Below are 41,619 nucleotides of genomic sequence, written 5' to 3'. Positions count from 1 at the left end.
TGGGGCGGCGGCCGTGCTGCCGATCGCGGCACGCGCGGCGTCGGCCGGGTGCTGGGACAGCAGGCGCAGCAGGTACAGCGGCCCGCCGGCCTTGGGACCCGTGCCCGACAGCCCCTCGCCACCGAAAGGCTGTACGCCCACGACGGCGCCCACCATGTTGCGGTTCACATAGACATTGCCCGCGTGCGCGCGGCGCACCACGCGCTCCACCGTCTCGTCGATGCGCGTGTGCAGTCCCTGCGTGAGGCCGTAGCCCGTCGCGTTGATCTGGTCGAGCAGGGTGTCCAGCCCATCGCTGGCGTAGCGCACCACGTGCAGCACGGGGCCGAACACTTCGCGCTTGAGCTCGCCGATGCTGGACAGCTCGATCAGCGTCGGGACGACGAAGGTGCCGCGCGCCAGCACTTCGGCATCCACCGTTGGGCGGAATACGGCGCGCCCCTGGGCGCGCAGCGTGGCCACATGCTGCTCGATGACGGCGCGGGCCTCTTCGTCGATCACCGGGCCCACGTCCACCGCCAGCAGGCCGGGATCGCCCACGGTCAACTCGGCCATGGCGCCCTTGAGCATGGTGATCACGCGGTCGGCTGCATCGGTCTGCACGCACAGCACGCGCAGGGCGGAGCAGCGCTGGCCGGCGCTGTCAAAGGCCGAGGCCACCACGTCGCCCACCACCTGCTCCACCAGCGCGGAGGAGTCCACGATCATCGCGTTCTGCCCGCCGGTTTCGGCAATCAGCGGAATCGGGCGGCCCTGCGCGTCGAGCCGTCCGGCCACGCTGCGCTGCAGGATGCGCGCGACTTCGGTGGAACCGGTGAACATCACGCCCATCACACGGGCATCGCCCACCAGCCGGGCGCCCACCGTCTCGCCACGCCCTGGCAGCAGTTGCACCGCACCCTTCGGCACACCTGCTTCATGCAGCAGGCGCACGGCTTCGGCTGCGATCAGCGGGGTTTGCTCCGCCGGTTTGGCCAGCACGGTGTTGCCGGCGGCCAGGGCGGCGGCCACCTGTCCCATGAAGATGGCGAGCGGAAAATTCCATGGGCTGATGCAGACCACGGGGCCGAGCGGGCGGTGGGTTTCGTTGTCGAAATGGCCCTCGGTCTGCACGGCGTAGTAGCGCAGGAAGTCCACCGCCTCGCGCACTTCGGCCACCGCGTTGGCGCAGGTCTTGCCGGCCTCGCGCATCAGCAGGCTCATCAGCTGGGGCAGGCCCGCCTCCAGCAGTCCGGCGGTGCGCCGCAGCGCAGCGGCCCGTGCGCCGGGCGCCATGGCGGCCCAGGCGGGGCCGGCATCGCAGGCAGCCTGCAGCGCGCAGTCCACATCGGCCTCGGTCGCCTCCTGCACGTGGCCCACGACATCGGTGGGGTCTGCAGGGTTGCGCACCGCCAGCGTCGTGCCTGCATCGGCCACCGGCCCGTCGATGAGGGGCTCGGCCTGCCAGAACTGCTGCCTTTCAGCGGCCAGCGCATTCGACAGCCGGGCCAGCACGGATTCGTTGGACAGGTCCACCCCCGCCGAATTGGCGCGGCGGGCTCCGTACAGGTCCTTGGGCAGCGGAATGCGGGGATGGGGCAGGGCGGTGGTGCCTTCCGCCGCCGCGGCGGCATCCACCGTGGCGACGGGATCGCTCACGAGCGATTCCAGCGCCAGCGTGGTGTCGGCCACGCGGTTCACGAACGAGGTGTTGGCACCGTTTTCCAGCAATCGGCGCACGAGGTAGGCGAGCAAGGTTTCGTGCGTGCCCACCGGCGCGTAGATGCGGCAGGGGCGGCCCAGCTTGCCGTCCGATGGCGCGCCCACCACCTGCTCGTACAGCGGCTCGCCCATGCCGTGCAGGCACTGGAACTCGTACTGTCCAGGCTGGTAGCTGGGGCCCGCGAGCTGGTAAATGGTGGCCAACGTCTGCGCGTTGTGCGTGGCGAACTGGGGGTACACCATGTCGGTGGCGGCGAGCAGCTTGCGCGCGCAGGCGATGTAGGAGACGTCGGTGTGGGCCTTGCGGGTGTACACCGGGTAGTCGGACAGGCCGTCCAGTTGAGCGCGCTTGATCTCGCTGTCCCAGTAGGCGCCCTTGACCAGGCGGATCATCAGGCGGTGCCCGGTGTTGCGGGCCAGGTCGATCACCCAGTCGATCACGTGCGGACAGCGCTTCTGGTAGGCCTGGATGACGAAGCCGATGCCGTTCCAGCCCGCCAGCGACGGGGCGCGGCACAGCCGCTCCAGCAGGTCGAGCGACAGCTCCAGCCGGTCGGCCTCTTCGGCGTCGATGTTCAGTCCGATGTCGTACTGGCGGGCCAGCTCGACCAGTTGCAGTACCTTGGGGTACAGCTCGTCCATCACGCGGGCATATTGCGCCCGGCTGTATCGCGGGTGCAGCGCCGACAGCTTGATCGAGATGCCGGGACCCTCGTACACCCCGCGGCCGGCGGATGCCTTGCCGATGGCATGGATCGCCTCCACGTAGGAACGCAGGTAGCGCGCCGCATCGTCAGCGGTCAGCGCGGCCTCGCCCAGCATGTCGTAGGAGTAGCGAAAGCCCTGTGCCTCCATCGCGCGGGCGTTGGACAGCGCCTGTTCGATCGTTTCGCCCGTGACGAACTGCTCGCCCATCATGCGCATCGCCATGTCCACGCCCTTGCGGATGAGGGGCTCGCCGCCCTTGGCGGTCAGGCGACGCAGCGCGGAGGTCAGGCCGCGCTCGCTGTGCGTGGCCACGAGCTTGCCGGTGAGCAGCAGCCCCCAGGTGGCGGCATTCACGAACAGCGAGGGGCTTTTGCCCAGGTGGGGTTCCCAGTCGCCCGAGCGGATCTTGTCGCGGATCAACGCGTCGCGCGTTGCACTGTCGGGAATGCGCAGCAGGGCCTCGGCCAGGCACATGAGCGCAACCCCTTCTTGTGAAGACAGGGCGAACTCCTGCAGCAAGCCCTGCACGATGCCCGCGCGTCCGCCAGCGCTCTTGCGATGGCGCAACGTGTCGGCCAGGCGCAGGGCCAGCGCCTGGATGTCTCCGGACACGCTGCCCGGCAGGCGCGCCAGATCCAGCAAGGGAGCCAGTGCGTGCGGCTCGGGCCGCCGGTATGCGGCGGTGATGGCGTGGCGCAACGGATGGCTGTCCGGTGGGCGGGGCGCAAAGGCGAAATCGTTGGTTTCGGGTGCGGCAGAGTCGGCGGAGAGGGACATGGCGGCGTAGGAGACCCAGTGAGCTGGAGGTCTGTGCATCATGCAAGCGATTAATTTGAATTACTTTCCAAAAAAACCCGATAGAACAGAATAAAAATCCAAAGATGCAAGACTCCGAACCTTCCCTGGATCGCATCGATCGCCGCATCCTCAAAACGCTGCAGGAAGACGGACGCATCGCGAACCTCAAACTGGCCGAGCGCGTGGCCCTGTCGCCCACGGCCGTGCTGTCCCGCGTGCAGCGTCTCACCCGCGACGGATACATCTTGGGTTACGAGGCGCGGCTCAATCCGCTCAAGCTCGGGGCGGGGCTGCTGGTGTTCGTGGAGGTGTTGCTGGATCGCACGACCCCCAATGTGTTCGACCAGTTCAAGGCGGCGGTGCAGGTGCACCCTGAGATCCTGGAGTGCCACATGGTGGCGGGCGGGTTCGACTACCTGCTCAAAACCCGCTCTGCCGACATGACGGCCTACCGCGAATTTGCCGGCCATGTGCTCTGGCAACTGCCCGGCGTGCGCGAGACGCGAACCTACGCCGTCATGGAGGAGGTCAAGCACTCCACCCACCTGAATCTGGGCTGAACGGGGCGCCGTCTGTCGCACCAGGGCTCCCATCGCTGATCCGCCGTGGCATGAAGTCCGCAATAATCGGCGCCATTCATCTGCGATAACGCACCGAGGAAGGGATCCACCCATGCCAGTCATCCGCTATGCCGCCGCCGCGCTCCTGGCCGGCTTTTTCTCCCAGGGCGCGTCTGCCGCCTGCTACCTCGTCTATGGCGCGACCAGCAGGTGATTTACCGCTCGCAACGGCCTCCGGTGGACCTGGCCCGCCAAGTGCACGAAACGCTTCCCCGCGTGGTTCCCGGCGGCACGCTGGTGTTCACGCTGGACAACTACGGCTGCGAATTGGAGATCAACCGGCTTCCCGTGTCTGCATCCATGGGCGGCGCTTCGGTGCAAGCGCTGCCCGTCACGCCGCGCCGCGCACGCGCCGACCGCAGCTGACGCCTCGCGCCGGGAAGGGCGGCCCGGCCTGAGACAATCGGGGGATGAGCGACCCCACAGAAACACCGATCCCCACGAACGAATGGCCGCAAGGCTGGCTGGAAGTCACGTCCATGGACATGGACGCCCAGGGCGTGGCCCGCAAGCCCGATGGCAAGGTCGTCTTCATCGACGGCGCCTTGCCCCTGGAACTCGTCACGGCCAATACCCACCGCAAGAAGAACAACTGGGAGCAGGCCAGCCTCACGGCAATCCACCGCGAATCGTCGCAACGCGTGCGCCCGGGCTGCCCGCATTTCGGCCTGCATGCCGGGGCCTGCGGCGGCTGCAAGATGCAGCACCTGCACGTGGCCGCCCAGGTGGCCGTGAAGCAGCGGGTGCTGGAGGACAACCTCTGGCACCTGGGCAAGGTCAAGGCCGAGACCATCATGCGGCCCATCGAAGGCCCGGCCTGGGGATACCGCTACCGTGCGCGTCTCTCGGTCCGTTACGTGATCAAGAAAGGCCAGGTGCTCGTCGGCTTCCACGAGCGCAAGAGCCGCTACGTCGCCGACATGGAGGTCTGCCCCGTGCTGCCGCCCCATGTGAGCGCCATGCTGGTGCCATTGCGCGCCCTGATTGCCTCCATGGAGGCCCGCGACACCTGCCCCCAGATCGAGCTGGCCTGCGGCGACCACGTCACCGCCCTCGTCCTGCGGCACCTGGAACCCCTGAGCGAGGACGACCTGGCCAAGCTGCGTGCCTTTGCGGCCGAGCAGGGCGTGCAGTGGTGGCTGCAGCCCAAGGGGCCCGATACCGTGAAGCTGCTGGATGCCGAGGGCGAGCAGCTGTCCTATGCACTGCCTGACTTCGGCATCACCATGCCGTTCAAGCCCACGGATTTCACCCAGGTGAACCCGCACATCAACCGCGTCCTGGTGTCGCGTGCCTTGCGCCTGCTGGACGCGCGCAAGGAGGAGCGGGTGATCGACTGGTTCTGCGGCTTGGGCAACTTCACGCTGCCCATCGCCACCCAGGCGCGCGAAGTGCTGGGCATCGAAGGCAGCGAGGCCCTCGTGGCCCGTTCGCGCGAGAACTACCGTTACAACCAGGCCCAGGCCGCCGAAGGACAGCCCCTGGCCCCGACGGACTTCGTCGCGAGGAATCTGTTCGAAATGACCCCGGAGATGTTGGTGGCCGATGGCGTGGCGGACAAGTGGCTGGTCGACCCACCCCGCGAAGGGGCCTTCGCCCTCGCCAAAGCCCTGGCGGACATCCACCAGGCACGCCTGGGTGCCGAAGAGGCGCCTGCGCTGCCGCCAGGGGCCGAAGGGTGGGTTCCACCCCAACGCATCGTGTACGTGAGCTGCAATCCGGCCACGCTGGCACGCGATGCGGGGTTGCTGGTGCACCAGGCGGGATATCGGTGCGTGGCCGCGGGCGTGGTCAACATGTTTCCCCACACGGCACACGTGGAGAGCATGGCGGTGTTCGAGCGCGCCTGACGGTGCAGTCGATGTGGGCTGACCAGTGTGGCGGTCAGCTGCGGTTGCGGGAGGCGGCGCCGGACTCGCCAGACTCCCCGGCTTCACCGCCGCGGCTGGCGCGATCGGGCTTGGCCTCCAGCTTGCCCAGCACCGAGGGCGAGCCCTCGAGCTTGTTGTCACGCATGTATTGATCCATGTCTTTCCAGCCGGCAAAGACCGAGGCCTTGGCGGCCTTGGGGTTCAGCGTGAAGCAATCCTCCAGGCCGCGCAGCGCATGCCGGCAGGCGCCGCCGATCGCCTTGGCTTCGGCCTCCTTCTGAACCACTCGGGGATCGGGTCCCAGGCCCGGAATCTCGCAGCCGGACAAAAGCACCAATGCCAGGGATGCCGCGGCGTAGCGCGGACGGAGGAGGGGGGCTGGAAAATGAGCCATGTGGTTTGATTATCGGCACGGCGCCTGGAGGATTGAGGGCGAGGCCCTGCTTTTCCGTGGAATATTCCCGAACGCATTGATGCAACACCCCCCGCACCATGAAAAAAGGCCTCTTGCGAGGCCTTTTTTACGTCAACGTTCAATCAGAGCAGCGCATCAATCGCGCTCGCCACCCGCGATGCCCAGCAGGGCCAGCAGGCTTTGGAACACGTTGAAGATGTCCAGGTACAGGGCCAGCGTGGCACTGATGTAGTTGGTCTCGCCACCGTCCAGGATCTGCTTGAGGTCATACAGCATGTAGGCGCTGAAGATGCCGATGGCGGCGACCGAGATTGCCATCATGCCGGCCGAAGAGCCGACGAACACGTTGATGATGGCGCCGACCATGAGCACCATCGCACCCACGAACAGCCATTTGCCCATGCCTGACAGATCGCGCTTGATCACGCTGGCCAGGGTGGCCATCACGAAGAACACGCCTGCCGTGCCGGCAAAGGCGGTCATGATCAGATCGGTACCGTTCTTGAAGCCCAGCACCATCCCGATCAGGCGAGACAGCATCAGCCCCATGAAGAACGTGAAGGCCAGCAGCACGGGAACGCCCGCAGCAGAGTGCTTGGTCTTCTCGATCGCATACATGAAGGCGAAAAGCGCCACCCAGGAACACGATCAGCCCGACGCCGCCACGCAGCGACTGGGTGATGCCGGTGGCGACGCCGACCCACGCGCCCAGCACCGTCGGCAGCATGCTCAGCGCAAGCAGCCAATAGGTATTGCGCAGCACTTTCTGCCGCTGCTCCTGCGAGACCCCATATCCCGCTGAGCCCAGGGTGGTGACTTGGTCGTTCATCTTCTATCTCTCCTTTGAGGCCTGCACAGCGCAGACGTACAAATTCTAGGTGGTGCCGATCTCGGCGCTTTCAAATACCCTCTCTCGATCCCGTACTTTAAGGATGCAGTCTTTTGCCTTGGGCCCGCAGAGCGCCGCCATGGGGAGCCGGTATGCTCGTGGACTTCGTTGGGCCATCGGCCCTGCCTTCCCTGATTTGAACTGGACTGGACTGCTACCGCCATGAAAAACAAACCCGAACTCGAAGCCGCCGATGTCAAGAAGATCGCTGCGGCGGCCGAGGCCGAAGCCCTCAAGAACCAATGGGCGGTCACGATTGCCATCGTGGACGATGGTGGGCATCTGCTGTCCCTTCAGCGCCTGGATGGGGCCGCTCCGGTGTCGTCCCACATCGCTCCCGGGAAGGCCCGCACGGCCGCGCTGGGACGCCGTGAAAGCAAGGTCTACGAAGACATCGTCAACGGTGGCCGTACCGCGTTCCTGAGTGCTCCATTCATCGACGGCCTGCTGGAAGGCGGCGTGCCCATCATGAAGGACGGCCAGTGCCTGGGCGCAGTGGGGGTGAGTGGCGTGAAATCGACGGAAGACGCGCAAATCGCCAAGGCAGGCATCGCCGCATTGGGCCTTTGAATCGGCGGTGGTCGGGATGCCCAGCCAATGCCGTAGTGGACATGACGCGTGGCAGACACCGGATCCGCATGGCATATAAAAAAACCGGCCTCTAGGGCCGGTTTTGTTTTTGGGGTGGTGAGAAAAAAAGCCTGGCTACGCGGGCAACCCGTTGGCTGGCAAATACGACCCTTCAGGCACTGAGGTGCCCTGGAGTCGCCCCACGATGAAACCTATTTGGTCAGAATCAGTTTGCCCAGCTTGGTGGCCTGCAGGCGGTAGACCGAACCGTTATGGCAGATGGCCACGGTCTTCTGGCCTTTGAGCAGCTCCCGGCTATCGACAGCCGGTGCGGAGCTTGCCAGATGCGCGGCGCCGGACGGCTCGCGCTCCTGAAAGACGGCGGAGCCGAAAAAAGACGAAGAAGGCAGGGCGTTGAGACTGGCGTGCATGAGAAATCCTCTGTGCTTTGCGATTGAGTTAATGATAACCATTCTCAATTGTTAGTCAAGTGACGCGCTCGCCTATCTTGTAAATATTTATCACTGGGGCTCGGTCACGAACCCGATCTTGCGCACGCCCGCCCGCTGGGCGGCAGACATGGCCTGTGCCACGCGCTCATAGCGCACCTCCTTGTCGCCACGGATGTGCAGATCGGGTTGCGGATCCTTGACCGCTTCGGCCTTGAGGCGGGGTTCGAGCTCGTCGTCGCTGATCGTCAGTTCGTTCCAGTGGTATTTGCCATCGGCGGTGACACTGAGGCGGATGGTCTCGGGCTTGACGTCTTCGCGCTGATTGGAGGCACGTGGCAAGTCCACCGGCACGGCGTGCTTCATCACTGGCACCGTGATGATGAAGATGATGAGCAGCACCAGCATGACGTCCACCAGCGGCGTCATGTTGATTTCGTTCATCACCTCGTCGGAGTCGTCCTGGGTTCCGAAAGACATGGTTTTCAGCCCTTCTTGATCGGCAGCACCTTGGCTTGTTCGCCAGGGGCGCTGACGCGTGCGCCCGTCACGAAGTAGGCGTGCAGGTCATGCGCGAAGCTGTTCAGGTTGTTCAGGATGGACTTGTTTCCCCGCACCAGCGCGTTGTAGCCCAGCACGGCAGGAATCGCCACGGCCAAGCCGAGGGCCGTCATGATCAGTGCCTCGCCGATCGGGCCGGCCACCTTGTCGATGGTCGATTGGCCCGAAGTGCCGATCGCCACCAGCGCGTGGTAGATGCCCCAGACGGTGCCGAACAGGCCGATGAACGGAGCGGTCGAGCCGACCGAGGCCAGCACGGCCAGGCCCGATTGCACGCGGGCCGTGAACTCGTCGATGCAGTTGCGCAGGCTGCGCGTGACCCAGTCGCTTACATCCAGGCTGTCATGCAGATGCGCCTTGGTATTGCGGTGGTGCGCCGTGGCTTCGCGTCCTTCCAGGGCCAGATGGCGGAAGGGGTTGGCAGGGTCGTCGCCGAGCTTGCTCAGGCCGGCGGCGAAGTCTTCGCTATGCCAGAAATCACGTGCACCACGCGCATGTTTCTTGAAGCGGAAGATGTCCATCGCCTTGATCAGGATGACGATCCAGGAGGCCAGAGACATGCCGAGCAACAGCACGGCAACAGCGCGGGTGACAAAGTCACCCTGGATCCAAACGTTGGCAATGCCGAAATGCGATTCCATGAAAACTCCTGAAAATTATTCGAGAACAAAATTGACGGGGACCAGGTTCCACATGGTCTCGGGCTCGCCGTTGCGTTTGCCCGGCACGAAGCGCCAGCGCATCACGGCGTCCTGCGCCTGGCGGTCCAGCCGGTCGAAGCCGCTGGACTTGTTGATTTCCACCTTCTGCGGAAGCCCGTCCGTGCCGATGAGCACACGCAACACGACCTTGCCTTGTTCACCCAGCCGCTTGCTGATGGCGGGGTAGGTCGGCCTGGGATTGTTCAGGTAGGCCGCATCGCTGGAAGGCAACTCGATCTTGGGAGGGGCTGGCGGCGCGGGAGGAGCGGGCGGCGGTGCAGGGGGGCGCCATGGGTGCCGCGATGGGGGGCGCAGGCGGCTGGGGTTCGGTAATCCCGGTGGGCGCATTGGGCGCAGGCGTGGGGTCGGGAATGGCCACCGGCATGGGCGCCGGACGCGGGGCAGGCGCTTTGGGGGCTGGTTTTGGCGGAGGCGGCGGCGCCGGCTTGGGTGGCGGTGGAACGGGTGGAGCAGGGGGCGCTGGCGGCGTGATGAATTCGCTCAGTACCTCGGCAGGCACGATGACCTCTGCGGCTTTGCGCAGCAGCCCCGACTGCAGTGCCCACAACCCGGCCACGTGCAGCAGCACGACGGAGCCTGCGATCACGGCGTTGCGGCTCACACCCCGTGAGGAGCCATATCGATCAAATTGGGACATAAAAATGATAGCTGCCAACGCCCACAGGACAAGCGCCAGATGCCTAGAAGGCCAAGTTACTTACGGAAGATCCACCACACGGAGCCGATGACGAGAATCAGGCTGCCTGCGAGGGTTGAGAGCAGTTCCATGCTTTGCTTTCCAGGATGGAGTTGGCAAGCTGGATCGTCTGCGAGGCGATCTCTTTGTGCAGCGCGGCGACCGGATGCGAAACGCTGCATTGGGCCACGACATCCCGTGCGCAGCTTTCGCAACGGCCGCATTGGGTGGCCACGCCCAGCTCGAACTGGATCTCGTCGAAACTCATGCCAGCATGTGCATGGCGTGCAATTTCGCGGTCAGAAACCCGGTGGCAGACACAAACGATCATGGTGCAGGCAGTGTTGGCTGGCTGTTGACAATGGGGTATTATAAATGCGAATTCATCGCATTTGCAATCCTTTGGTTTCTTGCTTGTTGAAAAGCAGTGGATTGACACACCGGCAGCACATGGGTTCCCGGTGGCCCAGGCGAAAAAAAGCCGGCAGTGGTGCCGGCTTCGTTTTTCATTCGCCGCCTGCTGAACGTGCAGACGATGGAATGCTTACTTCACGTGTTTACCGATCAGGCCAGCCATTTCGAACATGGAAACCTGGGGCTTGCCGAACACTTCCTTGAGCTTGGCGTCGGCATTGATCATGCGCTTGTTGCTGGCGTCTTGCAGGTCGTTGGCCTTGATGTAGACCCACAGCTTGCTGATGATCTCGGTGCGGGGCAAGGGCGTGGAGCCCACGACGGCAGCCAGGGCAGGGCTGGGCGTAAGGGCTTTCATGAAAGCGGCGTTCGGGGTGCGCTTCTTCGCGGGAGCTGCGGCCTTGGCTTCGGAGGCCGGCGCTTTCTTTGCAGTTGCCATGTTGGGTTTTCCTTGTTGGAAGTGAAATATCGTCACCAGCGAAAACCTGCTTCTCCACTGGCCCGCAGATGCTACTGGGAAAAAAACGCGTTTCCAAGCGAGGCAGGGCTTTTTTTTGCCTCCATTTGTTGCTTGGCTACCGCGCAAGCGCCACGGTGCTGGCGCCCGTCACCGCCATTGCAATGGGATGCGCACGATCTTCGGTGGCGCATCGGCTGCGATCTCAGCGCGATCGCCGCGAGACGAAAATGGCCGCGACCGCGGACAGGATCAACGCGCAGGCGCCCCATTCGCCGGCGGTCAGATGCTCGCCAGCGATGGCGCTGCCGAGCAGCAAGGCAATGAGCGGGTTGACGAAGGCGTAACTCGATGCCAGTGCCGGCGTCGCATGGCGCAGCAGATAAAGGTAGGCGCTGAATCCCACCAGCGAGCCCAGCGTCACCAGGTAGAGCCATGCCAGCAAGGCTTCGGGTCGCGGCGGCCACGCGGGCTTCTCGCCCAGCGCCAGGGAGACGGCCATCAGCACAGCGCCTCCGCACAGCATTTCGCTGGCGAAACCACTGGCTCCGTCGGCCAGCGGAAAGCGCGTGGTGGACAGCACAGACCCCAAAGACCAGCACAAGGTCGCCGCGAGGATGCAGACCATGCTGAGAGGGGATGCGGAAAAGCTGGCACCTTGCACCAGTACCAACACACCCAGGGCCCCCAGCAGCATGCCCACCGTCTCGCCACGGGTCGGACGCCTTCCCCACAAGAGTCCCCATGCGGCGATCATCATCGGCACCACGGCCACGCAGGCTGCGATGAGGCCGGAGCCGACGTGCACGCTGGCGGTGGCCGTTAGCCCCATCCCGCCGCCCAGCATCAGAGCGCCGACGATGAGGGCATGCATCCATTGCCGCTTCGTCGGCAGCTTCGGTGCGCTGCCGCTTTGGGGCTTGCGCCACGCCACCCATGCCATCAGCAGTGTGCCTGCAGCGAGAAAGCGGGTGCCCATCTGGAAAAACGGTGGAAAGCTTTTGAGGGCCAGCTGGATGGCCAGATAGGTCGAGCCCCAGATGAGATAGCAGGCCAAAAGGGCCAGGAGCAGCACCGTGGGGAGGCTGCGTGCAGCAGGGCTGGCGGGGGAGGTGGAAAGTGAAGTCATGCCGCAAATGCTATGCAGGCTGAGCGTGCTTTTCCATGGCATTTGAAAGGCTGGAAATATAGATTGCCTTTGTTTCAATGGTTAAATACCACCATGACCGACGTTTCTCAATTGGATGCGCACGACAGCAGAATCCTTGCTGAATTGCAGCAGGATGCCCGCATTTCGATGGCCGAACTGGGCCGCCGGGTGCACCTCAGCCAGCCTGCAGTGACCGAGAGGGTTCGCAAACTGGAAGCTTCGGGGGTGATCCGGGGCTACGGCGTTCGTCTGGATTACGCCCGTTTGGGCTATGGCATTCGCGCCATCATCCGCGTGGGCCGGGCGGAATATGCCCGGGTGGTTCGACTGATCGAAGAGACGCCCGAGGTCTTGAATGCCTACAACGTCACGGGGGAAGACAGCTGGGTTCTGGAAATCGCAGTGATCGATGTCAGCCATCTGGATGCTGTAGTGACGGGGTTCTGCCTGCTGGCGGAAACCTCCACGTGCATCGTGCTCAACGCCCCTCGCGAGCACGCGCAGGTGTTGCCGGCGCGGCGCGAAAGCATCAAGCCCCCCATCCGCAAAGTGACAGGGCGTTAGCCCCTGGAGCAGAAGGCGGAATCAATGCCGAGGTGATTGCGAGTCCATCGCTTTGGCATTGGCTTCGGATGAACGCTGGCGCACTGAAGATTTTTCAGGAAGCGTGGCCAGGACGACGCTGGCGATCGCAATACCGAAAGCGATCAGTTGAACCGGGGCAAGGCGCTCTCCGAGCACCAGTACCCCCACCAACGCCGCGCTGATGGGCAACATCACGGTAAAGACGCCGCCTTGTGCAGCAGGCACCGCCTTGAGCCCCGTCATCCACAGCCACACGGTCCACATGCTCGCGGCCAGTGCGTAGAAGACGAGCAACGTCCAAAGACCGGGTGTGAGGCTGGCAAAGTCAAAATGCCATGCTGCGTACAGTCCCATGGGGGTTGCCAGCGCGAATCCCCAAAGGTTGATCAACGAAGTGATTCGGCGCGGCCCCAGCGTGCCCGTCAGTTTCTTGCCGATGACCGAATAGGCTGCCTCGCACAGAACGGCGCCCAGCAAGAGCAATTGCCCAAGCCAAACCAGATTGGGAGCGTTTTCGCCCTCATGCCGGGAATTTAATTGGGTGTGATGCTCTGAATTTGATAGCGAAAAGAGCGCGATGCCGACGACGGCGCACCCGACCGCGATCCAGGTCCGCGCAGAGACCTTTTCCTTCAGGAAGAACCAGCTCATGACTGCCACTGCGGCAGGTATTCCGGCCATCGTCACCCCTGCCGATACGGCGCTGGTGAGACTCACGCCCGAGATCATGCAAAGGGTGAAGAGGAAGTTACCCAGAAAAGACTCGAGAAACAGCAGGCGCCGCACCTGCGGTGTCATCGGGCCCTCATCCGCCGGTTTCTTGAGCCAGTGGATCATTCCCAATCCCCCAATGCCGAACCGCATCCAGGCCAGCAGGAAGACCGGTAGCGCGGCCGCCAGTGGCTTGGACAAGGCGACATAGCTGCCCACGAGCGACATGCTCAATGCAAGGCAGAGATAGGCGATGGGGCGGCTTGGCATGTTCGCGTGTTGGCTAGACTTTGCGGGTAGTACCCTGGAGCGCGCCATCATGCCCGACGAAACCCTTCATCCTTTTTCACGCTACGTTTTTGTCTATGGCACCTTGCGCCGTGGTGGCAGCAATGACATCACCCGTTTGACGCCCCGCGCGACCTTCCTGGGGGAGGCCACCGTCTGCGGAACGCTGTACGACCTCGGTGCCTATCCCGGCATTGCGCTGCATTTGGCGGACGTGCGGGAGCCGGGCGATTTTTCGGTGCACGGGGAGGTCTATGCGATTTCGCCCGAACTGGAGATCCAGTTGGACGAAATCGAGGGGCTGCTGCCCAAACCCAATGGCGAGTACGAAAAACGGGAGATCTCGGTCTCTGTCGGAGGGCAGGAACTGGAATGCCTGGTGTATGAAATCAATTCCGAATACTTGAAGAACGCCACCCGGATCGTGCATGGCGACTGGATGACCGATCGCCAAACCTGATTTTTGTATCGCAAAATTTGATTTTCACATTACAAAAATACATGATGCTGCGCTGCGGAAAAATTTCTTGATATGAGAAATTAAATTTCGCAATAAGAGATGGTGTGAATAAGTTGTTGATTTAAAACAATAAATTTTATCTCTTATATAAGACATAAGAGCTTGATCAAGTCTTGTACAAGACTTAAAGTGATCTCCAAGGGCGGCCTCTTGCAGCCCGGCTTATCAACCAACCCACGGAGTGACTTATGCCGCAATCCTTCAATGAACAGCTCAGCCGCGAACAGCAAATTGCCGCCCTTGAAAAAGACTGGGCACAGAACCCGCGTTGGAAGGGCATCAAGCGCGGCTACAGCGCTGCGGATGTTGTTCGTCTTCGGGGCTCCTTCCAGGTGGAATACACGCTGGCACGGCGTGGTGCCGAAAAACTGTGGGGTTTGGTCAACAACGAACCTTATGTGAACTGCCTGGGCGCGCTCACGGGAGGCCAGGCCATGCAGCAAGTCAAGGCCGGCATCAAGGCGATCTACCTGTCGGGCTGGCAGGTCGCGGCAGACAACAATGAATACGCGGCGATGTACCCCGACCAGTCGCTGTATCCCGTCGATTCGGTGCCGAAGGTGGTGGAGCGCATCAACAACGCTTTCACCCGCGCCGATGAAATTCAGTGGTCCAAAGGGGCCAATCCTGGCGACGCAGGCTTTGTCGACTACTACGCGCCCATCGTGGCCGACGCGGAGGCAGGCTTCGGTGGCGTGTTGAACGCTTACGAGTTGATGAAGGCCATGATCCGCGCGGGGGCCGGCGGTGTGCATTTCGAAGATCAGTTGGCGTCTGTGAAGAAGTGTGGCCACATGGGCGGCAAGGTGCTGGTTCCCACCCAGGAGGCAGTGCAGAAGTTGATTGCTGCACGCATGGCTGCAGACGTCTACGGCGTGCCGACCCTGGTGATCGCGCGGACCGATGCGGAGGCCGCCGACCTGATCACGAGCGATTACGACGCCAATGACAAGCCGTTCCTGACGGGTGAGCGCACGGCCGAAGGTTTCTACAAGACCAAGAAGGGCTTGGATCAGGCCATCAGCCGCGCCGTTGCGTATGCGGATTACGCGGATCTGGTGTGGTGCGAGACGGGCACGCCGGACTTGGAGTTCGCGAAGAAGTTTGCGGATGCCGTGCATGCCAAGCATCCCGGCAAACTGTTGGCGTACAACTGTTCGCCATCATTCAACTGGAAGAAGAACCTCGACGATGCCACCATCGCCAAGTTCCAGCGCGAATTGGGCGCCATGGGCTACAAGTACCAGTTCATCACGCTGGCCGGCATACACAGCATGTGGTTCAACATGTTCGATCTGGCGCAGGATTATGTGAAGCGCGGCATGTCGGCCTATGTCGAGAAGGTGCAGGAGCCTGAATTCGCGGCACGCGAGCGTGGCTACACCTTCGTGTCGCACCAGCAAGAAGTGGGCACCGGTTATTTCGACGACGTGACCACGGTGATCCAGAGTGGCAAATCCAGCGTGACGGCACTCACGGGTTCGACCGAAGAAGAGCAGTTCCACTGACCTGGCGCTGTCGATGGGCCTGGGGCGTCAAGGCCCCAGGCTTTTTCCATTGGGGGCAGGTTAGAATCCCGCGACCACCCATCAGCACAAGAGCGAGAAAGGCACATCTGGTTATGACACCGCGAACTACAACGGAGATGTTGACCGGCCTTTAAGGCTGCCTGTTCGCGCCTGCACAGATTTGCACTCTTCTTCCAAAAGCGCGGACTTCGTTCCGCGCTTTTTGCTTTGTGGCACCGCGCGCCACCCCCTCGACAAGGATTCTTCAATGATTCAGATCACGCTCCCCGACAATTCTCAACGCGAATATCCTGGCCCGGTGACGGTGGCAGAGGTGGCCCAGTCCATCGGTCCAGGACTGGCCAAGATGACGGTGGCAGGCAAAGTGGATGGGCGCTTGGTGGATGCCAGCGATGTGATCGACCACGATGCCCGCCTGCAAATCATCACGCCGCGCGATGAGGAAGGCGTGGAGATCATCCGCCACTCCTGCGCTCACTTGGTCGGCCACGCCGTAAAGCAACTCTATCCGACGGCCCGGATGGTCATTGGCCCCGTCATCGACGAAGGCTTTTACTACGACATCGCCTATGAGCGCCCCTTCACGCCCGACGACATCGCTGCCATCGAGCAGCGCATGAAGGAGCTGATTGCGCAGGACTACGACGTGATCAAGAAGATGACCCCGCGGGACGAGGTGATCGAGGTGTTCAAGGCGCGTGGGGAAGACTACAAGCTGCGCCTTGTGGAGGACATGCCCGAAGAGAAGGCCATGGGTCTGTACTACCACCAGGAGTACGTGGACATGTGCCGTGGCCCCCACGTGCCCAACACGCGATTCCTGAAAGTCTTCAAGCTGACCCGGGTGTCCGGTGCGTACTGGCGTGGCGATGCCAAGAACGAGCAATTGCAGCGCGTCTACGGTACTGCGTGGGCCGACAAGAAAGACTTGGATGCATACGTCAAACGCATCGAGGAGGCCGAAAAAACGCGATCACCGCCGCCTCGGCAGAGAGCTGGACCTGTTCCACATCGACGAGCACTCGCCCGGTACCGTTTTCTGGCACCCCAAAGGTTGGACGATCTGGCAGGGCGTCGAACAGTACATGCGTCAGGTGTATCGCGACAACGGCTATCAGGAGGTGAAAGGCCCGCAAATCCTGGACAAGCACCTGTGGGAAAAAACGGGGCACTGGGACAAGTACCGCGAGAACATGTTCACGACGGAGAGCGAAAAGCACGACTACGCGCTCAAACCGATGAACTGCCCTGGGCACATCCTGATCTTCAACCAAGGCGTTAAGAGCTATCGCGATCTGCCTTTGCGCTTCGGCGAGTTCGGTCAGTGCCATCGCAATGAGCCGACGGGCGGCCTGCATGGAATCATGCGCGTGCGTGCGTTCACCCAGGATGATGGACACATCTTCTGCACCGAAGAGCAGATCCAGCAGGAGTGCATCAACTTCACGACGCTGCTGCAAAAGGTCTATAAAGACTTTGGCTTCACCGACATCATCTACAAAGTCGCCACGCGTCCCGAAAAGCGCATCGGCTCCGAAGAAAGCTGGGACAAGGCAGAGAATGCACTGATTGAAAGCCTGAAAGCCTCTGGCTGCGACTATCAAATCGCCGTTGGTGACGGCGCTTTCTACGGCCCCAAGCTGGAGTACACCTTGCGCGATGCCATTGGCCGTCACTGGCAATGCGGCACCATTCAGGTCGATCCTTCCATGCCTGAGCGGCTGGGTGCCGAATACGTGGGAGAAGATGGTGCCCGGCATCGCCCCATCGTTTTGCACCGTGCCATCGTTGGCAGCCTGGAACGCTTCATCGGAATTCTGATCGAACAGCACGCAGGCGCATTGCCAGTCTGGTTGGCTCCAGTGCAGGTGGCCGTGCTGAACATCACGGGTGCACAGGACGATTACTGTCGTGAAATCGCCGCAAAGCTTCAAAAAGCACTGCCGAATCAAGACCTTAGGGTGGCGCTTGACCTGCGTAACGAAAAGATTACGTATAAAATACGAGAGCATTCGTTGCAAAAGCTGCCTTACATCATCGTCGCCGGTGAGAAAGAAAAGGCAGCAGGAGCTGTCGCAGTGCGCGCCCGGGGCAATCGAGACCTCGGTGTGATGTCCCTCGAAGCGTTCGTAGCGCTCATCGCCCAGGACATCGCTTCTAAAGCTTGATTTGGTGTCAAACTTGGCTTTAGCCCGCGTGAGCTGTGCGGTACTCGCTACGTTATCCGTAGCATTTTGATTGAAGGAAAATAGCCATCGCTACTGAATTTCGTGATCGTCGCCAGCGCGAAGAGCGCAAGCACCGCCTGAACCGTGAAATCATGGCCGCTGAGGTTCGCCTCTCCGGTCCTGAGAACGAGCCGCTCGGGGTCGTGAGCCTCATGGAAGCCCTCCGCATGGCGGGCGAGCTGGATGTGGACTTGGTGGAGATTGCCGCCACGGCCAACCCTCCCGTGTGTCGCCTGATGGACTATGGCAAGTTCAAGTATCAGGAGCAAAAAACGCGCGGCAGAGGCCAAGGCCAAGCAGACGGTCATCGAGATCAAGGAAATCAAATTCCGTCCCGGTACGGATGATGGTGACTACAACATCAAAATGCGCAACATTCGCCGCTTCCTGGCGGAGGGTGACAAATGCAAGATCACCCTGCGCTTTCGCGGCCGGGAGATCACCCATCAGGAATTGGGCTTGGCCTTGCTCAATCGCATTCGCGATGATTTGGGTGACACCATCCTGATCGAGCAGTTTCCCAAGCTCGAAGGCCGGCAAATGATCATGATGATCGCGCCGGGCAAGAAAAAGCCCGCTGGCAAACCTGCAGCGGAAGGCGCTACCACCACTGCTTGAGGTGGCTGGTGGGCCAAGTGGTTAAGTGAATTGACCGGGCCAGCCTCAAGGCTGGCTCGGGCATAGGGGCCGCGCAAGCGGCACCGAACGGCAGGCCAAGGCTTGCCGTCAAAAAGTGACTCGGGGCCAACAAGGTTGCGGATCGGTTCGCAAACGCCTCGCGAGCACAAACAAAAGGAGCATTCACATGCCCAAAATGAAGACCAAGAGCAGCGCGAAAAAGCGTTTCCGCGTTCGTCCCGGTGGCACCGTCAAGCGCGGTCAAGCCTTCAAGCGTCACATCTTGACGAAGAAGACCACCAAGAATAAGCGCCATCTGCGTGGTGCAGTTTCTGTGCATGAGACCAATATGGGCTCCATTGCACAAATGCTGCCTGGTGCTGGCCTTTAACAACGACGAACAAGGAGTACTCACATGCCTCGCGTCAAACGTGGTGTAACGGCCCGTGCCCGTCACAAGAAAGTTCTGGCCCTTGCAAAGGGTTTCCGTGGTCGCCGCGGTAATGTTTTCCGTATCGCCAAACAGGCGGTAATGAAGGCTGGGCAGTATGCCTACCGTGACCGCCGCACCAAGAAGCGCGTGTTCCGCCAACTGTGGATCGCCCGTATCAACGCCGCTTCGCGCGAATTGGGTCTGACCTACAGCCAATTCACGAACGGCCTGAAGAAGGCTGCCATTGAGATCGACCGCAAGATGCTGGCCGACCTCGCGGTGCACGACAAGGCTGCCTTCGGCAGCATCGTGGAGCAAGTCAAGGCCAAGCTGGCTGCTGCTTGAGTTCACGACTGGTAGCTATCTTATTGATAGCTGCTTGCGCAATAAACGCAAGGGCTAGGGCTTGAAAAGGCACTAGCCCTTGTTCATTTCCAAGAGACGATGAGAGCTGGTATGAACGAGTTGGACTCCCTGGTCGAAAGCGCGCGGAACCTGTTCGCGCAAGCCGTCACCCCTGCCGATCTGGAAAATGCCAAGGCGCAGTTTCTGGGCAAGTCGGGGCGAGTGACAGAGCTCATGAAAGGCATGGCCCAGCTGTCTGTTGAGGAAAAGAAATCTCGCGGTGCCGCCATCAATGTTGCCAAGCAGGCCATTGAAGCGTCCCTGAACGCAAGCCGAAAAGCGTTGGCAGATGCCGAGCTGGAAGCACAATTGCAGGCGGAATCGTTGGATGTCACCTTGCCCGGTCGTCAACGGGGGCAAGGTGGGTTGCATCCCGTGTCCTTGACCCTGGGGCGCATCGAGGGCATTTTCGGCTCGATGGGTTTTGACGTGGCCGAGGGGCCCGAGATTGAGTCCGACTGGTTCAATTTCACGGCGTTGAATACGCCTGAAGACCATCCGGCGCGCTCCATGCACGACACGTTCTATGTCGAGGGCGGCACAGCCACCGCTCCGAACCTGTTGCGCACCCATACCAGCCCCATGCAGATCCGCCATGCCGTTCAGCATGTCAAAAAACACCGCGCCTTGATCGACTCGGGCCAGGCCATGCCGGAGATCCGCGTCATTGCCCCGGGCCGTACATACCGGGTGGACAGCGATGCCACGCACTCACCCATGTTCCACCAATGCGAAGGCCTGTGGATCGGCGAGAACGTGAGCTTCAAGGATCTGAAGGTCGTCTTCACCGACTTCTGCCGTACTTTCTTTGAAAGCGATGATTTGGTCTTGCGCTTTCGGCCCAGCTTTTTCCCTTTCACCGAGCCCAGTGCCGAAATAGACATCCAGTTCCAGACGGGCCCTTTGGCCGGGCGTTGGCTTGAAGTGGCGGGCTCCGGACAAGTGCATCCGAACGTGGTCCGGAACATGGGCCTCGATCCAGAAAAATACATCGGCTTTGCGTTCGGCATGGGGCCTGACCGGCTGACGATGCTGCGCTATGGGGTCAATGATTTGCGCCTCTTCTTTGATGGCGACATTCGTTTTCTTTCGCAGTTCCAGTAAACCGCACGCCGCGTTCCACACAGGCGGCCCACCTAACGAGGGCTGCTGCGCTCAAGAATCACCGAAGACTGAATATGCAATTTCCAGAATCCTGGCTGCGCGAGTTCTGCAATCCTCCACTTTCGACCAAAGAATTGGCCGAGACACTGACCATGGCAGGGCTCGAAGTGGAAGAGCTGCAGCCTGTGGCGCCTCCTTTCACGAAGATCGTGGTGGGAGAAATCAAGGAGGCGGTGCAGCATCCAAATGCTGATCGCCTGCGCGTTTGCCAGGTCGATACGGGGCAGGGTGCTTTGCTCAACATCGTGTGTGGTGCGCCCAATGCACGCGTCGGTATCAAAGTGCCTTGCGCGCTTGTCGGTGCGGAGTTGCCTCCCGGGGAGGATGGCAAACCGTTCTTGATCAAGGTGGGCAAGCTTCGCGGTGTGGAAAGCCAGGGCATGCTGTGCTCCGCCAGGGAGTTGAAGCTCTCGGAAGACCATGGAGGCCTTTTGGAACTGGCGGCCGATGCTCCGCTCGGGCAGGACATTCGGACTCATCTGAACCTGGACGACACCCTGTTCACCCTCAAGCTCACGCCCAATCTGGCACATGCCTTGAGCGTTTACGGCATCGCGCGTGAAGTCTCTGCCCTGACTGGAGCGCCGCTGAAGCCGCTGCAGTTTCCGGCGGTACCGGTGGGTCATGGCGACGTTTTGCCAGTCAAGATCAGCGCCTCGGATCTGTGTGGGCGATTCTCGGGACGTATCGTTCGCAACATCAACACGCAGGCTGCGACTCCGCAGTGGATGCTGGACCGGCTCGCACGTTGCGGGCAGCGAAGCGTCTCCCCGTTGGTCGATATTTCCAACTATGTGATGTTCGAGCTGGGCCGCCCCTCTCACATTTTCGATCTGGACAAAATTCACGGCCCCCTGGATGTGCGTTGGGCGCGTGCGGGCGAAGAGCTCAAATTGCTGAATGGCAACACCGTCGCCCTCGATGAAAAGGTGGGCGTCATTGCGGATGCAAGCCAGGTCGAATCGTTGGCGGGCATCATGGGGGGCGATGCGACGGCCGTGTCGAACGACACTCGCCATATCTACATCGAAGCGGCTTTCTGGTGGCCCAAGGCCGTGGCTGGCCGCTCGCGCCGCTATAACTTCTCGACCGATGCCGGACATCGTTTCGAACGTGGCGTGGATCCGAGCCAGACCGTGGAACACATTGAGCGCATCACCCAGTTGGTGATTGACATCTGCGGCACACCTGAGACCGTTTGCGGTCCGATGGACGACCAGTGTCCGAACGTGCCTGAAGCCAAGCCCGTCACGCTCCGCGTTGCCAGGGCCGTCAAGGTGATCGGCATGCCATTGACGCAAGAGCAGTGTGCCGATGCGCTTAAGCGCCTGGGACTGCCGGTGACTTCCGGCGAGGGCACATTGACGGTGCTGCCGCCGCCCTATCGATTCGATCTCGCGATCGAGGAAGATCTCATCGAGGAAGTGGCTCGCATGGTGGGCTACCAGCAATTGCCTACCACGCCGCCGCTGGCGCCCATCACGCCCAAGCTGCGTGCCGAAGAACGTCGGGGGCCTTTTGCCGTGCGTCGTGCACTGGCGGGACTTGGATACCAGGAAACCATCAATTTCAGCTTTGTGGAAGAGCATTGGGAGCACGAACTGGCGGGCAATCCACAGCCCATCCGGTTGTTGAATCCCATTGCCAGCCAGATGAGCGTGATGCGCTCTTCGCTGTTGGGCTCCTTGCTGCAGGTCTTGAAGTTCAACCTGGATCGCAAGGCGTCGCGCGTGCGGGTTTTCGAGTTGGGCCGGGTCTTTCTGCGCGATGCGTCCGTTGCGGAGTCTGATACCACGGTAGAGGGTTTCCATCAGCCCATGCGCGTGGCTGGACTTGCATATGGCGCATCCGACGTCCTCCAATGGGGACGCAAAGAGCAAGGGGTGGATTTCTTCGATGCCAAAGGCGATGTCGAGGCGCTGCTTGCTCCCCTGAAGCCCGTTTTTGAGCCTGCAACGCACACTGCCATGCACCCTGGCCGCTGTGCCCGCGTGCTGCTGAATGGCCAAGCCATTGGGTTCATTGGAGAGCTGCATCCTCGGTGGCGCCAGTCCTGGGAGCTTCCCCAGGCCCCAGTCATGTTTGAGCTGGAACTCGATGCGGTCATGCAGCGGCAGGTCCCTCATTTTCATGCAGTGGCCAAGCATCAAGCGGTAGAGCGGGATCTGGCCGTGGTGGTTGCCGAGCGGATCACGCACGCTGATGTGATGGCAGCCATTCAGGCTGCCGTGCCTCCCACACGGCTTCGCGCGGCGGTGCTGTTTGATGTGTTCCGGCCCAAGCCTTTGCGTGATGGCGAAGCCTCTGTTGGTGGTCTCGCCAGCGGTGAAAAGAGCTTGGCCGTGCGCCTGACGCTGGGGGCTGATGGCGCCACGCTGACGGATGCTGAAATCGAAGCGACGATTCAGTCGGTGGTCGAACAACTGTCGAGCCGTACCGGTGCGAGGTTGCGGTGATGACGATGCTGAACGGGAGCGCTGACGTGATGGAATTTGCGGTAGAAAGCCTGGAAACCCCTGCGTTGACGAAGGCGCAGCTGGCGGACCTTCTGTTCGACCACATTGGTCTGAATAAACGCGAATCGAAAGACATGATCGATGCTTTTTTCGATCTGATTGCGCAGCGCCTGGTGGATGGTCAAGACGTGAAGCTGTCGGGCTTCGGTAACTTTCAGATCCGTACCAAAGCCCCGAGACCGGGGCGAAATCCCCGCACGGGCGAGGCGATTCCGATTCAGGCCCGCCGTGTCGTGACTTTCCATGCCAGCAGCAAGCTCAAGGAGCAGATCCAGAACGCGGGCGCTGCTGGCTGAAGCACTGTCTCTTTCCCGCCTGCCACTGAACGGAAGTGGCTGGCGCCTTTGTTCCGGCTGCAGTACGCTGCTTGTTTATTCGCTAGAAACCGCGTCCCATGGGCACACCGCTTCCCCCCATCCCGGCCAAACGGTATTTCACCATTGGAGAGGTGGCCGCGCTCTGTGGCGTCAAACCGCACGTACTGCGCTATTGGGAGCAGGAGTTCACGCAGCTTCGGCCCATGAAGCGCAGGGGAAACCGCCGCTACTACCAGCACCACGAGGTGCTCATGATCCGTCGTATCCGGGACCTTCTGTACGAGCAAGGCTTCACGATCAGCGGAGCGCGCAATCGCCTGCAAGAGGGCGATTCGTTGTCGCCGGAGTTGGATGGCAGCTCCTCTTTTGCTCTGCAAACGGCACATGGGGCCGACTTGTCGAGCCCATCGGCGACTTTGTCCTCGATTGCGCTTTTGGATACACAGATCCTGCGGCGGGAATTATTTGAAATTCGTGCGCTGCTTTCCTTGAACTGAGTTTTTTTTGTGCATATAATCTAAGTCTTGTCGGCGTGTAGCGCAGCCTGGTAGCGCACTTGCATGGGGTGCAAGGGGTCGCGAGTTCGAATCCCGCCACGCCGACCATTTATAAAAAAAATCAACGGGCTATCGCCAAAAGCGGTAGCCCGTTTTTTCTTTGTCTTGCAGCATGCACTGGCTGCATGGGCTTTGCGGGATCTCACAGCCCCAAAGCCCACCTCCCCATTTTTCCTTTGCACCTGCGTTCACCGTTTCTGATTCAGTAGCCGCTGGGGCGCTCTGTGGCCTCATGCTGGTAAAGGGCACGCCAGGAAGTCTGGCTGGGCTTTGAGCCGCTCCCATACCTTTGCGAAGGATTCATCAACCAAGCCGTAGAAAGCTCGCGAAACGTTCAGCAATGCCGGCGTCGCTTCGCACTACGCTTGGCCCCCTACAAAAAAAGGGAGGGCATGGATGAACGATCGGGTGATATGGCCGGCGAGCATGGGCGCGCTGAACCGTTTCGAGGCGCATGGCTGGAGAGTGCACGCGACACAGGAGGTTTCATACGAAGTGCGACAGATCGACGGCATCTTCAGGCTCGATGCCCTCGAATTGATCACCTGCGGCAGGGCACAGCCTGGTTTGCGCCAAGCCCTCGTGATCGATGCGCACGTGGACCAACTTTATGGCGAAGAGATGCGCGCCTACTATGCTCACCATGGAGTAGACGTTTCCATCCTGAGCCTTTCCGTTTCGGAAGAAACGAAAGACTTGGAGACGGCCATGACAATCGCTCGCCACCTCGAATCGGCAGGGGTGCTGCGCCGTTCTGAGCCCGTGGTTGCCATTGGCGGTGGTGTGTTGCTGGACCTCGTCGGTTTTGCGGCGGGGCTGTATCGGCGAGGAATTCCCTACGTCAAGGTTCCTACCAACGCGATGGCGCTGTGGGATGCCGCGGTCGGTATCAAGACCGCCGTGAATGCAATGGATCGTCGCAACCGCCTGGGTTCATACCATGCGCCTACCGTTGCCTTGCTGGATCGCAGCTTTTTGTCGACGGTGGAGTCCCGCGAGCTCTCCAATGGGATGGGAGAGTTGCTCAAGCTCGCGGTGATCAAGAGCCCTCGGTTGTTCGACCTGCTGGAGCGGCACTCCGAGATGCTGCTGCTGACCCGCTTTCAGGATGCGATCGTCGCTCCAGAGGTCATCGGTCTGGCGGTGGAGGGCATGCTGGAAGAGTTGGCTCCCAACCTGTGGGAGCTCACGCTGGACCGATGCGTCGATTTCGGACACTCGTTTGCTCCGCTGATCGAGATGAAGGCGCTGCCAGAATTGCTGCATGGCGAGGCGGTCGCTTTGGATGTGCTGTTTTCTTGCCGCCTGGCACGGGCGAGAGGGCTCCTTGCAGACCAGGATGTACGTCGGGTCGTGCGTGTCATGAAGTCCATGCAATTGCCTTTGCGGCATCGCTTTTTCGAGCAGCCCGGCCTGCTGCAGGAGGCGCTGGCCGACACGATGCGTCATCGCGATGGCCGGCAGCGACTGCCACTGCCCGACGGGATCGGCGCATGCCGCTTTGTGAATGATGTGGACGCCGATGCCATCCGCATTGCTGCCGAGGAGATGGCGCATGCAGATGCCTGAAACCGGTCTTTCGCGGCTGAGCGCCAGTCAGGCGCAGCAATTGGTGCAGAGCGCGCTGATCACAGGCCTGGACGAAGGCCTGGCCGTTTCGGCGGCGGCAGTGGACAGCTCGGGACACCTTCTGGCGTTTGCCCGTGCGGACGATGCCTTTCTGGGATCGATCGACGCGTCGATTGCGAAGGCGCGGACAGCGGTTTATTTCCGCAGGGACACCGCCGCGATGCAGCAGGCGCTGGAACAGGGCAAGACGGCCTATCTCGCCCTGGCCGACGTCCTGCCCCTGGAAGGCGGTGTTCCGCTGCTGGTGGGAGGAACCTTGGTGGGCGGACTCGGAATCAGCGGTGCCGCGTCTGCCCAGGATGGCGTGCTGGCCAGGGCCATCGCATCGTTGCTGAACTCGTTGTCAGGTTGGACCCCATGAACGCTTTCAAGGACAGGGTGGTGCTGGTGACTGGCGCAGGCACGGGCATCGGGAGGGCGACGGCGCTTGCTTTCGCCAAGCAGGGCGCCCAGGTGGCCATCGCGGGCCGCACGGTGTCTTCTTGCGGTGAGACCGCCAAGATGATTCTGGACGCCGGCGGCATCGGCTTCGCGGTGGCCTGCGATGTCGGCAGCGAGAACGACGTGATGAACCTGATGGACGAAGTCGAGCGCCGTCTTGGCGTGGTGGATATCGCCTTCCTCAATGCGGGCGTTGGAACGGCGTCGGCCATCGTGGACCAAGACATCGATGCGTTTGAAGCAGTGATGCGCGCTAATTGCACCGGACTCATGCTGTGCATGAAGCATTTGCTCAGACCGATGTACGAGCGGCGCTCGGGCTGCATCGTCAACAACCTTTCCGTGCATGCCCATCGCACGATTCTGGAAGGCACGGGTGCGTACACCGCTTCCAAACATGCAGCGCTTGCGCTGACGAAGGCGGCCGCAGTCGAGGCGGCGCCTTATGGCGTGCGCGTGAATGCCGTGTCCCCCGGGCCGATCTCCACGGAGATGCTGGCCCGCTCCAGTGCTGTCTCCGGCGGGCTGGAGGGATGGGCCGAGCGCCTGCCCATGAAGCGCGTCGGCGAGTCGCATGAGGTCGCACAAGCCGTGCTTTGGCTCAGCAGTCCCCAGGCATCATTTTTGACGGGCGCAGTGGTTCCCGTGGACGGCGGCTTTCTCGCACTTTGATGCCCGAACATGACATGGATTGCCTTGGGCCTGCTGGCCGGGTTGGTGCTGGGAACCTACGACTTTTTGACCAAACTCGCCCTCAGGGAAAAAACGGTCCTGGAGGTGGTGCTGTGGTCGTCCGTTCTCGGGGCGCTGATCTGGGCGCCTTTCTTTTTCCTTCCGGCTGCCTGGGCCGACACACTGCAGCCCCTGGGCTTGCACCCTTCAGCGTTGACCCGGGCCGAGCAGCTGGCGTTGCTGCCCAAATCGGCAATGATGGTGGTCACGTGGATTCTTTCGTATTACTCGGTCAAATCCTTGCCGTTATCGATCTCCGCGGGCGTGCGCGCTTCCGGGCCGCTTTGGACGGCGGTAGGCGCCATCGTTTTCCTGTCCGAGCAACTCAACTGGTGGCAATGGATGGGGCTCGCTGTCTCCATGGGGTCCTACTATCTGTTCTCCCTGATCGGGCAAAAAGAGGGCATCCAGTTTCAGCGCAACGGGTGGGTGTTTTGCATGCTCGCGGCCACGTTGCTGTCTTCGGCCAACGCCCTTTACGACAAGCACATTCTGGCAACCCTGCATTTGGATCTGGCCGCCGTCCAGGCGTACTCGGCCATTCAGCGGGGCGGCATGGCGCTGCTTTTATTGCCTTGGGTTTTCGGGGCCATGGAATGCCGAAGCCTGCTGTCCCGAAATTGGGCGGTCCCTGCGATTGCCGCCGCATACGTATTGGCCGAGTTCATTTATCTCACGGCCGTGCAGGCCGAGGGTGCGCTGATCTCGGTGATATCGGTGCTTCGGCGCACCAATCTCATCATGGTGTTCGCCTTGAGCGCGCTGTTCTTTGCAGAGCGATTCATCCGCCAAAAAATGCTGGCGATTTCAGGTGTGTTGATCGGCATCGTGCTCACCATCGTTCATTAGCCGTCTTGCACCAGAGCACGGATCCAATGGATCACCGTGCTGCCGTGGCGAGAGATCAGGGCCCGCTCCGATGCGAGCAGGAAATAAGCTTGCTCCGACGGAATGGCGATGTCGGAAACCCGCACCAAACTGCCGTTTTGCAGAAGGCCTTTCACCAGAGAACGCCGACCCAGTGCGATCCCTTGCAGATTGAGGGCTGCATCCAGCATGAAGCCCGTGTCGGAATAGGTCAGCGTGCGCTGCGCCGGCGAAATCTGTATGCCGGCCTTCTTCAGCCAGGGTTCCCAGGGCTGCCTGCTATGGGACAGGAACACCGCGCGTTTGAACAGAGCCTCGATGCCGGGTGCATCGCACCGTTTCAGATAGGCGGGAGCTGCCACTGGAAACCACTCGTCCTCCAGCAGCGGTTCGCAATGGTGGGCCTGGGGGCGGGCTTTGGCGAACCGGATGGCAATGTCTGCCTCTCCCTGATCGACGTCCACCTTGCATGTCGTCGGCGACACCTCGATGGAGACGGCCGGGTGCAGGCGCTGGAATTCGGTGAGGGCTGGAACCAGCCGAAAGCGAGCAAAAGAAGGCAACACGCTGATCCGGATCACGCTGCGCTCCTGTGTGAAGCCGGAGAAGGCCTCCTCAAGCGTCTCCAATGCGTCTTTCATCTGCTGGTGCAAATACTCGCCTTCAGGGGTCATTGCGACCGAGCGGGTCGTTCGTGTGAACAGGCTATTGCCCAGCAATCGCTCCAGTTCACGAATCCGATGGCTGACGGAACTGTGAGAAATATTCAGCTCGTCTGCCGCTTTGTTGAAGCTGCGCATGCGTGCCACAGCGTCGAACGCAAGAATCAAATGGATGGGGGGTATCTTTCGCATGGACGCGGATAAGGAAAATTCGAAGGAAAGATTCCATATCGGGATCGATCTGGGCGGGACGAAAATCGAAGGCATCGTACTCGACCATCAATATCGAGAATGTCGGCGAATCCGAATGGAGACCCGGGCCAGCGATGGCTATCTTCAGGTGCTGCAGCGCATTATTGAAATGCACTGCCAATTGGCCACTGTGGTTTTGGGGGCAGAAGCGACATTGGGAATCTGCACCCCGGGGTCCATTTCGAAAACCACCGGTTTGCTGAAAAATTGCAATGCAACCGAGCTGAACGGCCATCCTCTGCACGCGGATCTGCGCCAGCGGCTGGGCCGCCCCTTCAACATGGAAAACGATGCCAACTGCTTTGCGATGGCCGAAGCCCGTCATGGCGCAGGCAGCGGGCACGGCTGCGTGCTCGGGCTGGTGCTCGGCACGGGGGTGGGTGCAGGCATCGTGGTGAATGGTCGTTTGTGGGGCGGGCGCCATGGCATTGCCGGTGAATGGGGCCATATGTCCATTGATCCGGACGGGCCTGCCTGCTACTGCGGCCGCCAGGGATGTGTCGAGCGCTACCTGAGCGGAACCGCGCTGGAGGCCCGCTACCAGCAGTCCACCGGGAAGTCTGCCGATGCGGCCCGCATCGTTGAAATGGCGCGCCATGGCGATGGCGCGGCCGTCGAATTGCTGGACCGATTTCTCAGCCAATTTGCCGGCGCGGTCGCCAACGTGGTCGCCGTGCTGGACCCGGATGTGATCGTCATCGGCGGGGGGCTTGCCAGCATGGATGAACTGTATGGGGAGGGCGCTCTTCGGCTGCAGCGCATGGTCTTCAACGATGAGTTCCACACCCCCGTGCTGCGCAACAGGCTGGGCAATTCGGCGGGTGTGATCGGCGCTGCCATGGTCGGGGTCTGACGTGCGTGTCCTGACGATTGGCGGTGCCACGCTCGACATTGTGGTTGCAGGGGTGGACGCGGTGCGAGGCCCCGGAGCCAAACACGACGTGGCCAGCGTGCGATGGTCCAGCGGGGGCGGTGCGGTGAACGCGGCGCTCGGATTTGCGGCCTTTCACGCACAGGTCACGGCCTGCTGCGCTGTCGGCGCGGATATGGAAGGGCGATGGCTGCGCGACACGTTGGACCGGCAAGGCATCGCGGTGGCACGCGTGCAGACCATCCCCGGATGCCCCACGGGAAAGGCCGTGATCCACCTGGACCCGCAGGGCGATGCCACCGTGTTCGCGCAGCGCGGTGCCAGTACCCGACTGTCGTTGGCGGATGCCTCTGCCATGCTCATGCAAGCCGAGCTTGTCTATGTGTCCGCGTTGTCCGATGCCGCCACCGACGAGTTGAACCACGCGTTGGCGGGCCTGCCGTCCCGGCCTTTCCAACTGGTGGTCAATCCGGGCGCACGTTCATTGCGCCAATCGCCCGACTCCTTGGAACGGTTGCTAAACGCGGCAGACCTGGTCTGCCTGAACGCGATCGAAGCGCAGTGGCTGGCCGCCCACCGAGGCCTGGCCTGCACCCCGGAGCTGGGTGCCGACGAGGCTGTGGCGCTTGCCACGGCCCTGGCACGCCCACAGGGACAGGGGGTGCTGGTCACCCTCGGCGCTGGCGGTGCGGTGTTCTTCGATGGGCTGCACGGCCACCACCACCCTGCAGAGCGCACCACCGTCGTGTCCACACTGGGTGCAGGAGATGCCTATGCGTCGGCGTTCGCCTTTCACTGGTTTTCGGGGAATGGGGCCCGCGCCTCGCTGGAGGCGGCCAATCGCTGCGCGGTGGAGGTGCTTGGCGTCGCGGCTGCGAATCTCGCCACCTTGGTCATGTAGGGGCCAACGGGGTGTCCGCACTGCGGTGCCGCATGCAATAAAAAAAGCCACCCGAGGGTGGCTTTTTTGTTCCCGACTGGCAATCAGGACTGTCTTTGGCGGAGAGGGCGGGATTCGAACCCGCGGTGGGGATTAGCCCACACACGCTTTCCAGGCGTGCGACTTAAACCGCTCATCCACCTCTCCGAAGCCCGCGATTGTAGCAGTGGTTTTGGCCCGTTTTAGGAAAAACCGTTGAAGCGCCGTTCAAGGCGCGCGTTGGGTCGTTTGAACCATCTTCATGGCGGAGCCGATCAGGGCGGACACTTCGCTCATGTTGCTGGGCACGATCAGCGTGGTGGTCGCATCGGCGGCCACCTTGCCGTACGCGTCCACGGCGCGCTCGGCCACCTTCAGCTGCACGGCCTGTTCGCCGCCCGGCTGCCGGATGGCCGCGGCGACTCGTTCGATGGCCTGGGCGGTGGCTTCGGCCACGGCTGTGATGGAGGCGGCCTCGCCCTGGGCGTTGTTGATCTGCGCCTGCTTTTCGCCCTCCGACCGTGCGATGAACGCTTCGCGCTCGCCGGTGGCGATGTTGATCTGCTCCTGGCGGCGGCCTTCCGAAGCGGCGATCAGGGCGCGCTTTTCGCGCTCGGCCGTGATCTGCGCCTGCATGGAGCGCAGGATTTCGGCCGGCGGCGTGAGATCCTTGATTTCGTAGCGCAGCACCTTCACGCCCCAGTTCAACGCGGCCTCGTCGATCGCCTGGACCACCTGGGCGTTGATGATGTCGCGCTCTTCGAAGGTCTTGTCGAGTTCGAGCTTGCCGATCACGCTGCGCAGCGACGTTTGGGCCAGTTGGGTGACGGCCATGATGTAGTTGCTGGAGCCGTAGCTGGCGCGCATGGGGTCGGTCACCTGGAAGTAGAGGATGCCGTCCACCTGCAGCTGGGTGTTGTCGCGCGTGATGCAGACCTGGCTGGGCACGTCGAGCGGAATTTCCTTGAGGCTGTGCTTGTAGGCCACGCGGTCGACGAATGGCACGAGGAAGTTCAGCCCCGGCGTGAGGGTGCCGGCATATTTGCCCAGCCGCTCCTTGACCCAGGCGTTCTGTTGGGGAACCACCTTCACCGAGCGAGCGATGAAGATGCCGGCGATGACGACGATGACGAGGGCAATGATTTCCATGGGGTCCTTTGCGATGTTGAAGATTGGGGTGGGTGCTTGGCGTTGCGTTGTGGCGGTGCGTGGGGGGGCCGGCCTCAGAGCTTGTCGACCAGCAGCCGGTTGCCGATGACTTCCGCCACGCGGTGCATGCCGGAGGAGGGGGCATTGCCGGGGCGCAGGACCACCGTCCATTGGGCGCCTCGGTAGCGCACCTGCGCGGTGCCGTCGGCGTTCCAGATCTCCACGTTCACGGACTCGCCCACATCCATGTTCACGTCGCGGTTGCTCGATGCGGGCTGGGCGCCCGGGTTCTTTTGACGGAACACATAGCAGCCCACCACGCCCGCGGACCCGACCGCGGCCGCGGCCAGCAACTGCGCCGCGACCGAGCCGCCCGCGTGGGCCGCGAGGGCGCCGGCGGCCAGGCCGATGGCCAGCATGAGCAGGTAGAACGTGCTCGTGAACAGCTCCACGGCGACGGCCCCTCCCGCCATCAGCCACCAGAGGGTGGATTGCTCTATCACTGCGCGCTCCTCGTTGTGTTTAGTGCACCACATTCTGGGTCAAAAGACCGGACCGTCAAAGGCGTGACAACGTTATTCCTTACACTTCGCGCCTGTTTCGTTTTTTGGGCCCGCTCGCTCGGAGGCTGCGCATGAAATTCCGCTTTCCCATCGTCATCATCGACGAGGACTATCGTTCCGAGAACACGTCGGGCCTGGGCATCCGCGCGCTGGCGCAGGCCATCGAGTCGGAGGGCTTCGAGGTGCTGGGTGTCACGAGCTACGGCGACCTGTCGCAGTTCGCGCAGCAGCAAAGCCGCGCGAGCGCGTTCATCCTGTCGATCGACGACGAGGAGTTCACCCTCGGCTCGGGCCTGGACCCCATCGTGCTGAGCCTGCGCACCTTCATCGCCGAGGTGCGCCGCAAGAACTCCGACGTGCCGATCTACGTGCACGGTGAGACCAAGACCAGCCGCCACCTGCCCAACGACATCCTGCGGGAACTGCACGGCTTCATCCACATGTTCGAGGACACGCCGGAGTTCGTGGCCCGCCACATCATCCGCGAAGCCAAGAGCTACCTGGAGAGCGTGCAGCCGCCGTTCTTCAAGGCGCTGCTGGACTATGCCGAAGACGGCTCGTATAGCTGGCACTGTCCCGGCCACTCCGGCGGCGTGGCGTTCCTCAAGAGCCCCGTGGGACAGATGTTCCACCAGTTCTTCGGCGAGAACATGCTGCGCGCCGACGTGTGCAATGCGGTCGAGGAACTGGGCCAGCTGCTGGACCACAACGGCGCCATCGGCGAGAGCGAGCGCAATGCCGCGCGCATCTTCAATGCGGACCACTGCTTCTTCGTGACCAATGGCACCAGCACGTCCAACAAGATGGTGTGGCACCACACGGTGGCGCCCGGCGATGTGGTGGTGGTGGACCGCAACTGCCACAAGTCCATCCTGCACAGCATCATCATGACGGGCGCCATTCCGGTGTTCATGAAGCCCACGCGCAACCACTTCGGCATCATCGGCCCGATCCCCCAGTCGGAGTTCGAGCCCGAGGCAATCCAGGCCAAGATCCGCGCCAATCCGCTGCTCAAGGGTGTGGATGCCAAGGCCGTCAAGCCGCGCGTTCTCACCCTCACGCAATCCACCTACGACGGCGTGCTCTACAACACCGAAACCATCAAGGGCATGCTCGACGGCTACGTGGACAACCTGCATTTCGACGAGGCCTGGTTGCCGCACGCGGCGTTCCACCCGTTCTACGGCAGCTACCACGCGATGGGCAAGAAGCGCGCGCGGCCCAAGCACTCGGTGGTGTATGCCACGCAGTCCATCCACAAGCTGCTGGCCGGCATCAGCCAGGCCAGCCATGTGCTGGTGCAGGACTCGCAGACGGTCAAGCTCGACCGGCCGCTGTTCAACGAGGCGTACCTGATGCACACCTCGACCTCGCCGCAGTACAGCATCATCGCCAGCTGCGACGTGGCCGCCGCGATGATGGAGCCGCCCGGCGGCACGGCGCTGGTGGAGGAAAGCCTGCTTGAAGCCCTGGACTTCCGCCGCGCGATGCGCAAGGTGGAAGAGGAGTTCGGCAAGGACGACTGGTGGTTCAAGGTGTGGGGCCCGGACAAGCTCGTGGACGAGGGCCTGGGCCGCGCCGAGGACTGGGTCATCCGCAGCGACGGCAAGGGCAAGAAGAACCACGCCAGCAAGTGGCACGGCTTCGGCCAGCTGGCCGACGGCTTCAACATGCTGGACCCGATCAAGTCCACCATCGTCACGCCCGGCCTGAACCTGGACGGCAAGTTCGACGAGAACGGCATTCCCGCCTCCATCGTGACCAAGTACCTGGCCGAGCACGGCGTGGTGGTGGAGAAGACGGGGCTCTACAGCTTCTTCATCATGTTCACCATCGGCATCACCAAGGGCCGCTGGAACACGCTGCTGACAGCGCTGCAGCAGTTCAAGGACGACTACGAGAAGAACCAGCCGATGTGGCGCATCCTTCCGGAGTTCTGCCAGCAGCACAAGCGCTACGAGCGCATGGGCCTGCGGGACCTGTGCCAGCACGTGCACCAGCTCTATGCCAAGTACGACATCGCGCGCCTGACCACCGAGATGTACCTGTCGGACCTGACGCCGTCGATGAAGCCCAGCGACGCCTATGCGCACATCGCGCACCGCAAGACCGAGCGCGTGGAGATCGATGCGCTGGAAGGCCGCATCACGACCAGCCTGATCACGCCGTACCCACCCGGCATTCCGCTGCTCATTCCGGGCGAGGTCTTCAACAAGAAGATCGTGGACTACCTCAAGTTCTCGCGCGAATTCTCCAAGCTGTGCCCGGGCTTCGAGACCGACATCCACGGCCTGGTGGAGATCGAGGACGACAACGGCAACGTGCGCTACTACGCCGACTGCGTAGCCGCCGCACCGCAGCCGCCGTCCGCTCGCAAGAGCCGCAAGAACGCGCCTGCCGCCGAAGACATCGTGCAGGTGGGCAGCGACGGACCGTTCGGCCGCAAGGTCTGATCGCCGCGCAAGGCCGTAGGCCTTGACTCCGAAAGCCCGGCTGCGCGAAAGCGCCTCCGGGCTTTTTGTATGGGAATGTCACGGGATTGAATCCAGGCGGCTTCCTGCACCGTATCAGTGTTCAGCCGCGCGAATTTTCGGGCGGCATCCACCCACTGACACAACGGAGATTTCCATGACCTTTCGCATGAATGCCCGCCTGGCCGCCGCCAGCCTCACGCTCGCCCTGTCTGCCGCTGCGATGCCCGCTTTCGCGCAGGTGACCGTCGGTGGCGCGCCGATGTATCCGACCAAGGACATCATCGACAACGCGGTGAACTCCAAGGACCACACCACGCTGGTCGCCGCCGTGAAGGCCGCCGGCCTGGTGGACACGCTGAAGGGCCCCGGTCCGTTCACGGTGTTCGCGCCCACCAACGCCGCCTTCGCCGCACTGCCTGCCGGCACGGTGGACACGCTGTTGAAACCCGAGAACAAGGCCACGTTGACCAAGGTGCTGACTTACCACGTGGTGGCGGGCAAGGTCGATGCGGCGGCGCTGTCCAAGATGATTGCCGACGGCAAGGGCTCGGCCAGCCTGAAGACCGTCGCCGGTGGCACGCTGACGGCCAAGGCCAGCGGCTCCTCGATTGCGCTGACGGATGAAAAGGGCGGCATGTCCAACGTGACCATCGCCGATGTGTACCAGTCCAACGGCGTGATCCACGTCGTGGACAAGGTGCTGCTGCCCAAGTAAGCCGCGCCGGGCGGTCCGCATCGTTGGCACCCGATGGCGCCAGCCGATGCGGGCCTTGCCAATGCATCCAGGAAAGCCGCAAGGGCACCCCGGAGGGGCCTTGCGGCTTTTTCCGTGGGAGCCCGGCCCCAGGCCTGCTAGGGTGCGGCGGCGTGCATGTCCTCGCGCACGCGCAGGAAGCTGGCGAAGCGCGGCAGGCCGCCCTCGTGCGTGCCGCGAAAGCGGTAGGTCACCCAACTGCCCAGGGGCGGTGGATGCGCCCGGTCCGCATCGGTGAAGCCGGCGCCGAGCCGAAAGCGCTGGCCGCCGGGCATCTCCACCAGCAAGGCGCCCATGCGGCCCCGGTGCCGGCCTTTGCCGGGCACGTAGCCCACGACCCGCGCTTCGGTGTCTTCATGGGTCTTGAGCTTGATGAGATCGTCGCTGCGGCCGGCCTGGTAGAGCGACGCCCCACGGTGCAGCATCAGCCCTTCGCCCCCGTCGCGCACCGTGCGGTGCAGCAGGGCCTGCAACCGGGCGTCGGTGGCGATGCGCTGCTGGGGCACGGCCTGCACCCAGGGCTGGCCGATGCCGGCCACGGCGGCCTGCAATGCCGGCAGGCGCTCGTCGAACGGGCCGCCCTGCGCGGGCAGGTCGAACACCATGAACTGCAGGCGGCGCCAGGCCGCATCGTCAGGCCGCTGCTGCCGCACGGTGGACTGTGCCTGGGCGAAGCGGCCCCGGCCGGCCCATAGCTCGCCATCCATCGGCATCGCGGGCCAGCCCTGGGTGAACCAGGCGGGCGCATTCACCCGCTCGCCACCGCGCATGCGCAACTGGTGGCCGTCCCAGTAGCCGCGCACCCCGTCGTACTTTTCGCTCACCCAGTAGTCCGCCAGCGGCAGTCCGGTGCGGTAGACGTTGGCCAGCAGCAGGGGCGGCGGCGAGGCGGTCGATACCGTTGCTGGGGGTTGCGCCCAGGCCGGCAGCGCGCCGCAGACCAGCAGGACGGTGATGGCGATGCGGCGAAGCATGGGATTATTTTGCTATTACTTTGATAGCGGAATGCCCTAGGGGAATATGCGCTGGCGGCCGATTCGGCCTGAATCTCAGGACAGCTCGGCGCTTTCCCGGCTGATGCCGCCCGTCTGGCTGAAGCCGCCGTCCACGTACATAATCTCGGCCGTCACGCCGCTGGCCAGGTCCGACAGCAGGAAGGCGGCGGCATTGCCCACGTCTTCGATCGTCACGTTGCGGCGCAGGGGCGAGGCGCCGGCGACCACGCCCAGCAGCTTGCCGAAGTCCTTGATGCCGCTGGCCGCCAGGGTCTTGATGGGGCCGGCGCTGATGCCGTTGGCGCGCATGCCGCGCGGGCCCAGCGATTCGGCCAGGTAGCGCACGCTGGCCTCCAGGCTGGCCTTGGCCAGGCCCATGGTGTTGTAGTTGGGCACCGTGCGCAACGCGCCCAGGTAGCTCAGGGTGACCACGGACGATTTTTCGTTGAGGTAGGGCAGGGCGGCCTTGGCCATGGCGGGAAAGCTGTAGGCGCTGATGTCGTGCGCGATGCGGAACGATTCGCGCGACAGCCCTTCGAGGAAATCGCCGGCGATCGCCTCGCGCGGCGCGAAGCCGATGCTGTGCACGAAGCCGTCGAACTTCGGCCAGGCCTGCGACAGGTCGGCGAACATGCGGTCGATCTGCTCGTCGCTGCTCACGTCGCAATCGAAGATGAGCTTGGAGTCGAACTCGGCGGCGAAGTCGGTGATGCGGTCCTTGAAGCGCTCGCCGACGTAACTGAAGGCAAGTTCTGCGCCTTGCGCATGGCAGGCGCGGGCGATGCCGTAGGCGATCGAGCGGTTGGACAACACGCCGGTGATAAGCAGCTTCTTGCCGGTCAGAAAACCCATGTTTCTTCTCCTGTGGAATGCGGGGGATTGGGGGCGTGGCGGCGGCGCGTGCGCCGCTGATGGCCCACCGGGGCATGTGACATGCGACCCGTCGGGGCGCCGCCAGCGTAGTGCAGAATTGTCGCATGCGTCTTTGGCCGATCTTGTTGCTGTGGGGGAGTGCGATGCCCGTGTGGGCGGGACACGCCTATGCGCTGTGGGGCGAGCCCCGGATGCCTGCGGGCTTCGACCACTTCGGGTACGTCAACCCCGATGCGCCCAAGGGAGGCGAGCTGCGGCTGGTGAGCAACCTGCGCGTCTCCACCTTCGACAAATACAACCCGTTCACCATCAAGGGCAATTCGCCGGCCTACCTGTCGGACCTGATGTTCGATACGTTGCTCACCGGCTCGCTGGACGAGACCGCCACCGGCTACGGCCTGCTGGCGCAGGACGTGGAGGTGGCTGCCGATGGCCTCTCGGTGGTGTTCCAACTGCGGCCCGAAGCGCGCTTTCACAACGGCAAGCCGGTGCTGGCGCAGGACGTGAAGTTCAGCTACGACACGCTGATGGGCCCCTACACCTCGCCGGCCTACAAGACGGCGCTGTTCGACGTGGCGGGCATCGACGTGATCGACGACCGCACGGTGCGCTACCGCTTCAAGCACCCCAACCGCGAGCTGCCGCTCACGGTGGGCGGGCTGCCCGTCTTCAGCCGCGACTGGGGCGTGGAGAACGGCAAGGCCAAGCGCTTCGATCAGGTGGTGATGGACATCCCGATCGGCAGCGGCCCCTACAAGATCGGGCCGGTGCGCTTCGGCAAGGACATCACCTACGTGCGCGATCCCGGCTACTGGGCGCGCGACCTCAACGTGCGCAAGGGCACCGCCAATTTCGATCGCATCCTGGTGAAGATCTACCGCGACAACACCGCGCGGCTAGAGGCGCTCAAGGCGGGCGAGTTCGACCTCATGCGCTTTTTCAGCGCGGGCGACTGGGCGCGCCGCGTCACGGGGCGCAAGTTCGATACGGGCGAGCTGGTCAAGGGCAACTTCGAGCACAAGCTGCCTTCGGGCTTCCAGAGCTACGTGCTCAACACGCGCCGGCCGCTGCTGCAGGATGCCCGCGTGCGCGAAGCGCTGGGGCTGGCCTACGACTTCGAGTGGATGAGCCGCCAGCTGTTCTACGGCGCCTACCAGCGCATCAACGGCCTGTTCGGCAACACCCTGTGCGAGACCCGCGGCACACCCACGCCCGAGGAGCTGGCGCTGATGGAGCCCTGGCGCCAGAGCCTTCCCGCCAGCGCCTTCGGCCCCATGACCACGCCGCCGCGCACTGAGGGCGTCACCACGCTGCGCGACAACCTGCGCCGTGCCCAGGCCCTTTTGAAAGAGGCGGGCTGGGAGGTCCGGGACGGCGCGCTGCGCAACGCGCAGGGCCAGGCCATGGTGCTGGAGTACCTGGACAGCAGCGAAGGCGGCGTGCGGTCGCTGTCGTCGTGGATCCGCAACCTGCAAAAGCTCGGCATCACGCTGAACTTCCGGGCGGTGGATTTCGCTCTGTACCAGCAGCGCCTGAGCAAGTTCGACTTCGACATCACCACCATCGCGTACCAGGGCACCAACAATCCGGGCCAGGAACTGGCCGACATGTTCGGCTCGCAGGCGGCGGACACGGAAGACTCGGGCAACTTCCCCGGCGTGAAGAGCAAGGCCGTGGACGCGATGATCCGCAGCATCGTGTCGGCCAAGACGCTGGACGAATTGCTGCCCGCCTGCCATGCCCTGGAGCGCGTCATCGCGCACGGGCACTACCTGATTCCCCAGTACACCGCGCCTTCGCACCGCATGGTCTACAACGCCTGGCGCCTGGAGCGGCCGGCCACGCTGCCGCCGTATTCCACGGGCGAGGCCTGGGCCATCGACACGTGGTGGGCGCGCATGCCGCCCCAGACGGCGCCGGACCCCGCACGGCGCTGATCCGCCCGCACCCCCGGCCCACCGTCCAGACCCCGCTCACTTTCCGACCCCCACCGCCGCCATGTTCGCCTACATCCTCAAGCGCGTGCTGCTCATGCTGCCCACCCTGCTGGGCGTGCTGCTGCTGACCTTCGTGGTGATCCAGTTCGTACCGGGTGGCCCCGTCGAGCAGTACCTGGCCGAGTCCAAGGCCGGGATGGGACGCGGCGGCGGCGGGGCCGAAGGCGGCGGCCTGGCCTACCGGGGCGCGCAGGGCGTGGACCCGAAGCGGCTGGAGCAGATCAAGGCGCTCTACGGCTTCGACAAGCCGGCGCACGAGCGCTTTTTCCAGATGCTCGGACAGTTCGCGCGGTTCGACCTGGGCCGCAGCTTTTTTCAGAACAAGGACGTGTGGCAACTCGTGAAGGAAAAGCTGCCCGTGTCGATCAGCCTGGGCTTGTGGACTTTCTTCATCAGCTACCTCGTGGCCGTGCCGCTCGGCGTGGCCAAGGCGGTGCGGGCGGGCTCGCGCTTCGACTTCGTCACCACGCTCATCGTGCTGGTGGGCTATGCGATCCCGGGCTTCGTGCTGGGCGTGGCGCTGCTGGTGATCTTCGGCGGGCAGCTGCAGTGGTTTCCGCTGCGGGGGCTCACCTCGGCGAACTGGGATGAGATGACCTGGGGCGCGCGCATCGTGGACTACCTTTGGCACATCACGCTGCCGGTCACGGCCATGGTGCTGGGCAGCTTCGCGGTGACGGCCATGCTGACCAAGAACGCCTTTCTCGAAGAGATCCGCAAGCAATACGTGCTCACGGCCCGCGCCAAGGGGCTGTCGGAGCGGCAGGTGCTGTGGAAGCACGTGTTCCGCAATGCCCTCATTCCCATCATCACGGGCTTTCCTGCAGCGTTCATCGGGGCGTTCTTCGCCGGCTCGCTGCTGATCGAGACGCTGTTCTCGCTCGACGGCCTGGGCCTGCTGAGCTACGAAAGCGTGATCCGGCGCGACTACCCCGTGGTGCTGGGCACGCTCTATCTCTTCACCCTCATCGGGCTGGTGACCAAGCTGGTGAGCGATCTTTGCTACGTATGGGTGGACCCGCGTGTCAAGTTTGACTAACCCCCCCGAGCCGGCCGATGGCCGCCCCCCGCGCGGCGCGGTGCCCGTGGCCCCGTCGCTCTCGCCCGGCCGCCGTGCGTGGAGGCGCTTCAAGCGCAATCGGCTGGGCTACTGGAGCCTGATCCTGTTCAGCGCGCTGGTGGCCCTGAGCCTGGTGGCGGAACTGATCAGCAACGACCGTCCCCTGATCGTGCGCTACGAAGGGCAGACCTACCTGCCCATGCTGCACGACTATTCCGAAAAGACCTTCGGCGGCGATTTCGACACCCCCACCGATTACCTGGACCCGTTCATCCGCGAGCGCCTGCAGCAGGGCAGCAACTGGGCGCTGTATACGCTGAACCCCTACGGCCCGGACACGCTGAACTATTTCGCGAAATCGCCCAACCCGTCCGGCCCCACATCGCAGAACTGGCTGGGCACGGACGACCGGGGCCGCGACCTGCTCGCGCAGCTGATCTACGGCTTTCGCGTGAGCGTGCTGTTCGGCATCGCGCTCACGGTGGTGGGCGTGCTGCTGGGCGTCATCACCGGTGCGATCCAGGGGTTTTTCGGCGGCAAGACCGACCTGGCGTTCCAGCGCTTCATCGAGATCTGGGGTTCGATGCCCGAGCTGTACCTGCTCATCATCTTCAGCGCCGTGTTCGCGCCCAGCGTCGGGCTGCTGCTGGTGCTGCTGTCGCTGTTCGGCTGGATGGGCCTGTCGGACTACGTGCGCGCGGAGTTCCTGCGCAACCGGCAGCTCGACTACGTGAAGGCCGCCCGCGCGCTGGGCGTGCCCAACGGGCAGATCATCTGGCGCCACATCCTGCCCAACAGCATGACGCCGGTGGTGACCTTTCTGCCGTTTCGCATGAGCGCGGCCATCCTGGCGCTCGCCTCGCTCGACTTCCTGGGCCTGGGCGTGCCGCCTGGCACGCCGTCGCTGGGCGAGTTGCTCAACCAGGGCAAGAACAACATCGACGCCTGGTGGATTTCGCTGTTCACGTTCGCGGCGCTGGTGGTCACGCTGCTGCTGCTCACCTTCATGGGCGACGCGCTGCGCGATGCGCTCGACCCCCGCAAGGCAGACCATTCATGAGCGACGCACGCATGCGCGGCACCGCGCCGATTCCACACTCTGCTGCTTCATCGTCTTCGGCCGGTACTTCGCCTGCCGCCTCGTCGGCGCCGCTCCTGCAGGTGCAGGATCTGCACGTGCGCTTCGGCGACAAAGAGGTGGTGCGCGGGGTCGGCTTCGACATCGCGGCGGGCGAGAAGCTCGCGCTGGTGGGCGAATCGGGCTCGGGCAAGACCACGCTAGGCGCGCGCCATCGCCGGGGCTCATCCAGCCCTGGCACGGCACCATCGCTGTTCGGCAACTCGGAGCTCAAGACCACGCTGGGCGCCCGCACCAAGGAAGAGCTGCGCCGCATCCAGATCGTGTTCCAGATGGCGACACGGCGCTCAACCCATCGCACACCATCGAGCGCATCCTGGCCCGGCCGCTGCAGTTCTACAAGGGGCTCAAGGGCGAGGCGCTTGCAGCGG

38 protein-coding genes, 2 tRNA genes and 5 pseudogenes are annotated in these 41,619 nt (G+C 62.9%); 28 read left to right on the top strand and 17 right to left on the bottom strand.

What is annotated here, in order from left to right; all coding sequences use genetic code 11:
• Positions 1-3,186, bottom strand: a 3,186-nt coding sequence (putA, locus tag AC27KI_RS04085) for a trifunctional transcriptional regulator/proline dehydrogenase/L-glutamate gamma-semialdehyde dehydrogenase (protein ID WP_487112675.1), incomplete at its 3' end; no start/stop codon positions are given.
• A 104-nt stretch (positions 3,187-3,290) separates the two neighbouring features.
• Here putA and AC27KI_RS04080 point away from each other — a divergent pair.
• The 3 genes and pseudogenes from AC27KI_RS04080 (at position 3,291) to rlmD (ending at position 5,677) form a co-directional block, all read left to right on the top strand.
• Positions 3,291-3,767, top strand: a complete 477-nt coding sequence (locus AC27KI_RS04080; RefSeq protein ID WP_284430801.1) for an Lrp/AsnC ligand binding domain-containing protein — start codon at positions 3,291-3,293, stop codon at positions 3,765-3,767.
• 112 nt (positions 3,768-3,879) lie between these two features.
• Positions 3,880-4,193: pseudogene (locus tag AC27KI_RS04075) on the top strand (hypothetical protein).
• A 44-nt stretch (positions 4,194-4,237) separates the two neighbouring features.
• Positions 4,238-5,677: a 23S rRNA (uracil(1939)-C(5))-methyltransferase RlmD gene (gene rlmD, locus AC27KI_RS04070; RefSeq protein ID WP_487087861.1), complete on the top strand. Its 1,440-nt coding sequence runs from the start codon at positions 4,238-4,240 to the stop codon at positions 5,675-5,677.
• A gap of 34 nt (positions 5,678-5,711) precedes the next feature.
• On the opposite strand, the gene AC27KI_RS04065 is transcribed toward rlmD, so the two are convergent.
• Both AC27KI_RS04065 and AC27KI_RS04060 read right to left on the bottom strand, forming a co-directional pair.
• Positions 5,712-6,092 carry a hypothetical protein gene (locus AC27KI_RS04065; RefSeq protein ID WP_487087859.1) on the bottom strand — a complete coding sequence of 127 codons (381 nt, stop codon included), beginning with the start codon at positions 6,090-6,092 and terminating at the stop codon, positions 5,712-5,714.
• Positions 6,093-6,248: 156 nt separating this feature from the next.
• A pseudogene (locus AC27KI_RS04060) lies at positions 6,249-6,942 on the bottom strand (Bax inhibitor-1/YccA family protein).
• 222 nt (positions 6,943-7,164) lie between these two features.
• On the opposite strand from AC27KI_RS04060, the gene AC27KI_RS04055 reads away from it, so the two are divergent.
• Positions 7,165-7,572 carry a GlcG/HbpS family heme-binding protein gene (locus AC27KI_RS04055; protein ID WP_092745095.1) on the top strand — a complete coding sequence of 136 codons (408 nt, stop codon included), beginning with the start codon at positions 7,165-7,167 and terminating at the stop codon, positions 7,570-7,572.
• 212 nt (positions 7,573-7,784) lie between these two features.
• Here the strand turns inward: AC27KI_RS04055 and hemP are convergent, their stop codons facing one another.
• The 7 genes and pseudogenes from hemP to yedA form a co-directional block, all read right to left on the bottom strand.
• Positions 7,785-8,003 carry a hemin uptake protein HemP gene (hemP, locus tag AC27KI_RS04050; RefSeq protein WP_092745014.1) on the bottom strand — a complete coding sequence of 73 codons (219 nt, stop codon included), beginning with the start codon at positions 8,001-8,003 and terminating at the stop codon, positions 7,785-7,787.
• A gap of 90 nt (positions 8,004-8,093) precedes the next feature.
• On the bottom strand, positions 8,094-8,501 hold the full coding sequence (locus AC27KI_RS04045; protein WP_284430805.1) for an ExbD/TolR family protein: 408 nt from the start codon (positions 8,499-8,501) through the stop codon (positions 8,094-8,096).
• Between the two features lie 5 nt (positions 8,502-8,506).
• On the bottom strand, positions 8,507-9,223 hold the full coding sequence (locus AC27KI_RS04040) for a MotA/TolQ/ExbB proton channel family protein (protein WP_092745016.1): 717 nt from the start codon (positions 9,221-9,223) through the stop codon (positions 8,507-8,509).
• 15 nt (positions 9,224-9,238) lie between these two features.
• A pseudogene (locus tag AC27KI_RS04035) lies at positions 9,239-9,941 on the bottom strand (energy transducer TonB).
• A gap of 97 nt (positions 9,942-10,038) precedes the next feature.
• A complete protein-coding gene (locus AC27KI_RS04030) occupies positions 10,039-10,311 on the bottom strand; it encodes a (2Fe-2S)-binding protein (protein ID WP_317358716.1) in 273 nt (90 codons plus the stop codon).
• Positions 10,312-10,524: 213 nt separating this feature from the next.
• Complete coding sequence (locus tag AC27KI_RS04025) at positions 10,525-10,833, bottom strand: SWIB/MDM2 domain-containing protein (RefSeq protein WP_272552302.1); 309 nt, start codon at positions 10,831-10,833, stop codon at positions 10,525-10,527.
• Between the two features lie 223 nt (positions 10,834-11,056).
• On the bottom strand, positions 11,057-11,980 hold the full coding sequence (gene yedA / locus AC27KI_RS04020) for a drug/metabolite exporter YedA (protein WP_487087852.1): 924 nt from the start codon (positions 11,978-11,980) through the stop codon (positions 11,057-11,059).
• Positions 11,981-12,073: 93 nt separating this feature from the next.
• Between yedA and AC27KI_RS04015 the strand changes: the two genes are divergently transcribed.
• Positions 12,074-12,565, top strand: a complete 492-nt coding sequence (locus tag AC27KI_RS04015) for an Lrp/AsnC family transcriptional regulator (RefSeq protein WP_487087850.1) — start codon at positions 12,074-12,076, stop codon at positions 12,563-12,565.
• A gap of 21 nt (positions 12,566-12,586) precedes the next feature.
• On the opposite strand, the gene AC27KI_RS04010 is transcribed toward AC27KI_RS04015, so the two are convergent.
• Positions 12,587-13,567, bottom strand: coding sequence for a DMT family transporter (locus AC27KI_RS04010; protein ID WP_487087848.1), 981 nt, complete (start codon positions 13,565-13,567; stop codon positions 12,587-12,589).
• A 49-nt stretch (positions 13,568-13,616) separates the two neighbouring features.
• On the opposite strand from AC27KI_RS04010, the gene AC27KI_RS04005 reads away from it, so the two are divergent.
• From AC27KI_RS04005 to AC27KI_RS03935, 15 genes and pseudogenes are all read left to right on the top strand, one after another.
• On the top strand, positions 13,617-14,045 hold the full coding sequence (locus AC27KI_RS04005) for a gamma-glutamylcyclotransferase family protein (RefSeq protein ID WP_487087846.1): 429 nt from the start codon (positions 13,617-13,619) through the stop codon (positions 14,043-14,045).
• Between the two features lie 248 nt (positions 14,046-14,293).
• On the top strand, positions 14,294-15,613 hold the full coding sequence (gene aceA, locus AC27KI_RS04000) for an isocitrate lyase (RefSeq protein WP_487087844.1): 1,320 nt from the start codon (positions 14,294-14,296) through the stop codon (positions 15,611-15,613).
• 268 nt (positions 15,614-15,881) lie between these two features.
• A pseudogene (thrS, locus tag AC27KI_RS03995) lies at positions 15,882-17,802 on the top strand (threonine--tRNA ligase).
• A gap of 137 nt (positions 17,803-17,939) precedes the next feature.
• Positions 17,940-18,480, top strand: a pseudogene (gene infC, locus AC27KI_RS03990) (translation initiation factor IF-3).
• 187 nt (positions 18,481-18,667) lie between these two features.
• Positions 18,668-18,871, top strand: a complete 204-nt coding sequence (rpmI, locus tag AC27KI_RS03985; RefSeq protein WP_092745026.1) for a 50S ribosomal protein L35 — start codon at positions 18,668-18,670, stop codon at positions 18,869-18,871.
• A gap of 24 nt (positions 18,872-18,895) precedes the next feature.
• Complete coding sequence (rplT, locus tag AC27KI_RS03980) at positions 18,896-19,258, top strand: 50S ribosomal protein L20 (RefSeq protein ID WP_092745027.1); 363 nt, start codon at positions 18,896-18,898, stop codon at positions 19,256-19,258.
• 111 nt (positions 19,259-19,369) lie between these two features.
• The gene (pheS, locus tag AC27KI_RS03975; RefSeq protein ID WP_487087841.1) at positions 19,370-20,422 is read left to right on the top strand and encodes a phenylalanine--tRNA ligase subunit alpha; all 1,053 of its coding nucleotides are present in this window, start codon (positions 19,370-19,372) and stop codon (positions 20,420-20,422) included.
• A gap of 74 nt (positions 20,423-20,496) precedes the next feature.
• Entirely contained in the window at positions 20,497-22,938 is a 2,442-nt protein-coding gene (pheT, locus tag AC27KI_RS03970; RefSeq protein WP_487087839.1) for a phenylalanine--tRNA ligase subunit beta, read from the top strand.
• On the top strand, positions 22,938-23,294 hold the full coding sequence (locus AC27KI_RS03965; protein ID WP_272563834.1) for an integration host factor subunit alpha: 357 nt from the start codon (positions 22,938-22,940) through the stop codon (positions 23,292-23,294). Before pheT ends, AC27KI_RS03965 begins: the two co-directional genes overlap by 1 nt.
• A gap of 98 nt (positions 23,295-23,392) precedes the next feature.
• Positions 23,393-23,812 (top strand): MerR family transcriptional regulator, encoded by a 420-nt coding sequence (locus AC27KI_RS03960; protein ID WP_487087836.1) that lies wholly within the window; start codon positions 23,393-23,395, stop codon positions 23,810-23,812.
• A gap of 31 nt (positions 23,813-23,843) precedes the next feature.
• Positions 23,844-23,920, top strand: a tRNA-Pro gene (locus AC27KI_RS03955).
• 348 nt (positions 23,921-24,268) lie between these two features.
• Positions 24,269-25,441 (top strand): sedoheptulose 7-phosphate cyclase, encoded by a 1,173-nt coding sequence (locus AC27KI_RS03950; RefSeq protein WP_284430817.1) that lies wholly within the window; start codon positions 24,269-24,271, stop codon positions 25,439-25,441.
• Positions 25,428-25,862 (top strand): GlcG/HbpS family heme-binding protein, encoded by a 435-nt coding sequence (locus AC27KI_RS03945; protein WP_284430818.1) that lies wholly within the window; start codon positions 25,428-25,430, stop codon positions 25,860-25,862. The genes AC27KI_RS03950 and AC27KI_RS03945 overlap by 14 nt, the downstream gene beginning before the upstream one ends.
• Positions 25,859-26,614, top strand: a complete 756-nt coding sequence (locus AC27KI_RS03940) for an SDR family NAD(P)-dependent oxidoreductase (RefSeq protein ID WP_487112672.1) — start codon at positions 25,859-25,861, stop codon at positions 26,612-26,614. Before AC27KI_RS03945 ends, AC27KI_RS03940 begins: the two co-directional genes overlap by 4 nt.
• Before the next feature lie 9 nt (positions 26,615-26,623).
• On the top strand, positions 26,624-27,523 hold the full coding sequence (locus AC27KI_RS03935) for an EamA family transporter (RefSeq protein WP_487112670.1): 900 nt from the start codon (positions 26,624-26,626) through the stop codon (positions 27,521-27,523).
• Here the strand turns inward: AC27KI_RS03935 and AC27KI_RS03930 are convergent.
• Positions 27,520-28,341, bottom strand: coding sequence for a LysR substrate-binding domain-containing protein (locus AC27KI_RS03930; protein ID WP_284430821.1), 822 nt, complete (start codon positions 28,339-28,341; stop codon positions 27,520-27,522). The genes AC27KI_RS03935 and AC27KI_RS03930 overlap by 4 nt on opposite strands.
• Here AC27KI_RS03930 and AC27KI_RS03925 point away from each other — a divergent pair.
• Positions 28,328-29,308, top strand: coding sequence for an ROK family protein (locus AC27KI_RS03925; protein WP_487112668.1), 981 nt, complete (start codon positions 28,328-28,330; stop codon positions 29,306-29,308). The genes AC27KI_RS03930 and AC27KI_RS03925 overlap by 14 nt on opposite strands.
• Before the next feature lies 1 nt (position 29,309).
• Positions 29,310-30,227: a carbohydrate kinase family protein gene (locus AC27KI_RS03920; RefSeq protein WP_487112666.1), complete on the top strand. Its 918-nt coding sequence runs from the start codon at positions 29,310-29,312 to the stop codon at positions 30,225-30,227.
• 96 nt (positions 30,228-30,323) lie between these two features.
• On the opposite strand, the gene AC27KI_RS03915 is transcribed toward AC27KI_RS03920, so the two are convergent.
• The 3 genes from AC27KI_RS03915 to AC27KI_RS03905 all read right to left on the bottom strand — a co-directional run bounded on the left by AC27KI_RS03915 (position 30,324) and on the right by AC27KI_RS03905 (position 31,894).
• Positions 30,324-30,413 (bottom strand) — tRNA-Ser (locus tag AC27KI_RS03915).
• 60 nt (positions 30,414-30,473) lie between these two features.
• Positions 30,474-31,394: an SPFH domain-containing protein gene (locus tag AC27KI_RS03910; protein ID WP_272563823.1), complete on the bottom strand. Its 921-nt coding sequence runs from the start codon at positions 31,392-31,394 to the stop codon at positions 30,474-30,476.
• Between the two features lie 74 nt (positions 31,395-31,468).
• Entirely contained in the window at positions 31,469-31,894 is a 426-nt protein-coding gene (locus AC27KI_RS03905; protein ID WP_487112677.1) for an NfeD family protein, read from the bottom strand.
• A 134-nt stretch (positions 31,895-32,028) separates the two neighbouring features.
• Here AC27KI_RS03905 and AC27KI_RS03900 point away from each other — a divergent pair, with 134 nt between their 5' ends.
• Together AC27KI_RS03900 and AC27KI_RS03895 are read left to right on the top strand one after the other, a co-directional pair.
• Entirely contained in the window at positions 32,029-34,410 is a 2,382-nt protein-coding gene (locus AC27KI_RS03900; RefSeq protein ID WP_272563822.1) for an arginine/lysine/ornithine decarboxylase, read from the top strand.
• A 175-nt stretch (positions 34,411-34,585) separates the two neighbouring features.
• Positions 34,586-35,146 carry a fasciclin domain-containing protein gene (locus AC27KI_RS03895; RefSeq protein WP_284406391.1) on the top strand — a complete coding sequence of 187 codons (561 nt, stop codon included), beginning with the start codon at positions 34,586-34,588 and terminating at the stop codon, positions 35,144-35,146.
• A gap of 137 nt (positions 35,147-35,283) precedes the next feature.
• Here the strand turns inward: AC27KI_RS03895 and AC27KI_RS03890 are convergent, their stop codons facing one another.
• Both AC27KI_RS03890 and fabI read right to left on the bottom strand, forming a co-directional pair.
• Positions 35,284-36,159, bottom strand: a complete 876-nt coding sequence (locus AC27KI_RS03890) for a DNA ligase (RefSeq protein WP_487089873.1) — start codon at positions 36,157-36,159, stop codon at positions 35,284-35,286.
• A gap of 75 nt (positions 36,160-36,234) precedes the next feature.
• Positions 36,235-37,032, bottom strand: a complete 798-nt coding sequence (fabI, locus tag AC27KI_RS03885) for an enoyl-ACP reductase FabI (RefSeq protein WP_487089872.1) — start codon at positions 37,030-37,032, stop codon at positions 36,235-36,237.
• 125 nt (positions 37,033-37,157) lie between these two features.
• Here fabI and AC27KI_RS03880 point away from each other — a divergent pair, with 125 nt between their 5' ends.
• The 4 genes from AC27KI_RS03880 to AC27KI_RS03865 form a co-directional block, all read left to right on the top strand.
• Positions 37,158-38,990 (top strand): extracellular solute-binding protein, encoded by a 1,833-nt coding sequence (locus AC27KI_RS03880; RefSeq protein WP_487089871.1) that lies wholly within the window; start codon positions 37,158-37,160, stop codon positions 38,988-38,990.
• A gap of 61 nt (positions 38,991-39,051) precedes the next feature.
• Positions 39,052-40,089, top strand: coding sequence for a microcin C ABC transporter permease YejB (locus AC27KI_RS03875; protein ID WP_272563817.1), 1,038 nt, complete (start codon positions 39,052-39,054; stop codon positions 40,087-40,089).
• Complete coding sequence (locus AC27KI_RS03870) at positions 40,073-41,170, top strand: ABC transporter permease (RefSeq protein ID WP_372588246.1); 1,098 nt, start codon at positions 40,073-40,075, stop codon at positions 41,168-41,170. The genes AC27KI_RS03875 and AC27KI_RS03870 overlap by 17 nt, the downstream gene beginning before the upstream one ends.
• The coding region (locus AC27KI_RS03865; RefSeq protein ID WP_487112663.1) for an ATP-binding cassette domain-containing protein at positions 41,167-41,619 on the top strand (453 nt) is incomplete at its 3' end. The genes AC27KI_RS03870 and AC27KI_RS03865, both read left to right, overlap by 4 nt.

The sequence above is a fragment of the Acidovorax sp. KPB24-03 genome (genome assembly GCF_057546605.1).
This window is presented reverse-complemented; position numbering and strand designations above follow the sequence as displayed.

What these genes read in the sequence shown, in the direction of transcription:
- AC27KI_RS04080 (WP_284430801.1), top strand. Translation starts at nt 3,291, where the DNA reads ATGCAAGACTCCGAACCTTCCCTGGATCGCATCGATCGCCGCATCCTC.
- rlmD (WP_487087861.1), top strand. Translation starts at nt 4,238, where the DNA reads ATGAGCGACCCCACAGAAACACCGATCCCCACGAACGAATGGCCGCAA.
- AC27KI_RS04065 (WP_487087859.1), bottom strand. Translation starts at nt 6,092, where the DNA reads ATGGCTCATTTTCCAGCCCCCCTCCTCCGTCCGCGCTACGCCGCGGCA.
- AC27KI_RS04055 (WP_092745095.1), top strand. Translation starts at nt 7,165, where the DNA reads ATGAAAAACAAACCCGAACTCGAAGCCGCCGATGTCAAGAAGATCGCT.
- hemP (WP_092745014.1), bottom strand. Translation starts at nt 8,003, where the DNA reads ATGCACGCCAGTCTCAACGCCCTGCCTTCTTCGTCTTTTTTCGGCTCC.
- AC27KI_RS04045 (WP_284430805.1), bottom strand. Translation starts at nt 8,501, where the DNA reads ATGTCTTTCGGAACCCAGGACGACTCCGACGAGGTGATGAACGAAATC.
- AC27KI_RS04040 (WP_092745016.1), bottom strand. Translation starts at nt 9,223, where the DNA reads ATGGAATCGCATTTCGGCATTGCCAACGTTTGGATCCAGGGTGACTTT.
- AC27KI_RS04030 (WP_317358716.1), bottom strand. Translation starts at nt 10,311, where the DNA reads ATGATCGTTTGTGTCTGCCACCGGGTTTCTGACCGCGAAATTGCACGC.
- AC27KI_RS04025 (WP_272552302.1), bottom strand. Translation starts at nt 10,833, where the DNA reads ATGGCAACTGCAAAGAAAGCGCCGGCCTCCGAAGCCAAGGCCGCAGCT.
- yedA (WP_487087852.1), bottom strand. Translation starts at nt 11,980, where the DNA reads ATGACTTCACTTTCCACCTCCCCCGCCAGCCCTGCTGCACGCAGCCTC.
- AC27KI_RS04015 (WP_487087850.1), top strand. Translation starts at nt 12,074, where the DNA reads ATGACCGACGTTTCTCAATTGGATGCGCACGACAGCAGAATCCTTGCT.
- AC27KI_RS04010 (WP_487087848.1), bottom strand. Translation starts at nt 13,567, where the DNA reads ATGCCAAGCCGCCCCATCGCCTATCTCTGCCTTGCATTGAGCATGTCG.
- AC27KI_RS04005 (WP_487087846.1), top strand. Translation starts at nt 13,617, where the DNA reads ATGCCCGACGAAACCCTTCATCCTTTTTCACGCTACGTTTTTGTCTAT.
- aceA (WP_487087844.1), top strand. Translation starts at nt 14,294, where the DNA reads ATGCCGCAATCCTTCAATGAACAGCTCAGCCGCGAACAGCAAATTGCC.
- rpmI (WP_092745026.1), top strand. Translation starts at nt 18,668, where the DNA reads ATGCCCAAAATGAAGACCAAGAGCAGCGCGAAAAAGCGTTTCCGCGTT.
- rplT (WP_092745027.1), top strand. Translation starts at nt 18,896, where the DNA reads ATGCCTCGCGTCAAACGTGGTGTAACGGCCCGTGCCCGTCACAAGAAA.
- pheS (WP_487087841.1), top strand. Translation starts at nt 19,370, where the DNA reads ATGAACGAGTTGGACTCCCTGGTCGAAAGCGCGCGGAACCTGTTCGCG.
- pheT (WP_487087839.1), top strand. Translation starts at nt 20,497, where the DNA reads ATGCAATTTCCAGAATCCTGGCTGCGCGAGTTCTGCAATCCTCCACTT.
- AC27KI_RS03965 (WP_272563834.1), top strand. Translation starts at nt 22,938, where the DNA reads ATGACGATGCTGAACGGGAGCGCTGACGTGATGGAATTTGCGGTAGAA.
- AC27KI_RS03960 (WP_487087836.1), top strand. Translation starts at nt 23,393, where the DNA reads ATGGGCACACCGCTTCCCCCCATCCCGGCCAAACGGTATTTCACCATT.
- AC27KI_RS03950 (WP_284430817.1), top strand. Translation starts at nt 24,269, where the DNA reads ATGAACGATCGGGTGATATGGCCGGCGAGCATGGGCGCGCTGAACCGT.
- AC27KI_RS03945 (WP_284430818.1), top strand. Translation starts at nt 25,428, where the DNA reads ATGCAGATGCCTGAAACCGGTCTTTCGCGGCTGAGCGCCAGTCAGGCG.
- AC27KI_RS03940 (WP_487112672.1), top strand. Translation starts at nt 25,859, where the DNA reads ATGAACGCTTTCAAGGACAGGGTGGTGCTGGTGACTGGCGCAGGCACG.
- AC27KI_RS03935 (WP_487112670.1), top strand. Translation starts at nt 26,624, where the DNA reads ATGACATGGATTGCCTTGGGCCTGCTGGCCGGGTTGGTGCTGGGAACC.
- AC27KI_RS03930 (WP_284430821.1), bottom strand. Translation starts at nt 28,341, where the DNA reads ATGCGCAGCTTCAACAAAGCGGCAGACGAGCTGAATATTTCTCACAGT.
- AC27KI_RS03910 (WP_272563823.1), bottom strand. Translation starts at nt 31,394, where the DNA reads ATGGAAATCATTGCCCTCGTCATCGTCGTCATCGCCGGCATCTTCATC.
- AC27KI_RS03900 (WP_272563822.1), top strand. Translation starts at nt 32,029, where the DNA reads ATGAAATTCCGCTTTCCCATCGTCATCATCGACGAGGACTATCGTTCC.
- AC27KI_RS03895 (WP_284406391.1), top strand. Translation starts at nt 34,586, where the DNA reads ATGACCTTTCGCATGAATGCCCGCCTGGCCGCCGCCAGCCTCACGCTC.
- AC27KI_RS03890 (WP_487089873.1), bottom strand. Translation starts at nt 36,159, where the DNA reads ATGCTTCGCCGCATCGCCATCACCGTCCTGCTGGTCTGCGGCGCGCTG.
- fabI (WP_487089872.1), bottom strand. Translation starts at nt 37,032, where the DNA reads ATGGGTTTTCTGACCGGCAAGAAGCTGCTTATCACCGGCGTGTTGTCC.
- AC27KI_RS03880 (WP_487089871.1), top strand. Translation starts at nt 37,158, where the DNA reads ATGCGTCTTTGGCCGATCTTGTTGCTGTGGGGGAGTGCGATGCCCGTG.
- AC27KI_RS03875 (WP_272563817.1), top strand. Translation starts at nt 39,052, where the DNA reads ATGTTCGCCTACATCCTCAAGCGCGTGCTGCTCATGCTGCCCACCCTG.